This window comes from Promicromonospora sp. NPDC050262 (assembly GCF_040655935.1).
Classification (GTDB): Bacteria; Actinomycetota; Actinomycetes; order Actinomycetales; family Cellulomonadaceae; genus Promicromonospora.
In genome coordinates this window covers 57,672-115,342 of sequence record NZ_JBFAKX010000009.1, presented here as the reverse complement: position 1 = coordinate 115,342, position 57,671 = coordinate 57,672, and the positions used below count along the sequence as shown (strand labels likewise).

51 protein-coding genes (1 of these 51 only partly in view) are annotated in these 57,671 nt (G+C 71.9%); 39 read left to right on the top strand and 12 right to left on the bottom strand.

Annotated elements, in window-relative coordinates:
• From atpD to AB0I29_RS15390, 7 genes are all read left to right on the top strand, one after another.
• A protein-coding gene (gene atpD / locus AB0I29_RS15420; RefSeq protein ID WP_285108335.1) for a F0F1 ATP synthase subunit beta crosses the window boundary here: on the top strand, positions 1-1,039 show its 3' portion. The gene continues 446 nt to the left of window position 1, outside the view; 1,039 of the gene's 1,485 nt are visible here — the last part of the coding sequence; its start codon lies beyond the left edge, outside the window; the stop codon is at positions 1,037-1,039.
• 104 nt (positions 1,040-1,143) lie between these two features.
• Positions 1,144-1,404, top strand: coding sequence for a F0F1 ATP synthase subunit epsilon (locus tag AB0I29_RS15415; RefSeq protein WP_285108336.1), 261 nt, complete (start codon positions 1,144-1,146; stop codon positions 1,402-1,404).
• Between the two features lie 12 nt (positions 1,405-1,416).
• Positions 1,417-1,842 (top strand): DUF2550 domain-containing protein, encoded by a 426-nt coding sequence (locus AB0I29_RS15410; protein ID WP_020017630.1) that lies wholly within the window; start codon positions 1,417-1,419, stop codon positions 1,840-1,842.
• On the top strand, positions 1,842-2,537 hold the full coding sequence (nucS, locus tag AB0I29_RS15405) for an endonuclease NucS (protein ID WP_285108338.1): 696 nt from the start codon (positions 1,842-1,844) through the stop codon (positions 2,535-2,537). Before AB0I29_RS15410 ends, nucS begins: the two co-directional genes overlap by 1 nt.
• 40 nt (positions 2,538-2,577) lie before the next feature.
• The gene (locus tag AB0I29_RS15400; protein ID WP_357482765.1) at positions 2,578-3,846 is read left to right on the top strand and encodes an amidohydrolase family protein; all 1,269 of its coding nucleotides are present in this window, start codon (positions 2,578-2,580) and stop codon (positions 3,844-3,846) included.
• 24 nt (positions 3,847-3,870) lie between these two features.
• Positions 3,871-4,491: a DUF402 domain-containing protein gene (locus AB0I29_RS15395; RefSeq protein WP_285108342.1), complete on the top strand. Its 621-nt coding sequence runs from the start codon at positions 3,871-3,873 to the stop codon at positions 4,489-4,491.
• An 86-nt stretch (positions 4,492-4,577) separates the two neighbouring features.
• Positions 4,578-5,153, top strand: coding sequence for a GNAT family N-acetyltransferase (locus AB0I29_RS15390; RefSeq protein WP_285108344.1), 576 nt, complete (start codon positions 4,578-4,580; stop codon positions 5,151-5,153).
• 12 nt (positions 5,154-5,165) lie between these two features.
• Here AB0I29_RS15390 and AB0I29_RS15385 read toward each other — a convergent pair whose 3' ends face one another.
• Positions 5,166-7,649 (bottom strand): glycoside hydrolase family 3 C-terminal domain-containing protein, encoded by a 2,484-nt coding sequence (locus AB0I29_RS15385; protein ID WP_357482760.1) that lies wholly within the window; start codon positions 7,647-7,649, stop codon positions 5,166-5,168.
• Positions 7,650-7,894: 245 nt separating this feature from the next.
• Here AB0I29_RS15385 and AB0I29_RS15380 point away from each other — a divergent pair, with 245 nt between their 5' ends.
• The 3 genes from AB0I29_RS15380 to AB0I29_RS15370 are packed head-to-tail and all read left to right on the top strand — an operon-like array spanning position 7,895 to position 11,519.
• Positions 7,895-9,547, top strand: a complete 1,653-nt coding sequence (locus tag AB0I29_RS15380) for an extracellular solute-binding protein (protein ID WP_357482757.1) — start codon at positions 7,895-7,897, stop codon at positions 9,545-9,547.
• Positions 9,544-10,497, top strand: a complete 954-nt coding sequence (locus tag AB0I29_RS15375; protein WP_357482754.1) for an ABC transporter permease subunit — start codon at positions 9,544-9,546, stop codon at positions 10,495-10,497. Before AB0I29_RS15380 ends, AB0I29_RS15375 begins: the two co-directional genes overlap by 4 nt.
• Positions 10,494-11,519 (top strand): carbohydrate ABC transporter permease, encoded by a 1,026-nt coding sequence (locus AB0I29_RS15370; protein ID WP_285108351.1) that lies wholly within the window; start codon positions 10,494-10,496, stop codon positions 11,517-11,519. Before AB0I29_RS15375 ends, AB0I29_RS15370 begins: the two co-directional genes overlap by 4 nt.
• 20 nt (positions 11,520-11,539) lie before the next feature.
• Here the strand turns inward: AB0I29_RS15370 and AB0I29_RS15365 are convergent, their stop codons facing one another.
• Positions 11,540-12,556 (bottom strand): LacI family DNA-binding transcriptional regulator, encoded by a 1,017-nt coding sequence (locus tag AB0I29_RS15365; protein WP_285108353.1) that lies wholly within the window; start codon positions 12,554-12,556, stop codon positions 11,540-11,542.
• A 203-nt stretch (positions 12,557-12,759) separates the two neighbouring features.
• Here AB0I29_RS15365 and AB0I29_RS15360 point away from each other — a divergent pair, with 203 nt between their 5' ends.
• The 11 genes from AB0I29_RS15360 to AB0I29_RS15310 all read left to right on the top strand — a co-directional run bounded on the left by AB0I29_RS15360 (position 12,760) and on the right by AB0I29_RS15310 (position 26,758).
• Positions 12,760-14,064, top strand: coding sequence for an extracellular solute-binding protein (locus AB0I29_RS15360; protein WP_285108355.1), 1,305 nt, complete (start codon positions 12,760-12,762; stop codon positions 14,062-14,064).
• A gap of 82 nt (positions 14,065-14,146) precedes the next feature.
• Complete coding sequence (locus AB0I29_RS15355; protein ID WP_285108446.1) at positions 14,147-15,034, top strand: sugar ABC transporter permease; 888 nt, start codon at positions 14,147-14,149, stop codon at positions 15,032-15,034.
• A 1-nt stretch (position 15,035) separates the two neighbouring features.
• On the top strand, positions 15,036-15,920 hold the full coding sequence (locus AB0I29_RS15350) for a carbohydrate ABC transporter permease (RefSeq protein ID WP_285108356.1): 885 nt from the start codon (positions 15,036-15,038) through the stop codon (positions 15,918-15,920).
• A 64-nt stretch (positions 15,921-15,984) separates the two neighbouring features.
• The gene (yicI, locus tag AB0I29_RS15345; RefSeq protein WP_357482747.1) at positions 15,985-18,261 is read left to right on the top strand and encodes an alpha-xylosidase; all 2,277 of its coding nucleotides are present in this window, start codon (positions 15,985-15,987) and stop codon (positions 18,259-18,261) included.
• Complete coding sequence (locus AB0I29_RS15340) at positions 18,258-19,694, top strand: GH1 family beta-glucosidase (RefSeq protein WP_357482744.1); 1,437 nt, start codon at positions 18,258-18,260, stop codon at positions 19,692-19,694. The genes yicI and AB0I29_RS15340 overlap by 4 nt, the downstream gene beginning before the upstream one ends.
• Before the next feature lie 170 nt (positions 19,695-19,864).
• Positions 19,865-21,310: a serine hydrolase domain-containing protein gene (locus AB0I29_RS15335; protein WP_357482741.1), complete on the top strand. Its 1,446-nt coding sequence runs from the start codon at positions 19,865-19,867 to the stop codon at positions 21,308-21,310.
• A 469-nt stretch (positions 21,311-21,779) separates the two neighbouring features.
• Positions 21,780-22,040 carry a glutaredoxin-like protein NrdH gene (gene nrdH, locus AB0I29_RS15330; protein ID WP_285108362.1) on the top strand — a complete coding sequence of 87 codons (261 nt, stop codon included), beginning with the start codon at positions 21,780-21,782 and terminating at the stop codon, positions 22,038-22,040.
• A gap of 35 nt (positions 22,041-22,075) precedes the next feature.
• Positions 22,076-22,510 carry a class Ib ribonucleoside-diphosphate reductase assembly flavoprotein NrdI gene (gene nrdI / locus AB0I29_RS15325; protein WP_285108364.1) on the top strand — a complete coding sequence of 145 codons (435 nt, stop codon included), beginning with the start codon at positions 22,076-22,078 and terminating at the stop codon, positions 22,508-22,510.
• Between the two features lie 5 nt (positions 22,511-22,515).
• Positions 22,516-24,642 (top strand): class 1b ribonucleoside-diphosphate reductase subunit alpha, encoded by a 2,127-nt coding sequence (gene nrdE / locus AB0I29_RS15320; RefSeq protein WP_285108448.1) that lies wholly within the window; start codon positions 22,516-22,518, stop codon positions 24,640-24,642.
• A gap of 68 nt (positions 24,643-24,710) precedes the next feature.
• Complete coding sequence (gene nrdF / locus AB0I29_RS15315) at positions 24,711-25,691, top strand: class 1b ribonucleoside-diphosphate reductase subunit beta (RefSeq protein WP_285108366.1); 981 nt, start codon at positions 24,711-24,713, stop codon at positions 25,689-25,691.
• Positions 25,692-25,822: 131 nt separating this feature from the next.
• Positions 25,823-26,758, top strand: a complete 936-nt coding sequence (locus tag AB0I29_RS15310; RefSeq protein ID WP_357482735.1) for a hypothetical protein — start codon at positions 25,823-25,825, stop codon at positions 26,756-26,758.
• Between the two features lie 85 nt (positions 26,759-26,843).
• Here the strand turns inward: AB0I29_RS15310 and AB0I29_RS15305 are convergent, their stop codons facing one another.
• A complete protein-coding gene (locus AB0I29_RS15305) occupies positions 26,844-27,521 on the bottom strand; it encodes a response regulator transcription factor (RefSeq protein ID WP_357482732.1) in 678 nt (225 codons plus the stop codon).
• Complete coding sequence (locus tag AB0I29_RS15300) at positions 27,518-29,194, bottom strand: hypothetical protein (protein ID WP_357482729.1); 1,677 nt, start codon at positions 29,192-29,194, stop codon at positions 27,518-27,520. The genes AB0I29_RS15305 and AB0I29_RS15300 overlap by 4 nt, the downstream gene beginning before the upstream one ends.
• Positions 29,195-29,336: 142 nt before the next feature.
• Here AB0I29_RS15300 and AB0I29_RS15295 point away from each other — a divergent pair, with 142 nt between their 5' ends.
• Positions 29,337-30,086 carry a phosphatase PAP2 family protein gene (locus AB0I29_RS15295; RefSeq protein ID WP_357482726.1) on the top strand — a complete coding sequence of 250 codons (750 nt, stop codon included), beginning with the start codon at positions 29,337-29,339 and terminating at the stop codon, positions 30,084-30,086.
• Here the strand turns inward: AB0I29_RS15295 and AB0I29_RS15290 are convergent.
• Together AB0I29_RS15290 and AB0I29_RS15285 are read right to left on the bottom strand one after the other, a co-directional pair.
• Positions 30,028-30,552, bottom strand: coding sequence for a phosphoribosyltransferase (locus AB0I29_RS15290; RefSeq protein ID WP_285108372.1), 525 nt, complete (start codon positions 30,550-30,552; stop codon positions 30,028-30,030). The genes AB0I29_RS15295 and AB0I29_RS15290 overlap by 59 nt on opposite strands.
• Before the next feature lie 126 nt (positions 30,553-30,678).
• Complete coding sequence (locus AB0I29_RS15285) at positions 30,679-31,656, bottom strand: FKBP-type peptidyl-prolyl cis-trans isomerase (RefSeq protein WP_285108374.1); 978 nt, start codon at positions 31,654-31,656, stop codon at positions 30,679-30,681.
• 152 nt (positions 31,657-31,808) lie between these two features.
• Between AB0I29_RS15285 and AB0I29_RS15280 the strand changes: the two genes are divergently transcribed.
• From AB0I29_RS15280 to AB0I29_RS15270, 3 genes are all read left to right on the top strand, one after another.
• Entirely contained in the window at positions 31,809-32,108 is a 300-nt protein-coding gene (locus AB0I29_RS15280; protein WP_285108376.1) for a hypothetical protein, read from the top strand.
• A 105-nt stretch (positions 32,109-32,213) separates the two neighbouring features.
• Positions 32,214-32,996, top strand: coding sequence for an alpha/beta hydrolase (locus AB0I29_RS15275; RefSeq protein ID WP_285108378.1), 783 nt, complete (start codon positions 32,214-32,216; stop codon positions 32,994-32,996).
• Positions 32,997-33,049: 53 nt separating this feature from the next.
• Positions 33,050-33,877, top strand: coding sequence for an alpha/beta hydrolase (locus AB0I29_RS15270; protein ID WP_357482721.1), 828 nt, complete (start codon positions 33,050-33,052; stop codon positions 33,875-33,877).
• 89 nt (positions 33,878-33,966) lie between these two features.
• Here the strand turns inward: AB0I29_RS15270 and AB0I29_RS15265 are convergent, their stop codons facing one another.
• Entirely contained in the window at positions 33,967-35,529 is a 1,563-nt protein-coding gene (locus AB0I29_RS15265) for a DivIVA domain-containing protein (RefSeq protein WP_285108380.1), read from the bottom strand.
• A 477-nt stretch (positions 35,530-36,006) separates the two neighbouring features.
• Between AB0I29_RS15265 and AB0I29_RS15260 the strand changes: the two genes are divergently transcribed.
• From AB0I29_RS15260 to AB0I29_RS15245, 4 genes are all read left to right on the top strand, one after another.
• Positions 36,007-37,311, top strand: coding sequence for a hypothetical protein (locus AB0I29_RS15260; RefSeq protein ID WP_357482717.1), 1,305 nt, complete (start codon positions 36,007-36,009; stop codon positions 37,309-37,311).
• On the top strand, positions 37,308-38,315 hold the full coding sequence (locus AB0I29_RS15255; RefSeq protein ID WP_285108383.1) for a hypothetical protein: 1,008 nt from the start codon (positions 37,308-37,310) through the stop codon (positions 38,313-38,315). The genes AB0I29_RS15260 and AB0I29_RS15255 overlap by 4 nt, the downstream gene beginning before the upstream one ends.
• Before the next feature lie 43 nt (positions 38,316-38,358).
• Complete coding sequence (locus AB0I29_RS15250; RefSeq protein WP_357482714.1) at positions 38,359-39,378, top strand: hypothetical protein; 1,020 nt, start codon at positions 38,359-38,361, stop codon at positions 39,376-39,378.
• 63 nt (positions 39,379-39,441) lie between these two features.
• A complete protein-coding gene (locus AB0I29_RS15245; protein WP_357482711.1) occupies positions 39,442-40,404 on the top strand; it encodes a tetratricopeptide repeat protein in 963 nt (320 codons plus the stop codon).
• Positions 40,405-40,543: 139 nt separating this feature from the next.
• On the opposite strand, the gene glgB is transcribed toward AB0I29_RS15245, so the two are convergent.
• The 4 genes from glgB to AB0I29_RS15225 all read right to left on the bottom strand — a co-directional run bounded on the left by glgB (position 40,544) and on the right by AB0I29_RS15225 (position 48,421).
• Positions 40,544-42,886 (bottom strand): 1,4-alpha-glucan branching protein GlgB, encoded by a 2,343-nt coding sequence (gene glgB, locus AB0I29_RS15240; RefSeq protein ID WP_357482708.1) that lies wholly within the window; start codon positions 42,884-42,886, stop codon positions 40,544-40,546.
• Positions 42,887-42,951: 65 nt separating this feature from the next.
• Positions 42,952-44,427 carry an aminoglycoside phosphotransferase gene (locus AB0I29_RS15235; RefSeq protein ID WP_357482705.1) on the bottom strand — a complete coding sequence of 492 codons (1,476 nt, stop codon included), beginning with the start codon at positions 44,425-44,427 and terminating at the stop codon, positions 42,952-42,954.
• A complete protein-coding gene (gene treS, locus AB0I29_RS15230) occupies positions 44,424-46,319 on the bottom strand; it encodes a maltose alpha-D-glucosyltransferase (RefSeq protein WP_357482702.1) in 1,896 nt (631 codons plus the stop codon). Before treS ends, AB0I29_RS15235 begins: the two co-directional genes overlap by 4 nt.
• On the bottom strand, positions 46,316-48,421 hold the full coding sequence (locus AB0I29_RS15225; RefSeq protein ID WP_357482699.1) for an alpha-1,4-glucan--maltose-1-phosphate maltosyltransferase: 2,106 nt from the start codon (positions 48,419-48,421) through the stop codon (positions 46,316-46,318). Before AB0I29_RS15225 ends, treS begins: the two co-directional genes overlap by 4 nt.
• A gap of 133 nt (positions 48,422-48,554) precedes the next feature.
• Here AB0I29_RS15225 and glgP point away from each other — a divergent pair, with 133 nt between their 5' ends.
• From glgP to AB0I29_RS15210, 3 genes are all read left to right on the top strand, one after another.
• Positions 48,555-51,140: an alpha-glucan family phosphorylase gene (gene glgP, locus AB0I29_RS15220; protein WP_285108395.1), complete on the top strand. Its 2,586-nt coding sequence runs from the start codon at positions 48,555-48,557 to the stop codon at positions 51,138-51,140.
• A gap of 79 nt (positions 51,141-51,219) precedes the next feature.
• Positions 51,220-52,425, top strand: a complete 1,206-nt coding sequence (locus tag AB0I29_RS15215) for a cytochrome P450 (RefSeq protein WP_357482694.1) — start codon at positions 51,220-51,222, stop codon at positions 52,423-52,425.
• A 5-nt stretch (positions 52,426-52,430) separates the two neighbouring features.
• Positions 52,431-52,628 (top strand): ferredoxin, encoded by a 198-nt coding sequence (locus tag AB0I29_RS15210; protein WP_285108398.1) that lies wholly within the window; start codon positions 52,431-52,433, stop codon positions 52,626-52,628.
• Here the strand turns inward: AB0I29_RS15210 and AB0I29_RS15205 are convergent.
• The gene (locus AB0I29_RS15205; RefSeq protein ID WP_357482690.1) at positions 52,603-52,902 is read right to left on the bottom strand and encodes a DUF6725 family protein; all 300 of its coding nucleotides are present in this window, start codon (positions 52,900-52,902) and stop codon (positions 52,603-52,605) included. The genes AB0I29_RS15210 and AB0I29_RS15205 overlap by 26 nt on opposite strands.
• A 137-nt stretch (positions 52,903-53,039) precedes the next feature.
• Here AB0I29_RS15205 and fdxA point away from each other — a divergent pair, with 137 nt between their 5' ends.
• The 7 genes from fdxA to AB0I29_RS15170 all read left to right on the top strand — a co-directional run bounded on the left by fdxA (position 53,040) and on the right by AB0I29_RS15170 (position 57,671).
• Positions 53,040-53,357, top strand: coding sequence for a ferredoxin (gene fdxA / locus AB0I29_RS15200; RefSeq protein WP_020017584.1), 318 nt, complete (start codon positions 53,040-53,042; stop codon positions 53,355-53,357).
• Between the two features lies 1 nt (position 53,358).
• The gene (dapC, locus tag AB0I29_RS15195) at positions 53,359-54,489 is read left to right on the top strand and encodes a succinyldiaminopimelate transaminase (protein WP_357482686.1); all 1,131 of its coding nucleotides are present in this window, start codon (positions 53,359-53,361) and stop codon (positions 54,487-54,489) included.
• Positions 54,490-54,604: 115 nt separating this feature from the next.
• Positions 54,605-55,912, top strand: coding sequence for a citrate synthase (locus tag AB0I29_RS15190; RefSeq protein WP_285108403.1), 1,308 nt, complete (start codon positions 54,605-54,607; stop codon positions 55,910-55,912).
• A 145-nt stretch (positions 55,913-56,057) separates the two neighbouring features.
• Positions 56,058-56,477: a MarR family transcriptional regulator gene (locus AB0I29_RS15185; protein WP_357482682.1), complete on the top strand. Its 420-nt coding sequence runs from the start codon at positions 56,058-56,060 to the stop codon at positions 56,475-56,477.
• Positions 56,478-56,587: 110 nt separating this feature from the next.
• Positions 56,588-57,073: a hypothetical protein gene (locus tag AB0I29_RS15180; protein WP_285108407.1), complete on the top strand. Its 486-nt coding sequence runs from the start codon at positions 56,588-56,590 to the stop codon at positions 57,071-57,073.
• Positions 57,070-57,333, top strand: a complete 264-nt coding sequence (locus tag AB0I29_RS15175) for a hypothetical protein (protein WP_285108408.1) — start codon at positions 57,070-57,072, stop codon at positions 57,331-57,333. Before AB0I29_RS15180 ends, AB0I29_RS15175 begins: the two co-directional genes overlap by 4 nt.
• On the top strand, positions 57,330-57,671 hold the full coding sequence (locus tag AB0I29_RS15170; RefSeq protein ID WP_357482678.1) for a rhodanese-like domain-containing protein: 342 nt from the start codon (positions 57,330-57,332) through the stop codon (positions 57,669-57,671). The genes AB0I29_RS15175 and AB0I29_RS15170 overlap by 4 nt, the downstream gene beginning before the upstream one ends.

Here is a 57,671-nt window from a genome sequence, read left to right as displayed (position 1 = left end):
GAAGACCACGATGTTCGAGACGGGCATCAAGTCCATCGACCTGCTGACCCCGTACGTTCAGGGTGGCAAGATCGGCCTCTTCGGTGGTGCGGGCGTCGGCAAGACGGTCCTCATCCAGGAGATGATCCAGCGTGTGGCCCAGGACCACGGTGGTGTGTCGGTGTTCGCCGGTGTCGGCGAGCGCACCCGTGAGGGCAACGACCTGATCGCCGAGATGGACGAGGCGGGCGTGTTCGACAAGACCGCCCTCGTCTTCGGCCAGATGGACGAGCCGCCGGGCACGCGTCTGCGCGTGGCCCTGTCGGCCCTGACGATGGCGGAGTACTTCCGTGACGTGCAGCAGCAGGACGTGCTGCTCTTCATCGACAACATCTTCCGCTTCACGCAGGCCGGTTCCGAGGTCTCCACGCTGCTCGGCCGTATGCCGTCCGCCGTGGGCTACCAGCCGAACCTGGCCGACGAGATGGGCCTCCTCCAGGAGCGCATCACCTCGACGCGTGGTCACTCCATCACGTCGCTGCAGGCCATCTACGTGCCGGCTGACGACTACACCGACCCGGCCCCGGCCACGACGTTCGCCCACCTGGACGCGACGACCGAGCTCTCCCGTGAGATCGCGTCGAAGGGTCTGTACCCGGCGATCGACCCGCTGGCCTCCACCTCGCGCATCCTCGACCCGCGGTACGTGGGCCAGGAGCACTACGATGTGGCCACCGAGGTCAAGTCGATCCTGCAGCGGAACAAGGAGCTGCAGGACATCATCGCCATCCTCGGCGTGGACGAGCTCTCGGAGGAGGACAAGACGGTCGTCGCGCGTGCGCGTCGTATCCAGCAGTTCCTCTCCCAGAACACCTACATGGCCGAGAAGTTCACGGGCGTGGTGGGCTCGACGGTGCCGCTGTCGGAGACCATCGAGGCGTTCAAGAAGATCTGCGCCGGTGAGTTCGACCACATCGCCGAGCAGGCCTTCTACAACATCGGCGGGCTTGAGATGCTCGAGGAGAACTGGGCACGGATCCAGAAGGAGTACGGGGCCTGAGGTCTCGTCCGTCCCCCCGTGCGTGATGCCGCCCCGCCGGACCCCTTAGACTCGGGCAACCCGGCAGGGGCGGCAGTACGCCCGCTACATCGGAAGGAGCTCTCGTGGCAGAGCTGAGCGTGGACCTCGTGTCCCTGGACCGCAAGGTCTGGAGCGGTGCGGCGACCCAGGTGAGCGCGCCGTCTGCGGACGGCCAGATCGGCATCCTGGCGAACCACACGCCGCTGCTGGCGGTGCTTCGCCCCGGCACCATCAAGGTGGAGACCGCCTCGGGCCCGGCCGTGGAGGCCCAGGTCACCGGCGGCTTCATGTCCGTGGACAACAACCTCGTCACCCTCGTGGTCGACGAGATCTCCCTGGTCTGAGGGAGAGCGCGCGTGCCGGGCGTCGTATGGATCGCGATTGCGGTACTCGGGGCGCTCGCGCTCGTGATCGCGGCCGGGATCTCCCGGCTGCGGACCCTCTCCCGCAGGGTCGGTTCGTTCGACTGCAGTGCCCGGGCGACCGGTAACCCCGAGGGTTCCTGGACGCCGGGCATCGCGCAGTACGCGGTGGGCCGGATCGAGTGGTGGCGGTGCTGGTCGCTGTCACCCCGTCCGGCCCGCACGTGGTATCGGGAGCGGCTCACCGTGACGAGCCGCACCCCGCTGGACCCGGACGAGCGTGGTCAGGGCGACCACTACCTCGTCCAGTGCCGGTACGACGGGCTCGACTTCGAGCTCGATCTCGCTGCCGGCGACTACTTCGGCCTCGCCTCCTGGCTCGAGGCCGCTCCTCCCGGACGACAGGATCTGGTTCTCTGATGCGGCTGGTCGTGGCAGACTGCTCCGCCCTCTACACGGGCCGCCTGACCGCGATGCTCCCGCCGGCGACGCGGCTGCTCGTGGTCAAGGCCGACGGCAGCGTGCTGATCCACTCGGACGGCGGCTCGTACAAGCCGCTGAACTGGATGAGCCCCCCGTGCACCCTCACGGTGCGCGAGCCCTCCGAGGAGGCCGCGGAACGCGGCGTCACCGAGGTGTGGACCGTCCAGCACGCCAAGTCGGACGACCGGCTCGAGGTCGAGCTGTTCACCGTGCACCACGACTCCGCCCACGACCTGGGCATCGACCCGGGTCTCGTGAAGGACGGCGTGGAGGCGCACCTGCAGGAGCTGCTCGCCGAGCAGATCGCGCTGCTGGGCGACGGGCACACCCTGGTGCGGCGCGAGTACCCCACGGCCATCGGCCCGGTGGACATCCTCGCGCGGGACGGCTCCGGCTCCACGGTCGCGGTGGAGATCAAGCGCCGCGGCGACATCGACGGCGTCGAGCAGCTCACGCGGTACCTGGAGCTGCTCAACCGCGACCCGCTGCTGGCCCCGGTCCAGGGCGTCTACGCGGCCCAGGAGATCAAGCCGCAGGCGCGCGTCCTGGCGAAGGACCGCGGCATCAAGACCCTCCTGCTGGACTACGACGCCATGCGCGGCGTCGACGACCCGACGTCCCGCCTCTTCTGACCCGCACTCAGCAGGGGTGCGCGGGTGGCAGGATGTCCGTGTGGCTGAATCCCTTGTCGTGCGCGGGCGTCTGGTGCTGGGTTCCTCTGTGGTGGACGACGGCGTTCTCGTCGCCCACGAGGGACGCGTCGCGTTCGCCGGGTCCGTGGTCGACGCCCTGGAGGCCGGCCACGGCCCCGCGCTCGAGGACGTGCCGCCCGCACCCGGGACGTTCGTGCTGCCGGGGCTCGTGGACCTGCACAACCACGGCGGGGGCGGCGCCTCGTTCCCCGACGTCACGTCGGCCGACGAGGCGATGGCGGGCGTCCTGGAGCACCGCGCCCACGGCACCACCACCCTGCTCGCGTCGCTCGTGACGGCCCAGCCCGAGGTGCTGCTGCAGCGGGCCGCGGTGCTGGCCGAGCTCGCCGAGGTCGGGGAGATCGAGGGCCTGCACGCGGAGGGGCCGTTCCTCTCGCACCGTCGCCGGGGCGCCCACAACCCGGCTGACCTGCAAGAAGGCAGTGTCGAGCTGGTACGGGACCTGGCCGCGGCCGCCCGCGGGTACCTGCGCACCATGACCGTCGCCCCCGAGGTGCCCGGCGTGACCGGACCCGGCGGCGTCGCCGAGGCGCTGGTCGAGGTGGGCGTGCTGCCCTCCCTCGGCCACACCGACGGCAGCACCGAGCAGGCCGAGGCCCTGATCGAGCAGGTCACCGCGGCGCTGCGAGCCACCGACCACGCGGCGGGCCGGGCACTCGGGCCGATGACCGCGACGCACCTGTTCAACGGCATGCGGCCCCTGCACCACCGCGAGCCGGGCCCCGTCGCGGCCTGCCTGGCGGCGGCGTCCCGGGGCGACATGGTCGTCGAGCTCGTCGGCGACGGCGTGCACCTCGACCCGGCGACCGTGCGCTCGGTGTTCGACATGGTGGGCGCGGACCAGGTGGTGCTGGTGACCGACGCGATGGCGGCGGCGGGCGTGGCCGACGGCCACTACGAGCTGGGCCCGATGTCGGTGGTGGTGCACGAGGGTGTCGCCCGGATCGCCACGCCCCAGGCCGCACCCGGCATGCCGGAGGTGGAGGGGCCGATCGCCGGCGGCACGGCGCACCTGCTCGACGTGGTGCGCTGCGCCGTGGACGGCGGCGTCCCCCTGGTCGACGCGGTGCGTTCCGCGACGGCGGTGCCCGCCCGCGTGCTGGGGCTGGCCGGCGAGGTCGGCACCCTGCAGCCCGGGGCACGCGCCGACGTGCTGGTCACGGACGCCGACCTGCGGCCCGTGCGGGTGCTGCGCCACGGAGTTGACGTCGATGTCGCCGGGGCGTAACTCGTCGCTGTTAGCGTTCCCGCCATGACGTCTCCCGTTTTCCAGCCCGGCCAGACGGTGGTGCGCCGCGAGATCATGCGGGGCGAGCCGTGGATAGCGATCCCGCAGGTCTGCGTGCAGGACGACGGCGACCTGCTCGTCACCTACACGCCCGGCGGCACCCCGCTGGCCTACCCGGGTTCGGGCACGTTCCCGGTGGGGGAGCACCCCTGGAAGCTCGCCGGCAGCACGCTCTGGCGCGGCCACGGGCGCCTCGAGCTGCACTGGACCGGGGTGGAGCACTCCATCTTCCTGTTCTGGGACGGCCCCGAGCGCGCGTTCCAGGGCTGGTACTTCAACCTCGAGGACGCCCCGCGCCGCACCCCGATGGGATTCGACACGCTCGACCACGAGCTGGACGTCTGGTGGGCGGCCGACGCCGAGACCTACGAGTTCAAGGACGTCGTCGAGTTCGAGGAGACCGGACCCGACCGGTACCCCGGCCGGATGGAGCAGATCCGCGCCGAGGGCGCCCGGATCGCCGGCCTGCTCGACGCCGGCGAGCTCTGGTGGGACAAGGCCTGGGCCGACTGGACGCCGGACACCTCGTGGGAGCCCCGCGAGGTACCGGCCGGCTGGGAGAGCGTGGCGTTCGAGGCGCGGTGAGCGACGCCGCACCGGTACGACCGACTCGCCCGTGGATACCACCTCAATTCCGGTGCAACCCGGGTCCCGGGCGCTACGGTCGGACCGTGCCCTCTTCCGTGCCGCCCGCCTACCGCGCCGACCCCCGCTGGCCGGTGGTCACGCCTCGCCTCAACCTCCGTCCGGTCGCCCCGGACGACGCGGAGGCGTTCTTCGCCTGGCGCTCGCGCCCCGACGTGGTGCGCTTCATGTACCAGCCGCCGTGGGACCGGCAGACGGCGGACGTGAAGCTCCGTACCTGGTCGAGCGCGCCGTTCGAGGAGCCGGGCGACGTGCTGGTGCTCGCGGTCGAGTCGGACGGTGACGTCGTCGGCGAGACCATGCTCAAGTGGGCGGTCGGCCCCCGGCAGGCCGAGGTGGGCTACGCCCTGCACCCCGACGTCGGGGGGCACGGGCTGGCCACCGAGGCCGTCCGGGCCACCCTGCGGCTGGCCTTCGAGTCCTACGGCTTCCACCGCGTGTTCGCGCGCATCGACGAGGAGAACCTGCCCTCGGTCCGCGTGGTCCAGCGGCTGGGCATGCGGCAGGAGGCCCGCCTCGTGGAGAGCGACGTGCGCGACGGCGTGTGGTCCACCGAGCTGGTCTTCGCCATCCTCGACCGGGAGCACGCCGAGCGCGCGTAGCGGGCCGCCGGCTCAGAGCGAGGGCGGCCGCTGGCTCACGGCGAGCTCGGCACGCACCCGGAGGTCCCCGGCCGACGGCCCGGACGCCACCGTGTACGTGCCCGGCTGCAGCACCATGGCGCCGCCGTGCCGGACCGCGAGGGCGCCCAGGTCCAGCGGCACCTCGACCTCGGCCGACGCGCCCGGGGCGAGCCGCACGCGCGCGTGGCCCAGGAGCTGGCGCCGGGCGGCGGGCACCGGCAGGTCGGGCGACAGCCCGTGCACGGCGACCAGCTCGTTCACGGGGCGCTCGCCGGTGTTGCGCACCGCGACGACGGCGGTCGCCCCGCCGTCCCGCTCCAGCCCGGCCCCGCCGTCGCACACCAGCCGCAGACCCTCGTAGGCGACGGTCGTGTAGCTCAGCCCGTGCCCGAACCAGTACGCGGGCTCGCTCGCCAGGTGCCGGTAGGTGACGCCCTGGCGCGCCACGTCGTAGTCGAACAGGTCACCCGCCTGGGCCTCGGTCGCCGGCCATGTCTGCGCGAGCCGCCCGAAGGGCTCCGCGTCCCCGGACAGCACGTCCACCAGGCCGTTCCCGGCCTCCTGCCCGCCGTGCGCGGCCCAGACCAGGGCCCCGGCGCCGTCGTCCCCGGCCGGCCCGTCCATCACGCCCGGCCCCATCACACCGGGCCCCAGCACGTACGGGTACGACGACGTGACGACCAGCACCGCCGCCGGGCACGCCTCGCGCGCGACCCGCCAGGTCTCGGCCATCTGCTCCGGCAGCGCGAGCGACGTCCGGTCCTCGGTCTCGCGCCCGCCCAGGTGCGGGTCGTTGCCCACGGCCACGAGCACCACGTCCGCGGCCGCCGCCGCCCGTGCCACCTCGGCGTGCCCCGAGACGACGGTGCGCCACACGAACCGCTCGGCGTCCACGAGCCGCGTGGCCTCGGCCACGAGCAGCCCGGACCCGAGCTGCACCCGGACCCACCGCCCGCTCCCGACGTGCAGCAGCGACCACGTGCCGTCCGCGTGGTGGTGCCGCCGGAACGACTCCTGCACCACCCAGCCGCCGACCCGCTCGGCGTCGGCGGCAAGGATCCAGCCCGCGCCCGTCAGGAGCCGCCCCGAGGCGGCCGACCGGAGCGTGAGCAGGCCGTCGCCCCAGTCGGTCACGTCCAGGTGGGTCCCCGGCCCGGCGTCCGGCGCCGACACGCTCACCTCGCCGTCGGCGGTGACGGCCACGTACCGGCCGGACGACGTGGCGCGCAGCGCCACCCGGTCCGCGCCGTCGGCGACGTCCACGACGGCGTCGGGGTAGCGGTCCGCCACCGCACGGGCCAGGGAGACGGCGTAGGGCGGGGTGCCGGAGTACCAGTCAGTGAGCACCCGGTCGGCCAGGGGGCCGACGACGGCGATGCGGCCGGGCGTGCCCAGCGGCAGCGTCCCGTCGTTGCGCAGCAGCACCACGGACTTCGCCGCCGCCTCGCGCGCCAGGACCCGGTGCTCGGGCAGGTCGATCGCGTCGGGGCCGATGCCCGCGTACGGGTCGGCGGACCCGTCGAGCTCGCCCGTGCGCAGCCGCAGCTCCAGCAGGCGCAGGGCGGCGGTGTCGACGTCCTCCTGCGTCAGCAGCCCGGCCGCCAGCGCCTCGCGCAGCCGATCCAGCGTGAGCGACGGGTCGGTGTCGTTGTCCGTGAACGAGTCGAGGCCCGCGCGCACGGCCGCGGCGTGCGCCTGCGCGTGGGAGGCGAACGCGTGCTGGACGGTCACCAGGAAGGTGGGTGCGCCGGCGTCCGACACAACGGCCACCGACCCCGGCGCCCACGAGCGCAGCTCGGCCAGCAGGTCGCCCGACGTGTGCGCCGGAACCCCGTTGACCAGGTTGTACGACGGCATCACCGCGCCGGCGACCCCCGCCTCGACCGGCCCGCGGTAGGCGGGCAGCTCGTACTCGTACAGGGTGCGCTCGGACAGGTTCGACGACGTCGCCGAGCGGTCCGTCTCGTTGCCGTACCCGAGGAAGTGCTTGAGGGCCGGGACCGTCTTCCAGACCGTCGGGTGGTCCCCGCGCAGTCCGGCGCAGTACGCCGTCGCGAGGTGGGAGACGAGCCGCGGCTCCTCGCTGTACCCCTCCTCGCCGCGGCCCCAGGCGGGGTGCCGCAGCGGGTTCACCACGGGCGCCCAGACGTTCAGGGACACGGCCGGGTCCTGCGCGTGCTTGGCCCGCAGCTCGGTGGACACCAGGTCGCCGAGCCGGCGGAGCAGGTCGGTGTCCCACGTGGCACCCAGCCCGACGGGCTGGGGCAGCACGGTGGCGCGGCCGAGCCACGCGACGCCGTGCAGCGCCTCGGCGCCGGTGTGGAACGCGGCGAGGCCGAGCCGCTCGATCGCGGGCTGGTGCTGGTGCAGCAGGCTCAGCCGCTCGTCGGCGGTGAGGCGGTCCAGCAGGTCACGGGCCCGGTCGGCGAGCGGGGCGGCGGGGTCGCGGAAGAGGGGCTGCGTCTGGTTCGGCACGTCGTCGTGCTCCCTTGCGTCAGGTCGTGCGGGCGGTCTGCGTCCGGTCGAAGAGTAGGCCCAGCCCTCGAAACGGTTCAATGGTCAATTGCCCAATTCGGGGCGAATCATTGCCCCGACTTCTGCGTTTGCCCTACTGTTCTGACAACGATGGAGGTCGAAGCGCTTCGACGTCGAAGCGCCGAGATCCTCGTCGTGTCCGGGCACACAGACGTGCCGCGCTGTCCACAAAGGAGTGAAGAGCCATGACAGCACCCCACCTGACCGGCGGGCTCAGCCGCCGGTCGTTCCTCGGCTTCCTCGCGGTCGGCGCCGGCGTCGTCGGCGTACCGTCCCTGCTCACCGCCTGCACCAGCGGCGCGGCGGGTCCCGCGCAGGGCGGCGCCACCGTGAGCTCGGGCGTGCTGCCCACCTACGTGCCGGTCGAGTACGTCAAGCCGGACTTCCCGTCGGTCAACGGCTCCACCGCCGGCTACGCCTCGATCCCCGACGAGCTGGTCACGGCGTTCGAGACGCCGCCCGGGTCCGGCGGCGCCTACACCGCGATGACGCCGCTCTGGAGCGCCATCCCGAAGACGTCCGGCAACCCCTACTTCGACGCGGTGAGCGAGGCGATGGGCACCACCGTCGAGTTCCAGTTCTCCGACGGCAACACCTACGGCGACAAGCTCGCGGCCGTGCTCGCGTCGGCGAAGGACGTGCCGGACTGGGTCTGCGTGCCCACCTGGAACTTCCCGCCGCGGTTCGCCCAGGCCGTCGACGCCCTCTTCGAGGACCTCACGCCGTACCTGTCCGGCGACAACGTCAAGAAGTACAAGAACCTCGCCAACATCCCCACGGACGCCTGGCGCTACGGCGTCTTCAACGACAAGCTCTACGGTCTGCCGTTCCCGGGGGAGCTGGTCCACCTGGCGACGTTCTACCGGGCCGACATCCTCGCCGAGCTCGGCATCACCGAGCAGCCCCGGGACGCCGACGAGTTCATCGAGCTCGCCAAGGAGCTGACCGACCCGGGCAAGAAGCGCTGGGGCTCGGCCGACCAGTGGATCACGGCGAACATGATGTTCGCGGTGCCCCCGGAGAAGGGCTGGAAGCTGGCCGACGACGGCTCGCTGGTCAGCCGCGTCGAGTCCGAGGAGTACCGGGCGGCGCTGGACTGGCAGGCCCGGCTCTACGCGTCGGGCGCGGTGCACCCGACGGCCGTGGCCGACAAGCCCGAGGAGATGAAGCCCCTCTTCGAGGCGGGCGAGATCCTGGTCGTCAACGACGGCGTGGGCGGCTGGCACGAGTCCCTGGGCCGGGTGCTGCCGAGCAACCCGGACTTCGACCCGCGGCCGTTCGACCCGATCGCGCACGACGGCGGCACACCGCGGATCTGGAAGGGCGCGCCGGCCGACATGTTCTCGTTCCTGAAGAAGCGGGACGACAAGGCGCAGATCGAGGAGCTCCTCGCCGCCGCCGACTTCCTCGCCTCGCCGTTCGGGACCACGGAGTTCCAGCTCGTCAACTTCGGCCTCGAGGGCGAGCACTACGAGATCGACGGCGACGGCCTGCCCCGGGCGACGGACGCCGCGGCCGACGACGTGGCGCCGTCGTACATCTTCCTCGTGGACCCGCCGAAGGTGAACGCGCAGGTGCAGTACGAGGGCTACGTCGAGGCCTACTGCACGTGGATGGCCGCCGCCTCCGAGTACGTCGAGGAGCCGCTCTTCTACGGCAAGCAGATCACCGAGCCGTCGCAGTTCGCGTCGCTCAGCACGCCGTTCGCGGACCTGGAGAAGGACATCGCGCGCGGCCGCAAGTCCCTGACGGACCTGGACGACGCCGTCGCGACGTGGCGCAGCAGCGGCGGTGAGGAGCTGCGCGCGTTCTACCAGGGCATCCTGGACGAGCAGTGAGCACCCCGAGCTCACCGGCGGACGCCCCGCCCCGGCGCAGGATCCCCTGGACCGTCCGGGCGCGGCGCGACCGCTCGCTGCTGATCATGGTGGCCCCGGCCGTGCTGCTGCTGGCCGTGTTCGCCTACGTGCCGATGCTCGGCAACGTGGTGGCCTGGCAGGACTACTCGCCGTACGTCGGCATCCGGGAGAGCCCCTTCGTCGGGTGGGCCAACTTCGCGCGCGTCCTGACCAACCCGCTCTTCCTCGACGCCGTGGGGAACACGCTGGTCATCACCGCGTTCCAGCTCGTGTTCTTCTTCCCGGTGCCGATCGTGCTCGCGCTGCTCCTGAACAGCGTGCTGTCACCGGGGCTGCGCACGACCATCCAGTCGATCGTGTACCTGCCGCACTTCTTCTCCTGGGTGATCGTCGTGACGATCTTCCAGCAGATCTTCGGCGGTGCCGGGATGGTGGCGACCAGGCTGCGGGAGGCGGGGTACACGGGCTTCGACCTGATGACCAACCCCGACACGTTCCTGCTGCTGCTGACCGCGCAGTCCGTCTGGAAGGACGCGGGCTGGGGCATCATCATCTTCCTCGCGGCGCTCGCCACCGTGGACCCCCAGCTCTACGAGGCGTCGGTGGTCGACGGCGCGGGCCGGTGGCGGCGGATGTGGCACGTGACCCTCCCCGCGCTGCGCCCGGTGATCATCCTGCTGCTGATCCTGCGGCTGGGCGACGCGCTCACCGTCGGGTTCGAGCAGCTCATCCTCCAGCGCGGTGCCGTCGGCACCGACGTCGCGGAGGTGCTCGACACGTTCGTGTACTACCAGGGCGTCGTGAACGGCGACTGGGCCTTCGCGGCGGCCGCGGGGCTCGTCAAGGGCCTGGTGTCGCTCGCCCTGGTGCTCGGGGCCAACAAGCTCGCCCACCTGGTGGGCGAGGCGGGGGTGTATCAGCGCGCATGAGTGCCGACATCGAGAACGAGACCGGGACGACGACGGCGCGGCCGGCGCCGCCGTCCACGACACCGGCGGTGGACCGCCCGCGGGAGCCCGCGCGGCGCCCGAGCCGGTACCGCGCCCTGCTGCGCGGCCGGAACCGTCCGGTCTGGGAGGAGGACCCCAGCCTGCCGGGGCTCCTGGTCAAGGGGGCGGCGCTGCTGCTCATCGTGGCCACGGTCGTCTACCCGCTGTACACGGTGGTGCTCACCAGCCTGTCGACCCAGGCGGACATCACCCGGTCCGGCGGCCTGGTCACGGTGCCGGGCGGCCTGACCTTCGCGGCCTACGGCCAGATCCTGTCCGGCGGGATCGTCACGCGGGCCACGGTCGTGAGCATCGGCATCACGGTGGTCGGCACGGTGCTGTCGACCACGGTGTCCGTGCTGGCGGCGTACGGCCTGAGCCGGCCGGGCTCCTTCGCCCACCGGCCCGTCCTGTTCGTCTTCCTGATCACCATGTTCTTCGGCGCGGGGATGATCCCGACGTACCTGCTGGTGAGCAACCTGGGGCTGATCGACAGCTACTGGTCGCTCATCCTCCCGGGGGCCGTGAGCGCGTTCAACGTGCTCATCCTGCGGGCGTTCTTCATGGGCATCGACCGGTCCATCACGGACGCGGCCCGGATCGACGGCGCGGGGGACTGGCGCATCCTGGGGCAGATCGTGCTGCCCATGTCCAAGGCCGTGGTGGCGGTGGTCGCGCTGTTCTACGGCGTCGGCTACTGGAACGCGTTCTTCAACGCCATGCTCTACATCAACGACAACGCGAAGTGGCCGCTGCAGCTCGTGCTGCGGTCCTACGTGCTGCAGGGCGTGACGCTGCCGGGCAGCGGCGTGGGTCAGGTCGACGTGGCTGACGGCGCCGTGACCGGCCTGCCGGTCAAGATGGCCGTGATGGTGCTGGCGATCGTGCCGATCCTGGTCGTGTACCCGCTGGTGCAGCGGCACTTCACGAAGGGCGTGATCTTCGGGGCCATCAAGGGATGAGCGGCGGCCCGCTCCCGCCGTCAGCCGTCCTCGGCGGCGGGGCCGGGCGCCGAGCTCTCCCGTTCGGTCAGCACGGGGGCGAGCAGCCGGGTCTCGGACGGCTGCTCGCCCTCGAGGCGTGCCATCACCATGTCCACGGCCACCTTGCCGATGCCCTCGGCGGGCAGGTCGATGCTGGTCATCGGGATGCGCTGGGACAGCGCCACGTCCGTGGGGCACACGGCCACCACGGACATGTCCCGGCCGACCACCCGGCCGCGCTCGGCCAGCCGGGACAGCACGTGGGGCAGGGCGCCCTCGTTGTGCACCACGATGCCGGTGGTGTCCGGGGCCGTGGCCAGCAGCGTGTCCACGGCGGTCGCGGCGCCCGACGGCGACGAGTCGCACGCCTCCACCTTGACCGTCACGCCCGACCCGCGGGCCTGGTCGCGCAGGCCCCGCATCATGCGCTCGGCGTAGGAGGTGTGCCGCCGCAGCACCTCGGGCGGGGAGCCGATGAGCGCCACGTCGGTGTGGCCCGTCTGGGCGAGGTGCCGCACGGCGAGCCGGCCCGCGGCCTCGAAGTCGAGGTCCACGCAGCTCAGCCCCTCGGGGTCCTGCGGCAGGCCGATGAGCACCGTGGGCTGCTTGGCGGCGGCCACGAGGGGCACGCGCGGGTCGTCGGCCTCGATGTCCATCATGACCAGCGCGTCCACCATCGAGCCGCCGGTCACGCGGTCCAGGCCGCTCACGTCGTCCTGCGTCAGCAGCAGCACGTCGTGGTCGAAGTCGCGCGCCCGGGTGACCACGCCCGCCACGAACTGCATGATGACCGGCACGTTCACGCCCACGCGGAGCGGCGCCATCAGCGCGATGACGTTGGTGCGGGAGGAGGCCAGCGCCCGGGCGCCGGCGTGGGGGCGGTAGCCGAGCTTCTCGATGGCGCGCTCGACCCGTGCCCGGGTGGGTGCGGAGATGGGTCGCTTGCCCGAGAGCACGTAGGACACGGTCGAGGTCGACACCCCCGCCGTCCTCGCGACGTCGTCGATCGTAGCCACGGTGCTCCCTTCGGGTCGGTGCCGGTGCAGGTAGCGCGCGGTGCCGGCACACCAGTGTGCCGCATGGTGGGGAAGCGCTTCGACAGAAGACTAGCGTTTCGTACCGAAAGTGCCACTGGACATCCGTGAGAGTCTAGGTTTAGCGTGTTGAAACGCTTCGACGATCCGGACGCAGCAGTTCGGACGTGGACCAAGGAGATGCAATGAGGCACAAGCGGACGATGACGGTCGTGGCGGCGGCGATGGCCGGCGCCATGGCACTGGCCGGCTGCACCGGCCAGGGCGGCGGCGGTGGCGACACCGACGACAGCACGCTCACCATCTGGCACTACGAGAACGAGGACTCGGCGATGGGCAAGGCCTGGGCCAAGGCCATCGAGATCTTCGAGGAGGAGAACCCGGACGTCACGGTCGACGTCGAGAAGCAGACGTTCGAGCAGATCCAGAAGAACGCCAAGATCGTGCTCACGGGCGACGACGTGCCCGACGTCATGGAGTTCAACAAGGGCAACGCGACCGCGGGCCAGCTCGCCGCGCAGGGCCTGCTGACCCCGCTGACCGACGCCGCCACCGAGCGCGGCTGGGACGAGAAGCTGTCCGGCTCGCTCGCGACCACGGCGACGTACGACGAGCAGGGCCTCATGGGCTCCGGCGAGTGGTACGGCGTGCCGAACTACGGCGAGTTCGTGGGCGTCTACTACAACAAGGAGATGCTCGCCGACCTCGGGCTGGAGGTGCCGACCACCCTCGACGAGTTCGAGGACGTGCTGGCCGCCTTCAAGAAGGAGGGCATCACGCCGCTGGCCGAGGCCGGCGCCGAGTACCCGCTCGGCCAGCTCTGGTACGAGCTCGTGCTCGCCTACGGCGACCGCGCCCTGGTGGACGACTACCAGCTCTTCGCGAACGACGTCGACTTCCACAACGACGCGATGACGCAGGCCACCGAGAAGCTCGACGAGTGGATCGAGAAGGGCTACATCGCCTCCGACTCCGCGGCGCTGACCGCCGAGGACATGGGCGTCTCGTTCATCGACGGCACCTACCCGCTCATGGTCAGCGGCTCGTGGTGGTTCGGCCGCCTCGCGGCCGAGACCGAGGCCGACTGGGGCCAGTTCAACTTCCCGGGCAACACGCTGCACACCGGCTCGTCGGGCAACCTCTGGGTGGTCCCGGCCAACGCCGACTCCCCGAGCCTGGCCGAGGAGTTCATCGACATCACGCTGCGCCCCGAGGTGCAGAACGTGCTGGCCACCGAGGGCGGCCTGCCCGTGGCGGGTGACGCCTCCGTGATCGAGGACGAGCGCACGCGCGAGCTCACCGAGAACTTCCAGGCGATCCTGGACGAGGACGGCCTGGCGTACTACCCCGACTGGCCCGTGGCCGGCTACTACGACGTGATCGTCAGCGAGCTGCAGTCCCTGGTCAACCGGTCCAAGACGCCGGCCGAGGTGCTCGACGGGCTGCAGAGCTCGTACGACGAGGGCAAGGCCGACCTGCTCGATGGCTGACACCGCTGTGACCGACCGGCGCGCGCGGGCGGACCAGCGCCCGCGCGCGCCGCGCGGGACGCGCCGCCGTCGGGCGCCGTGGGTGGGGTACCTGCCCTACCTGCTGCCCGGCGCGGTCGCGTTCGGCGTGGTGATCGGCTACCCCCTGCTGACCAACGTGTACTTCAGCCTGTTCAAGTGGCGCGGCGGCATGGCGCCGCTGCGCTGGAACGGGCTGGGCAACTACGTGGACCTGCTGGGCGACGACAAGTTCTGGACGTCGTTCGGCAACTCGCTGGCGATGATCGTCGCGATGGTGCTGGTGCCCACGCTGCTGGGGCTGGTGCTGGCGGCGGTGCTGTTCGACTACCTCGGACGGCGGTTCGGCGAGCGCGTCTCGTCGGTGCTGCGGGCCACGTACTACCTGCCGCAGATCCTGCCCGTCGCCGTGGCGGGTGTGCTGTGGAACTGGATCCTGAACTCCCAGACGGGCGCGCTCAACGTGATCCTGCGGGGCATCGGCATCGAGTCGCCGCCCAACTGGCTGGGCGACCCGAGCACGGCCCTGCCGTCGGTGATGCTCGTGCTGATCTGGGTCCAGATGGGCTACCCCGTGGTCATCTTCATGGCGGCGCTGCAGCGCGTGGACCCGGAGCTGTACGAGGCGGCCGAGCTCGACGGCGCCGGCTGGTGGGACCGGTTCCGGGCCATCACGGTGCCCCAGATCCGCCCCGAGACCTTCGTGGTGACGCTGACCTGCACGGTCGCGGCGCTCAAGGTGTTCGGGCCCATCTACGTGCTGACGCGCGGCGGGCCCGAGAGCTCGACCCTGGTGCCCAGCTACTACTCGTACCTGAACTTCTTCGACAAGTCCCAGGTCGGCTACGGGTCCGCGATCGCCACGGTGCTCACGCTCGTGATCGTCGCCGTGGCCCTGATCATCCTCGGCCTGCAGAACCGGGCCGAACGACGTGAGAGGGAGGGGGTCTGACATGGCCGTCGCCACAGACCTGCGACCCGCCCAGGTGCGGGCCACCGCCGTCGACTCCCGGTACCGGCGCGGCGCGGGCCGCTGGCTCGTGCTGGCCGCCGCGGTCCTGGTGGGCCTCGCGGTGCTCGCGCCGTTCGGGATCATGCTGCTCAACGCGTTCAAGTCGCCGCAGGACTACGCGGCCAACGGGCCGCTGTCCCTGCCGTCGGGCCTCTATCTCGACGGCGTCGTGGCCTTCTGGGAGCGCACCGACTTCCCGGTCAAGCTCTGGAACTCGGTGTTCATCTCGGCCGTCGTGGCCGTGCTGGGCGCGCTGCTGTCGCTGCTGAACGCGTACGCGATCGGCATCGGCCGCGTGAAGGGGCGGCTGTGGATCATCGCCCTGTTCCTGCTGGCGAACATGCTGCCGCAGGAGGCGCTGATCTACCCGCTGTTCACCATGGCGCAGTCCGTGGGCCTGTCGAACTCGCAGTGGTCGGTGATCATCATCTTCACCGTCATCCAGTCGGCGTTCGGCACGTACCTGCTGTCGTCCGTGCTCGGCACGTTCCCGCCCGCGCTGCTGGAGGCGGCCGCCCTGGACGGCGCGAGCCGCTGGCGCATCCTCTGGCAGGTCGTCTTCCCGATCGTGCGGCCCACGCTCTCGGTGCTGATGATCTTCTTCTTCATCTGGACCTGGAACGAGTTCTTCATCCCCCTGGTCATGCTGACCAGCAACGACACCCAGACCATCCCCATCGCCCTGGCGTCCCTGCAGGGCGACCGGATGATGGACGCGCCCACGATCAACGCGGGCTCGCTCGTGTCGCTGGTGCCGGCCGTCATCTTCTTCCTGATCTTCCAGCGCACCCTGACCCGGGGCGTGACCGCGGGGGCGGTCAAGTGACCGCGCCCCGCCGCGCGTCCCGCACGCCCCACGTCGCCGAGCGAGAAGCAACGAGGTTCCAGTCATGAGATTCACCGACGGCTACTGGCAGCTGCGTCCCGGCGTCGAGGTGCTCCGGCCCCGCGACGTCGACTCGGTCGAGGCCGGCGACGAGACCCTGACCGTGTACGCGCCCACCGCGCCGATCACCAAGCGCGGCGACACCCTGAACCGCCCGCTCGTGACCGTCACGTTCGACGCCCCGGCGGACGACGTCATCGGCGTCCGCATCGAGCACCACCAGGGCCGCCGCGACCCCGGCCCGCACTTCGCGGTCAACCGGGAGCCGGGCGTGGTCAAGGTCGTGACCCCCGCCGCTCCGGGCGAAGGCCCCGCCGAGCTGACGTCGGGCGGCCTCACGGCCCGCGTCTCGACCGACGGCGAGTGGCAGGTCGACTTCGTGGCGGGCGGCGAGGTGCTCACCACCTCGTCGGCGCGGAGCGTCGGGCTGGCCAGCACGCCCGAGGGCGACTTCGTGCACGAGCAGCTCGGGCTGAGCGTCGGCGAGCACGTCTACGGTCTGGGCGAGCGGTTCGGCGCGTTCGTGAAGAACGGCCAGAGCGTCGACGTCTGGAACGAGGACGGCGGCACGGCCAGCGAGCAGGCCTACAAGAACGTGCCGTTCTACCTGACCGACCGCGGCTACGGCGTGTTCGTGGCCCATCCCGAGCGGGTGTCGTTCGAGGTGGGTTCCGAGGTGGTCAGCCGCACCCAGTTCTCGGTGCCGGGGCAGTCGCTGCAGTACTACGTGATCCACGGGCCCACCCCCGCCGAGATCCTGCGCCGGTACACGGCGCTGACGGGGCGGCCCGCCGTCGTCCCCGCCTGGTCGTACGGGCTCTGGCTCTCCACGTCGTTCACCACGGACTACTCCGAGTCCACGGTCATGAGCTTCGTCGACGGCATGGCCGAGCGGGACATCCCGCTGTCGGTGTTCCACTTCGACTGCTTCTGGATGCGCCAGTTCCACTGGTGCGACTTCGTCTGGGACCCGGCCACGTTCCCGGACCCCGAGGGCATGCTGGCCCGTCTGCACGAGCGCGGCCTGAAGGTCTGCGTCTGGATCAACCCGTACATCGCCCAGCGCTCCCACCTGTTCCGTGAGGGGGCGGAGAAGGGCTACCTGGTGACCACGGCCGACGGCGACGTCTGGCAGTGGGACAAGTGGCAGGCCGGCATGGCGCTGGTCGACTTCACCAACCCCGAGGCCGCCGCCTGGTACCAGGACAAGCTGCGCGTGCTGCTCGACCAGGGCGTGGACTGCTTCAAGACGGACTTCGGGGAGCGCATCCCCACCGACGTCGTCTGGCACGACGGGTCCGACCCGCAGCGCATGCACAACTTCTACGCCTCGCTCTACAACAAGACGGTGTTCGACCTGCTGGAGCAGGAGCGGGGCAGCGGCGAGGCCGTGCTGTTCGCCCGGTCGGCCACGGCGGGCACCCAGGCCTTCCCGGTGCACTGGGGCGGCGACTGCGAGTCCACGTTCGTGTCCATGGCGGAGTCCCTGCGCGGCGGCCTGTCGCTGTCGCTGTCCGGGTTCGGCTACTGGAGCCACGACATCGGCGGGTTCGAGGGCACGCCCGACCCGGCCGTCTTCAAGCGGTGGACGGCGTTCGGCCTGCTCTCCTCGCACTCCCGCCTGCACGGGTCGAGCTCGTACCGCGTGCCGTGGGCGTTCGACGACGAGGCCGTCGACGTCACGCGCAAGTTCACCCGGCTGAAGATGCGGCTCATGCCGTACCTCGGCCGGGCCGGCCACGTGGCCGCCGCGGAGGGCCTGCCCGTCATGCGCCCGATGGTGCTCCAGTTCCCCGGGGACCGGACGGCGGCGTCCGTCGACACCCAGTACATGCTGGGCCCGTCGCTGCTGGTCGCGCCGGTGTTCGGCGAGTCCCGCGCGGAGTACTACCTGCCCGAGGGGGAGTGGACGCGTCTGCCGGAGGTCGCCGCGGAGGGACTGGCCCCGACGGTCAGCGGGTCCCGCTGGGTGGCCGAGGAGCACGGGTTCGACACCCTGCCGGTGCTGGTGCGGCCCGGGACGGTGCTGCCCGTCGGCGCGCGCGACGACCGGCCCGACTACGCGTGGGCCGAGGGCGTGACGTTACGCTGCACCCGTCTGCCCGAAGGGTTCGACGAAGAGATCCTGGTCCCCGGTGGCACCGGCGCCCCGGCGACGTTCCATGTGCGGTACGAGTCCGGCGTCGTGCACGTGACCAGTGCTGACGCTCCTGGCGAATGGAGCGTCGAGAACGAAGGCAAGACCGTTCGGGCCACCGGCCCGGGAGAGGTGGCACTGTGAGTGCACGGAGTTTCCCCGGCGATTTCCTCTGGGGATCGGCGACCGCGTCGTACCAGATCGAGGGAGGCGCGACCGAGGGCGGGCGCGGCCCGTCCATCTGGGACACGTTCTCGCACACGCCGGGCCGGACGCTGAACGGCGACACGGGTGACGTCGCCGACGACCACTTCCACCGCTGGCAGGAGGACGTCGAGCACATCAAGAACCTGGGCCTCGGCGCCTACCGGTTCTCGATCGCGTGGCCGCGGGTGCAGCCGGGCGGCTCCGGCGATTTCAACGCCGAGGGCATCCGGTTCTACTCGGACCTCGTGGACGGGCTGATCGCGGCGGGCGTCAAGCCCGTCGTCACGCTCTACCACTGGGACCTCCCGCAGGAGCTGGAGGACGCCGGCGGCTGGACCAACCGCGAGACCGCCTACGCGTTCGCGCGGTACGCCCGCAAGATGGCCGAGGAGCTGGGCGACCGCATCGACGTCTGGACCACGCTCAACGAGCCGTGGTGCACGGCGTACCTGGGCTACGGCTCGGGCGTGCACGCGCCGGGCCGCACGGAGCCCCTGGCCGCGCTCCAGGCGGTGCACCACCTGAACCTGGCGCACGGCCTCGCCGTCCAGCAGATCCGCGAGGTGCTCGGCGACACCGCCAAGACGTCGATCACGCTGAACCTGCACGTGTTCCGGCCGGACGACCCGTCGTCCGCGGTGGACCAGGGCGCCGTCCGCACGGTGGACGCGCTGGCCAACCGGGCCTTCCTCGGGCCGGTCCTGGAGGGCGCCTACCCCGCGGACCTGCTGGAGAACACCGCCTCGGTGACCGACTGGTCGTTCGTGCAGGACGGCGACCTGGAGGCCATCGCGCAGCCGCTCGACGTGCTGGGCGTCAACTACTACTCGACGGCGCGCGTGCGGCACTTCTCCGGCGAGGGGGAGCGGCAGCAGGCCGACGGGCACAAGGACTCCGCGGGCACGCCGTGGATCGCGGCCGACGACGTCGAGTTCCTGCCGCAGCCCGGCCCGTACACCGCCATGGGCTGGAACATCGAGCCGGCCGGCCTCACGGACCTGCTGGTCTCGCTGCGCGACAGCTACCCCGACCAGCCGCTCATGGTCACCGAGAACGGTGCCGCCTTCGCGGACACCGTCGTGGTCGAGGACGGCGTGGCGCGTGTCCACGACGTCGAGCGCGTCTCGTACCTGCACGACCACGTCGAGGCGCTCGGGCTCGCCCGGGACCAGGGCGTGGACGTGCGCGGGTACTTCGCGTGGTCGCTGCTCGACAACTTCGAGTGGGCCTACGGGTACGACCGCCGGTTCGGCATCATCCGCGTGGACTACGACACGCTGGAGCGCACCTGGAAGGACTCGGCGCACTGGTACCGCCGTCTGGCGACGACGAACACCCTGCCGATGGTGGACGAGGTGTCGCCGGCCTGACGTTCTGCCCCGCCGGGCCCGGTGCCGCCGGCCCGGCGCCGCCGGCCCGGGGCCGTCGAACGTAGGGATCGTCGCCGCATGCGCCCGTATGCGGCGACGATCCCTACGTTCGTACCCGACGAGTACGGGCACCGGTGATGACGGCGCCGGCGACGGGATACCTTCTGCGCATGAACGAGCACGGTGACGTCCTGGACGACCTCCTCGACCGGACGCGCGCGGCGGGTCGCGTGCCTGCACTGTCCGCGGCCGCCGGCCGCGGGGGAGAGGTGGTCTGGGCCCGGGTGGTCGCGGCCCCCTGGGCGGGTGGTCCGACGCCGGGCGGCCCGACGGCGGGCGGCCCGACGGCGGGCGGCCCGATCGCCGGTGGTCCGACGCCGGAGCACGCGTTCCGCATCGGGTCGATCACCAAGCCGATGGTCGCCGTGGCCGTGCTGCGCCTGGTGTCCGAGGGCGCCGTGGCGCTCGCGGACCCGATCGGCCGGCACCTGCCGGACGCCCCGGCGCCCGACGCCACGATCCGGCACCTGCTCACGCACACCAGCGGGCTCCAGGCCGAGTTCCCGGGCCCGTGGTGGGAGCGGCACGGCGGGCCGACATGGGACGAGCTGACCGGGTCCGGCATCGAGCAGCTCTGGGACCCGGGCGAGCGGTACCACTACAGCAACCCCGGGTTCGCCGTGCTGGGCCGCCTGGTCGAGGTGGTCCGCGGCGGCGCCTGGGACAAGGTGCTCCGCGACGAGCTGTGGGAGCCGCTGGGCATGACCGCCACCGGCCGGGTCCCCGTGGGCCCGTACGTCCGCGGGTACGCCGTGCACCCGGACGCCGACCTGGTGCACCACGAGCCGGTCGCCGACTACCTCGCGGCGGGTCCCGCGGGCGAGGTGTGGTCCACGCCCTCGGACCTGGTGCGGTTCGGCATGTGGCTCGTCGGCGGCGAGGCCGACCGCGACGCCGGCGAGGCCGTGCTCCCGCTGGAGCTGCGCCGGCACCTGGCGGTCCCGCGCGTGGTGGTCGACGACGCCGGACCCGCCGGCGGCCCGTGGGCCACCGCGCACGGCCTCGGGGTGCGCGTGCGCCAGGACGGCACCGTCCGCACGGTCGGGCACGGCGGCTCGGTGCCGGGGTTCACCGCCGACCTTCGCGCCGACGTCGGCACCGGGGACGTGGTCGCGGTGTGCGGCTCGTCCACGGCCGGGTTCGGCGACGGGACGGGCCTGCTGGCGGCGTTCCAGGGCGACGGGGCGCCCGCGGCATCGCCGGTGCCCGACGAGCCCCGTACGGCGTCACGGACGGGCTCGAACGGGATCGCCGGCACCTGGTACTGGGGGCCTGTCCCGTTCGTCGTGCACGTCGACGCCGCGGGGCGCGTCGACCTGCGCTCCGGGCAGAGCGGGGGCCGCGGCACGCTCTTCGACGTCGTCCGCGGCGAGCTGCGCGGCGTCGAGGGCGGCTACTGGCTGGGCGAGCGGCTCCGGGTGGTCGAGGCGGACGGCGCGCCCGTCGCACTGGACATCGGCACCTTCCACTTCACGCGGGCTCCGTACGACCCCGGCACCGCCGTGCCCGGCGGCGTCGACGACGCCGGCTGGCACCGCCCTGGACCGACCGGGTAGCCGCTCCCGCGGGTGCGGCACCGGCCGCGCACGGGCACCGGTGGGCGCGGCCGCCGGGGGTGGCGGCGAGGTATTCCCGGTGGAGGCTGTCCGTCGTGTGGCGAGCCCGACAAACTCCGTCCGGGTGACACGCCGAAGGGGCGCGACACGCCGTCGGCTCAGATTCTTTTCGGGCTCCGAGAGGCCGCCGTGGAGCCCGTTCGTGCGGTCCCGGCGGCTCCTCCGACGGCGCCCCGGGAACACGTGCGCGCGGCCTCCCAGGCGGTGTCAGAGGCTCGTGGCAGCATGGTCCATGAGCGTCACGAGCGTTCCCGGCGTAGTGCCTACCACGTCCCGAACCACTACATGTCGTGACCGAGCGAGTGTCAGACCCTAGGTGTAGTGTTTGGTGCAGCGGGAGACGCAGACCCGCGAACAAAGCACACCGGCGTAAGTTCACGGGTGTTCTTCGAGGTCAGAGGAGGCGGACATGAGCGTCACGGTCTACAGCAAGCCGGCATGCGTCCAGTGCGACGCGACGTACCGGGCACTGGATCGCAAGGGTGTCGAGTACACGGTCGTCGACATCACGCAGGACGCTGAGGCGCTGGAGATGGTCCGCGGCCTCGGTTACCTCCAGGCACCGGTCGTGGTGGCCGGTGACACCCACTGGTCGGGCTTTCGCCCCGACCAGATCAGCGCGGTCGCCGCGCTTGCTGTGCTGGACAAGAGCGAAGCCGCTTCGGCCTGAGCCGAGCCGCTGCAACGTCGGCAAGGAGGCGTGACGTGGGCTCTCTCGTCTACTTCTCCAGCGTGTCCGAGAACACGCACAGGTTCGTCGAGAAGCTCGCTCTCGAAGAGCTGGGGATATCCGTGCACCGGATCCCGCTCCGCCCGGCCGACGGCTTCCTGCGCGTGGACGAGCCCTACGTCCTCATGGCCCCCACCTACGGTGGCGGCAACGAGGGCGGGGCCGTCCCGCGGCAGGTGAGGAAGTTCCTCAACGACGAACACAACCGGTCGCTCATCCGCGGCGTCATCGCCGCGGGGAACACCAACTTCGGGGCTGCGTACTGCATCACCGGCGACATCATCTCGGCGAAGTGTGATGTCCCGTACCTGTACGCCTTCGAACTTCTGGGAACGGCGCAGGACGTCACGCGCGTCCGCAACGGATTGGGACGATTTTGGCAGCAACAACCACTGAGCCTCTCAGCCTGACTGAGATTCCCCTGGAGTCACTCCAGCTGGACTATCACGCGCTCAACGCCATGCTGAACCTGTACGGGCCGGACGGGAAGATCCAGTTCGAGAAGGACCGCGAGGCGGCCCGTCAGTACTTCCTGCAGCACGTGAACCCGAACACCGTCGACTTCGACACCCTTGAGGCGAAGCTCGAGCACCTTGTCGAGGCCAAGTACTACGACCCGACCGTGCTGGCCAAGTACTCGGGCTCGTTCGTCAAGGAGCTGTTCCAGCTCGCGTACTCCAAGAAGTTCCGCTTCGAGACGTTCCTGGGCGCGTTCAAGTACTACACCTCGTACACGCTCAAGACGTTCGACGGCAAGAAGTACCTGGAGCGCTTCGAGGACCGTGTCGCAATGGTCGCGCTCGGCCTGGCCGACGGCGACGAGCAGACGGCCCGTGACATCGTCGAGGAGGTCATCTCCGGGCGGTTCCAGCCCGCGACGCCGACCTTCCTCAACGTCGGCAAGGCGCAGCGCGGCGAGCCCGTGTCCTGCTTCCTGCTGCGCATCGAGGACAACATGGAGTCGATCGCGCGCGGCATCAACTCCGCGCTGCAGCTCTCCAAGCGTGGCGGCGGCGTGGCCCTGCTCCTGAGCAACATCCGCGAGCACGGCGCACCGATCAAGCACATCGAGAACCAGTCCTCGGGCGTCATCCCCGTGATGAAGCTCCTGGAGGACTCCTTCTCCTACGCGAACCAGCTCGGCGCGCGTCAGGGTGCCGGCGCCGTGTACCTGCACGCGCACCACCCCGACATCATGCGGTTCCTCGACACCAAGCGGGAGAACGCGGACGAGAAGATCCGCATCAAGACCCTCTCGCTCGGCGTCGTCATCCCGGACATCACGTTCGAGCTGGCCAAGAAGAACGCGGACATGCACCTGTTCAGCCCGTACGACGTCGAGCGCGTCTACGGCAAGCCGTTCGCCGACATCTCCATCTCGGAGAAGTACGACGAGCTCGTCGCCGACGACCGCATCCGCAAGACCACGATCAGCGCGCGCGACTTCTTCCAGACGCTCGCCGAGCTGCAGTTCGAGTCCGGGTACCCGTACATCATGTTCGAGGACACGGTGAACAAGGCGAACCCGATCAAGGGCCGCATCACCCACTCGAACCTGTGCTCCGAGATCCTGCAGGTCTCCACCCCGTCGACGTTCAACGAGGACCTCTCGTACAACGAGGTCGGGCGCGACATCTCCTGCAACCTGGGCTCGCTGAACATCGCCAAGGCGATGGACTCGCCGGACTTCGGCCGCACCATCGACACGGCGATCCGTGCGCTGACCGCGGTCAGCGACCAGACCTCGATCGAGTCCGTCCCGTCGATCAAGCTGGCCAACGAGCGTGGCCACGCGATCGGCCTGGGCCAGATGAACCTCCACGGTTACCTCGCCCGGGAGCGCATCTACTACGGCTCCGACGAGGGCATCGACTTCACGAACATCTACTTCTACACCGTGGCCTACCACGCGATCGCGGCGTCGAACCGCCTGTCGATCGAGCGGAAGCAGAAGTTCGGCGGGTTCGAGGACTCCAAGTACGCCACGGGCGAGTACTTCGACAAGTACGTCGAGCAGGAGTGGAAGCCGGCCACGGAGCGTGTCACGCGCCTGTTCGCCGACGCCGGCGTGGCGATCCCGACGCAGGACGACTGGCGCGCGCTCAAGGCCTCGGTCATGGAGCACGGTCTGTACAACCAGAACCTGCAGGCCGTGCCGCCCACGGGTTCGATCAGCTACATCAACAACTCAACGTCGTCGATCCACCCGGTCCCGGCCAAGATCGAGATCCGCAAGGAAGGCAAGCTCGGCCGCGTCTACTACCCGGCGCCGTACATGACGAACGACAACCTGGACTACTACCAGGACGCGTACGAGATCGGGTACGAGAAGATCATCGACACGTACGCCGCGGCGACGCAGCACGTGGACCAGGGCCTCTCGCTGACCCTGTTCTTCCCGGACACGGTGACCACGCGCGACGTCAACAAGGCGCAGATCTACGCGTGGCGCAAGGGCATCAAGACCCTCTACTACATCCGCCTGCGCCAGATGGCACTGGAGGGTACGGAGGTCGAGAACTGCGTCAGCTGCATGCTGTGACAGCAGCCCGCTGACCGGTCCGCACCGCCAGGCTCACCCGTACCACCGTCGCCCCTGAAGGAACTCCCATGTCGCCAACTGGCAAGCTCAAGCTCATCGATCGCGTGACGGCGATCAACTGGAACCGCCTCGAGGACGAGAAGGACCTCGAGGTCTGGGACCGCCTGGTCGGTAACTTCTGGCTGCCCGAGAAGGTGCCGGTGTCCAACGACATCCAGTCGTGGAACACGCTCTCGGAGCACGAGAAGACCATGACGTCGCGGGTGTTCACCGGCCTGACCCTTCTGGACACCATCCAGGGCACGGTCGGCGCGGTGTCGCTCATCCCGGACGCGCTCACCCCGCACGAGGAGGCGGTGTACACCAACATCGCCTTCATGGAGAGCGTGCACGCGAAGAGCTACTCCTCGATCTTCTCCACGCTGCTGTCCACGCCGGAGATCGACGACGCGTTCGAGTGGTCCGAGAGCAACGAGCACCTGCAGAAGAAGGCAGAGATCGTCCTCGACTACTACCGGGGCGACGACCCGCTGAAGCGCAAGGTCGCCTCGACGATGCTCGAGTCGTTCCTGTTCTACTCCGGCTTCTACGCACCGATGTACTGGTCCTCGCGGGCGAAGCTCACGAACACGGCCGACCTGATCCGCCTCATCATCCGCGACGAGGCCGTGCACGGGTACTACATCGGCTACAAGTACCAGAAGGGCCTCGCCAAGCTGACGCAGCCCGAGCAGGACGACCTCAAGGCGTACACGTTCGACCTGCTCTTCGAGCTGTACGAGAACGAGGTCGAGTACACCGACTCGCTCTACGGCGAGCTGGGGCTGACCGAGGACGTCAAGAAGTTCCTGCGGTACAACGGCAACAAGGCCCTGATGAACCTGGGCTACGAGGCGCTGTTCCCCAAGGAGGACACCGACGTCAACCCCGCGATCCTCGCGGCGCTGTCGCCGAACGCGGACGAGAACCACGACTTCTTCTCGGGGTCGGGCTCGTCGTACGTGATCGGCAAGGCCGTGGAGACCGAGGACGACGACTGGGACTTCTGACGCCTCGTCGGAAGGCCGTCGCCCGTAGCGACTGACCAGGGCCCGGGACTGCAGCATGCTGCGGTCCCGGGCCTTTGGCGTGCGGGCTGGCTGTGCGGGCGCTGTCGGTGAGCACGGCTACTGTCGCGGGCGTGACCGACATGGACGTGGCGCCGTTGGCTGAGGGCGACGAGCTGAATTACGTGCGAGATCAGATCCGGGCGATGGTGCGAGCGGGGTTCACCCCGTTCGATCAGGTGCTCCGAGCCGCTGACGAGATGCTCGAGCCGGACGCCGCCGCGAAACTGCGGACGGCAGCAGCCGGAGCGGCTCGTCAGGAGTGGCAGGCGCGCGTCGTCGAGCAGGCGAGCTGGGCGGACGAAGGTAGCTACTCGGCTCTGGCCACGGCGTTCGCCGAGCTGGAGACCCTCGGTGTGGCGGCGAGGATGTGCTTCGCCTGCTGCAACACCTGCGGTGTCGCCGAGATCCACGACGAGGCCGACCCGAACGGCGCGGAGCCGCTCGGGTACGTTTTCTTCCATCGCCAGGAGGCCGATCGGCTCGCCGATACGCCCGGCGACCTCTACCTGTCGTTCGGCGGATTTGCTGGGTCCACAGCCGTGGCGGTGGGGGAGATCGTCGCTACGACGATCGCTCGACATGGCTTCGAGGTCGCCTGGGACGGAAGTGCCGCTGCGAAGGTACGGGTGCGGGTGACCGACTGGCGCAAGCGACTGCCCGCCGACGTGCCGATGGCCGCGCCCGGACGCGTTCGAGTGCTGACCGGACGGACGGCACCGACCCTTGACCCGACGCCGTACGACCTGCTGATGCTCTTCCACCAGGTCCGCCGTGGTCGGGAGCAGTTCTTGGTCATCGAGGACCTGACGAAGCCCAACAGGTTTGTCCAGACCACCCTCGACGGTGACGGGCCGGCGTTCGTCGTGGAGTACCGCGAGAGCCCCGACACCCCGATCTACCAGGCGATCTGTCCTGGTCTCACGGTCGCGCACCAGATCGTGGTCGGCTGGACCGCCGATGTCGCCGGCTGGCGGGACCTGGCCGGCTGGATCCAGGTCGAGCCGTAGCGGCCGAGCCGTTCGGAGGTCGGCGCGGCATCGCTGCACCTCGCGAGTCCCGCGCCGCCGGCGCGTGTACGTGATCGGCGTCCGGTTACGGCGGCCCGGCGTCGGCGTTGGCCGCGATGAGCGCCGCCTCGACCCGGTTGCGGGCACCGGTGGTGCGCAGGATCGAGGTGACGTGCACCTTGACCGTGCCCTCGGCGAGGTGGAGTCGCGCCGCGATCTCCGGGTTCGGCAGTCCCTCGCCGATCAGGGCCAGCACCTCTTGTTCCCGCTGGGTGAGGCGTTCGAACCGCCTCCTGGCCTCCTGCTGAGCGATGAAGCGCGTGCCCAGTCCGGTCTGCAGCAGTCGCCGCGACACGGCGGGCGAGAAGAACGCACCGCCCGACGCCGCGGCGCGCACCGCGAGCAGCAGCTCTCGGGGGTCGCCCGACTTCAGCACGAACCCGTCGGCGCCCAGGCGGATGGCCTCCGCGATGTACTCGTCCTCGCCGAACGTCGTGACCATGAGGCACGGGAGGGACCCGGCGGTGCGCCGGATCTCAGCGAGGGTCTCCAGGCCGCTCATCGTGCCCATGCGCACGTCGAGGAGCACGACGTCGGGCCGGTGCGCATGCACCGCGGCCAGCGCCTCCTCGCCCGAGGAGCCCTGCGCGACGACCCGGATCCCGTCGTCGGTCTCAAGGATCCCGGCCAGCCCGGCGCGTACGAGCGGCTCGTCGTCCGCGAGCACGACTCGCAGCGGAGCGGGAGCGCCTGGGCCGCTCATGACGCACCGCCGACCACGAGGTCCGTCGACGTCACGCGGCCGTCCGTCCAGCAGATCCGGTAGGCGTCGCCGGACGCGTCGGCGAGGAGGTCCGCCGTGACGGCGTAGTGGTCGCACGCCGGGTCGGCGCCGCGGGGTGGAGCGAGCGTAGCCCCGGGCAGCAGAGGGTCGACGTCGGACCGGGTGTCGCCCACCGCGATGCGGACGAAGTCGGTCGGATCGAGCAGCGCACGCCTGGCCTGGAGATGGTCCGCGAGCTGGATCGCACCCGCGACCACGACCAGGGCGGCGGCCGGTACGAGCACCGCGGCCAGCAGCAACGCCCCTCCTCGGCGTCGGGCACGAGTCAGCCCGTCGGTGACGGCGTGCGCGCTCTGCGGCGCCGGCGTCGTGCCCGCGAGGCGAGCGGCCGCGTCCGTGCCTTCACGGCGACGGGCTGCATCGCGCACCGACGGGGGATCGGCCGCCGGGTGCAGCTCCGCGCGCAGCACGTAGTCGGAACCGGTCGGCCCGGCCTCGATCGATCCGCCCGCAGCACGGACCTGCCGCCCGAGCGACCGCACCCCGGTGCCCCCACCAGCGTGCGTCGGCCGGTCGTGTGCCTGCCCGGCGTCCGAGGCAGGCAACGGGTTGCGCAGCACCACCACGAGGCGTTCGGCGTCCTCCCTCAGTTCCACACGGACCGGCTGACCCGGCGCGTGCTTGAGCGCGTTCGTCAGGCCCTCCTGGACCACCCGTGCCGCGACGGGCCCGAAGGCGGCGAGGCGCTCGGGCCCGGGCGACCCGCCGAGCTCGACGTCCGCCCCGGCACGGCGGGCCTCCTCGACGAGGGCGTGGAGGCCGACCTCGTCGAGGAGACCTGTCGTGGCCCCCGTGGCAGGTGGGCCGTCGGGCACGCCGGCGCGCAGCGTCTGGACGGACGCACCGAGGCGGGCCACCGCGTCCGAGACCTGCCGCCGTGCCAGCGCGACGGACTCGCGTGCCGACACGTCCGACGCCTGGCGACGCTCGGACTCCGAGCCGACCGCGGCGTCCGCGCCGGTGTCGGCGTCGGGCTCGGTGTCCCGACCGCGCTCCAGCTCGAGCTCCAGCCGGCCCAGGTTGAGGGCGACGAGGCTGAGGGCGTGCCCCAGGTCGTCGTGCAGGCCCTCGGCGAGGTGCAGCCGCTGCCGCGCCAGGTCGGCCTCGGCGCGCAGCCGCCGCGCGTCCTGGTCCCGGACGAGCGCCGTCGCGGCGTCGGCCTCGGCGGCGCGCCGGGCACGCCAGGCCATTGCCACCGACCAGGGCAGCACACCGGTGACGACACCGCGGGCCGCCGTGACGAGCGCGTCGCGCGGGTCGGTCCATCCGGCCAGGACGGCGACGGCGCCGGCTGCCGCGGCGAGGGCCATCGCGAGCACACCCCGGCGGGCTCCACGGTCGGCCAGGCCGAGGGGTGCGGCGACCGCCGCGAGCGGGATCATCCACCAGGGATCGACGCCGGCGAGCACCAGCAGCACGGCGAACGCGGCCGCGAGGAACAGCCCGACGGCATGGGCAGCGCCGCCGCGGGACGGGGCGGCCGCTGCGGTGGTCCGAGCGCCGGTCCGGGTTGCGGCCTCAGAGATCGGTGCGGAGCGCGCGGCGTCGATGGCGGTGGTGTCGGTGTCGGTGGACGCTGACGGCGGGGTCACCGGACCATCGTCGTCGACACGCCGGGCGCGCGCTTCCAGCCTGGGTCTGATCTTCGGGCGGGCGATGTAGGACCAGGGTCATAGGCAACTCCTGACCCACGTCAGATCCGCGCGGCCCCGGCGGTTCCTAGCGTTTCTCGGCATGACCACCACACGCCATGCACCGCCAGCGCATCGTCCCGCCGGACGGGTCGCCGGCCCCGTGCCGCACGCCGTCCTGCCCGCGGCCCGCAGTGCCCTGCTCGTCCTGTCCGCCGTCGCGCTCCTGGCGTGGCCCGCCCGCGGCTCCCTCTTCGAGGGCATCGCCGGCGGAACCGCCGCATCGCCCCTGGCCGGCCTCGCGGGTCTGGTCGCGGACAAGGGGCTGCTGGCGCTCGTCGCCGTCACGGCCGGCCTCGTGCTGCTCACCTGGTTCCGCGACCGCCCGCGGTTCTGGCTGCTCGCCGCGGCCGGGCTGGGCACCGTCGCGGCGTACGTCACGAGCGAGGTGGTGAAGCTGCTGGTCACGGAGGAACGGCCGTGCCGGGCGGTCGACGTCGCCACCGTGCTCGCGTGTCCGGCCCCGGCGGACTGGTCCTGGCCGAGCAACCACTCGACCATCGCGGGCGCACTGGCGGTGGCTTGTCTCCTGGCCGCGCCCCGGCTCTGGCCCCTCGTCGTGCCACTGGCACTGGCCGTGGCGGGCGCCCGCGTCGCCGCGGGCGTCCACTACGTGCACGACGTGGCCTCGGGGCTGGCCCTCGGCGTGCTGGTCACGTGCCTCGTGGGCCTGACCGTGCACGCCGGGGCGCAGCGACTCACAGGAACTCAGCGGCTCACCGGGGCTCAGCGGGTCACGCGTCGATCGACCGGGCGCCCGTCACCGGCGGCTCGGCCGACCAGGGGAAGGTGATCCACAGATCGGTGTCCTTCCACGAGTAGTCAGGCTGGATGATCGTGCGCGGCTTCGTGAAGAGAACGGCGGACCGTGCCTCCGCGCCCTTCTTCTCCAGCATGTCCATGACGAGCGCGAGGGTGCGGCCGGAGTCGGCGACGTCGTCGACCACGAGGACCCTGGCGCCCGGGAGCTCGGACGTGTCCATGAGGGGAGGCAGCACCCGCGGGTCGTCGAGCGTCTTGCCGATGTCCGTGTAGAACTCGACGTTCAGGGTGCCGACACCCTTGGTGCCGAGCGCGTAGGCCATGGCACCGCCGGGCACGAGACCGCCCCGGGCGACGGCGATCACGACCTCGGGCACGAACCCGCTGTCCACCACCTTGTGGGCCAGGTCGCGCACCGCGACGGGAAAGGTCTCCCACGTGAGAACTTCGCGTTCCACGGGAGCGGGCTCAGTGGCCGGCAGGTCGGTCGAGGTCATGGGAAGACCCTACGAGACGTGGCGGGCACCCGGCTCGGGTACCCGCCACGTCAGTGCCGTGATCAGCGGCGATGCGCAGCGTGCGTGCGCCAGATCTCATGCCGGCCCGCGAGCGGGCCGGCGGGGTCAGGCCGCCTTGGCCTCAAGGATGTCGACCACGAACACGAGCGTCGAGTTCGCCGGGATCGCGCCGTTCGCCTGCTCGCCATAGCCCTGGTCCGACGGGACGACGAGCAGCACCTGGCTGCCGACCTTCTGGCCGGCGATGCCGTTGGTCCAGCCGGGGATCACACCGCTCAGCGGGAACGACGTCGGCGTGCCACGGCTCCACGAGGAGTCGAAGGACGTGCCGTCGAGCAGGCAGCCCGCGTACTGCACGGTCACCGTCTGGTCCTTCGTGACCTCGGCGCCGTCACCCTCGACGAGAGGCTGGACCACCAGCTCGGTGGGCGCCTCGTAGTCCGCGGGGATCGTCACGGTCGGCTGGCCGTCGTCGGCGAGCTCGACGGTGGGCAGGCCTTCCTTGGGGGCCACCTCCGTGCCCTCGGCACGCGTCGGGATCTCCTTGGACTCGGTCACCTCGACCATCGTCACCTGGATGGTCTGGTCCATCGCGGTGCTCGCCATGAGGAGGCGCGTGCCGACCTTCTGGCCGATCAGGCGGTCGTTCAGCAGGTCGTACTGCGGGTCGCCGAGCGTGAACGACTCCGGCTTCTTGGTCTCCCAGGTCGAGCCGCTGGTCGAACCGTCCTTGCCCGCGATGACCACGTAGTTGATGGTCACCTGGGCGCCCTCGACGAGCTCCGCGCCGGTGCCCTCGTCCACGACGCGGGACGTCGGGGTCGTGACCTTGAGCGGCGCCTTGAACGTCACCTTCGGTTCCTTGCCGACCGGGCCCGAGACCTCGATCGCGTCGACCGCCTTGACGTCCTCCTCGGACGGGCTGGGCGCGGGCGACGGCTCCGCGGCGGCCGTCACCTCGCAGACGTTTCCGTCCGAGGCAGCGGCGTTGCTGCTCCCGGAGTCGTCGCCGCTCGCGCAGCCGGTGAGCGCGATGGATGCCAGCGCGACGGCTGCCAGGCCGGCAGTGGTGCGGTGCTTCACGAGTAGTCCTTCGGTCGGTGTGCGCCTTGCTGGGGACCGCCACACTCTAGCGGGCGGAGATGAGTGCGGCTCCCAGGCATTGTGGTGCGCGATGCGGGCTGTTCCCGAACAGCCTTGAGCCATCCGCTCCGCCCTGCGGAAGAATAGATGGCATGCCGTCGAACCGCCGCTCCAGCAAGCGTCCGTATGCCGCGGGCCATGTTCCCCTCGACGTGGACCGGGCGACGGGCGGGCGTCGCAGCGAGTCGGCGGCGGACGGCGAGTGGGTGGTGCAGCGGATCCGGTCGTCCGACAAGACCTACGTCTGCCCCGCCTGCCGGCAGGAGGTCACGCCGGGCACGGCGCACGTCGTCGCGTGGAAGACGGACGGCTTCGGCGGGCCCGAGGCCGGGCTGGACGCCCGGCGGCACTGGCACACGAGCTGCTGGCAGCGCCGGGCCAACCTGCGCTGAGGCGACGGGCCCGACGGGCCTGCGGCCCGGTGCTGCCGTACAGGCGGCCAGGGTGCTGCGACACACACCCCCACGCCGGCGCGCCCTCCCGTGTGCGGGAGGACAATGGTCCCGATGACCACTGAAGCGACGCCGGACGCGGCCTCCGGCCAGACGACCCACCAGATCCGCTCGCTCTCCGTCCTGCCCGCGCAGCGGGAGGACGTCGAGCTGCACACCGCCGACGGCCTCACGCTCGTGGGCGAGCTCGCCCTACCGGCGGACGTCGAGCCGGCGGCCAGCCTGCTGACGCTCCACCCGCTGCCCACGCACGGCGGCTTCATGGACTCCCACGTGTACCGCAAGGCCGCGTGGCGCCTGCCCGCGCTGGCCGACCTGGCCGTGCTGCGGTTCAACACGCGGGGCACCTCCTCCCCCCGGGGCACGAGCGAGGGCACGTTCGACGGCGGCGAGGCGGAGAAGTACGACGTCGCGGCCGCGATCGAGTTCGCCGAGTTCCGCGGGCTGCCCCGGCCGTGGCTGGTCGGCTGGTCGTTCGGTACCGAGCTGGTCCTCAAGCACGGCGCCGACCCGAGCGTCGAGGGCGCGATCCTGCTCTCGCCGCCGCTGCACCGCGCGACGGACGAGGACCTGGACCGCTGGGCGGCGTTCGGCAAGCCGCTCGTCGTCCTGGTGCCGGAGCTCGACGACTACCTCCGGCCCGACGAGGCCCGCCGCCGCTTCGCGCGCGTGCCGCAGGCCGAGGTGATCGGCGTCGACGGCGCGAAGCACCTCTGGGTCGGCGAGCCGGCCGTCGCCCGTGCGCTGAACGAGATCGTCGCCCACGTCCTGCCCGACCACCCGCTCCCGCTGCCGACCCACTGGGACGGGCCGCTGGGCGTCTCCTGAGCGACCCCGCCAGGCACCATCACCACCACAGCACCCACCAGAGGAGGACGACGATGACTTCTCGAGCCACCAGGAACCTGGCGACCTTCACGCTGCGCGACGGCGGGGGTGTGCCGCTCGTGCTGCTGCACGGCTTCCCGCTCGACCACCGGATGTGGGCGGCGTGCGCGGAATACCTCCCGCCGGGCGTCCGGGCCATCGCGGTCGACCTGCCCGGTGCCGGGCACAGCGACCTGGACGGGTTCCCGCCGAGCATCGAGCACATCGCCGACGCGGTGTACCTGACGATGACCGACGCGGGGGAGGGCAACGCCGTCGTCGTCGGGCACTCGATGGGCGGGTACGTCGCGCTCGCCCTGGCCGAGCGGCACCCGGGATTCGTGGCGGGCCTGGGCCTGGTGAACACGAAGTCGACGGCGGACACCGAGGAGGCGCGCGCCAAGCGGCTGCGGATCGCCGCCGCGGTCGACGCCACCCAGACCGTGGACGCGGTGCTCGGCATGCCCGCCAACCTGGTCGGCGCCACCAGCACGGAGCACCGCCGGAACCTGTTCCCCGTCCTGGACTCGTGGATCCGCGCCCAGTCGCCGGCGGGTGTCGCCTGGTCGCAGCGCGCGATGGCGTCCCGGCCCGACCGGACCTACGTGCTCGATCGCCTGGACGTGCCGGTCGCCGTCGTCGTGGGGGCCGAAGACTCGATCACGCCGCTGGCCGAGGCCGAGCACATGGTCCGGGCGGCGGGCTCGCCCCTGGGCCCCACGATGGGCGACGCCGCGCTCACGCTGGTGCCCGGCGCCGGGCACCTGAGCGTCGTCGAGGAACCCCAGGCGGTCGCGGCGGCCCTCGGCCTGCTGCACACGCACGTGGTGGCCCACCACTGACCGGGCCGGACAGAACAGAACGAGGGGCGTGACCCACCGGGTGGTGGGTCACGCCCCTCGCTCTGTCCCGGTCCAGCCGGGGGAGCAGGTCAGCTCGACGCGCCGGCCTTCTCGGAGACGGGTGCCTCGGCGTCGTCGCTCTCCGCGGGGGAGGAGGTCGAGTCGGAGGCGGCCTGGCCGGCCTTCGTGCTGGCCTTGGTGCCCTTGACCGACGGGATCACGACGGTCGCGGTGCCGACGGGCACGGGCGTCGGGTTGCTCGGCGGGATCGAGGCCGGCATCGACCCGTCGGCGTCGGCAGAGTCCGGAACCTCGGGCTCGGCCTCGGTGCCGTCGCCGACGACCGCGAAGCGTGCCTGCTGCGCCGGGGTGGCCCCCGCCATGCTCGCGGCCTTGGCCGCCGGGGCGGGCGTCGCGGCGGGTGCGCCCGGCGCCGCCGGGGTCCCGAGCATCCCGCGCAGCTCCTCCAGGTAGGAGTTGATCGAGTCGTGCTGACGCGTGAGGTCCTCGAGCTGGTGCTGCGCGGCGGACCGGCTCGACTCGGCCTCGGCGCGGGCGTCGTCGATGGTCTGCTCCGCGAACTCGCGGGCGTCGGCCACGATCCGGTCCGCGGACTTGCGGGCGTCGGCCACGAGGTCCTTGACGTAGACGTCGGACTCGGAGCGGATCTTCTCGGACTGCTCCAGCGCGACGGCGACCCGCTTCTCGGCCTCGGCCGCGTGCTCCTCGGCCGTCTTGACGAGCTTGGCGGTCTCGGCCTTGGCCGTCTCGTGGCGCTCGGCGAGCTCCTTCTCCACGGCCTCCTTGCGCGTGGCGATGTCGAGCTCGGCCTGGGCGAGCGCCGCGCGGGCCTGCTCGCGCAGGTCCTCCATCTCGGTGGTGACGGCGTTGGACGCCTCGGCCGCCTGGCGGCGGGCCTCGGAGAGGATCTGCTCGGACTCGGCGCGGGCGCTGGCGAGCATCGCCGACGAGTCGCGCTCGGCGGTCTCGCGCTGCTCCGTGGTCTCCGCGTTCACCTGGGCGCGGAGCTTGGCGGTCTCGCGCTCGGTGTTGACGCGCAGCTCCGTGGTCTCCCGCTCGACGGTCGAGCGCAGGGTGCCGAGCTCTCGCTCCAGGCTGGCCCGGCGCTCGCTCTCCTCGGCGTTGATCGCGCTGGCGATCTGCGCGGACTCGCGCTCCGCGGAGCCGACGAGTTCCTCGGCGCGGCGCTGCGCGGCGAGCAGGTGGCCCTCCGCCTCGGCGGCCATCGTGGTGCGGATCTCCTCGGCCTCGCGACGAGCGCTGGCGAGCATCTCGGCCACCTCGGACTCGGCGCGGGAGCGCACCTGGCCGCCCGACAGCTTGGCGCGTGCCATGATGTCCGCGGCCTGCTGGTTGGCCTGGTTGATGATGTCCGTCGACTGGTCCTCGGCGGAACGCAGGAGGAGCTCGATGCGGGAACCGAGGCCGGCGTACGACGGCTTCTCGGTCTCGCGCAGGTTGCGCTTGGCATCGTTCAGATCCTGCGTGAGCTGCATGGCACGGCCGTCGGAGGCCTCGACCTGCCGGCGTGCTTCTTCGAGCGCGTGGTTCAGCCGGTCCAGGTGCGCGTGCACCTGGTCGCGGTCGTAGCCACGCATGGCAGTCGGGAAGAGCGAGCGCTCGTCGGACACGGTGCAGACCTCCAGTGTCGGAACTTGGTGAGGCGCGGGTCAGGCTCCCCCCTGGGACGCCGGTTATCGGCCCGTCCGGCGCCCAGAATACGTGCCTTCTGCGGATGTGGATACTCCGCAGCGGGATGCAATCTACGCAATGCGTGGAATACTGCCCGCTGGTCCGGGACCCCTTGACCACCGTGGCGGTTCAGGCAGACCTCGGTGAAGGAAGAGTGAGAGTCCCGGCCGAACCTCACAAGCACACCCGTCATTGGACAGTGCTCTGAGTTCGGTCCCTATGCTGGAACATCCACCTGATCGACGGGCTCGTGCCCATAAATTCGAAGGGAATCGGTGGTGCAACGCTTTTTGGCGATTCTCCTGATCCTGGCCGGCCTCGGCGGGATCGGTTTCGGGATCGCGACGGCAACCGTCCTGCGCGATTCCGACACTGTTGTCGCGACCGCGACCCCCAGCGGCGACGGAACCATGGTCGTGACCGATCCCGGCGTGCTGGGTCTCGTCGACGACCAGGTGACCGTCCGGGCCACCGTCCCCGAGGGACAGAAGGTCACGCTTGCCCTCGGGTCCGACGTCGACGTGCTCGGCTGGGTCGGCAGCGACCCCTACGACTCGGTGACCGGTCTTTCCTCGTGGGAGACGCTCAGCGTCGCGCCGGGCACCCCCGCCGCCACGGACGACGAGGAGGCGGAGGAGGCCCCGGCTGAGAAGCCGACCACCGGTCCGGACCCCGCCGGGTCCGACATGTGGATCTCCGAGACGAGCGGCGAGGGCGTGGCCTCCCTGCGCTGGACCGAGCAGCCCGGCCGTGTCGTGCTGCTGGCAGCGGGCGTCGGCAAGGGTGCTGAGGCACCCACGCTCGAGCTCACCTGGCCGCGCCCCGTCACCACGCCGTACCTGTGGCCCGGCGTGCTGGGCGGTGGCTTCGTCCTCATCCTCGGCGTCTTCATGCTCCTCGGCTCCCGCCGCAAGAAGGGCAAGGGCAAGGGCGGTTCGACGTCCGCGGTGCGGACGCGCCAGTCGTCCCCCGAGCTGCCGCGTCGTGACGCGGTCTTCGGGGTCGACGGCGGCGAGGCGGACCAGCACCCGGAGGAGCCCCGCGGCGGGTTCCCGCCCGCACCGGGCGGAGCGCCCGGGGACGCGCCCGACGGTGGCACGGCGGTCTTCCCGCCGGCGGCCCCGGAGCGTCCGGGCCGCGCACGCCCCGAGCCGGGCACGCCGCGCTCGGGTACCCAGCGACCAGGTGCACCACGCCCGGGCCGGCCCGACCCGGGCACGCCCGAGCCCACCGAGGACCGCACCCAGGCCTGGGGTGCGCCCGCTCCCTTCGGCGGCGCGGCCCCGATCGTCCCGGCACCGGAGCCCGCGCCGGCTCCCGCGCCGGCTCCCGCGCCGGTCGCCGCCCCCGCGGCCTCCATCCGCGGCATGCGGCGCAGCCGGCGCAGCCAGGGTCCTGGCGCGCCCGCCCCGGCAGCGCCTGTGCAGTCCGCGCCCGCGCAGTTCGGCGGCGCCGTCCCCGAGCACACGCAGCCCGCTCCCGCGCGGCCTGCCGCACCGGCTCCGGCCGAGGCCGACACCGCGGCGTCGGGCAAGCCGATGACCCGGCGCGAGATGCGCATGCGAGAGCAGGCGCAGCGCCGTGCGGCGACCGGTGCCATGCCGGCCGTCCCGGCCGCCGAGCCGCAGCCCGAACCCGAGCAGGAGACCCCGAGCAGCCGTGCCGCTGCGTGGCGCCAGACCTGGGGCGTCACGGGGAACGATGACGGAGGTAATCGATGAGACGCACCACGACCCGCTCCATGGCCGTGGTGGCGACCCTGCTCGCCACGGGTCTGCTGGCCGGATGCGCCGAGGAGCTCCCCGTCCCCAAGCCGGAGGCGCCCGTCGCGGCTGCCGTGGTCTCGCAGTCGCAGGAGCGCAAGATCCTGGACAAGGTCTCCGGCGTGGTCGAGGGCGTGACCAAGTCCAGCGACGCCGACTCGCTCGCCGCGCGCCTGTCCGGGCCGGCCCTCGCGATCCGCGAGACGCAGCTCAAGGTCGCCGCCGCCCGCAAGGACAAGGAACCGCTGACGGACCTGGCGATGGAGATGCAGCAGGTGATCCTGCCCTCCGACCAGGAGTGGCCGCGCACCAGCTTTGCGATCACGGTCCAGCCCAAGGACCTCACCACGCCCGTGCTCATGGCCTTCAACCAGTCCAGCGCGCGGGAGCAGTACAAGATGTGGGGCTGGGTCCGCCTGCTGCCCGGCGTCACGATGCCGCAGTTCGCGGAGGCCGACCTCGGCAGCGCCGCGGTCCCGGCGAACGACGAGAGCCTGAAGATGACTCCCCAGTCCGCCGTGGAGCAGTACGCGTCCGTGCTCACGGTGGACAAGGACTCGAAGTACGCCGGCAACTTCGCCGACGACGACCTGCGCCAGTTCTTCCGGGACTACGGCAAGCTGCAGGTCGACGCGATCAACAAGGAGGACTGCAAGGGAGCCTTCGAGGTCGCGTACGAGCCGACCAAGGACCCGGTCAAGTCGGTCCGGACGGCGGACGGCGGCGCCCTCGTGATGGCGGCGATGATCAGCAAGGAGACCATCACCGCCAAGGAGGAGGGCTGCGAGATCGGCCCGCCGACCAAGACGACCCAGGCGCTCTGGGGCGATGCCGACGTGACGAACGTGGTCGAGGTCAACTACAAGGACATGGTGGCGATGTACGTGCCGCCCAAGGACTCCGAGGACCAGGTCAGCCTGGTCGGGTACGAGCACGTGCCGTGGTCGGTCTCGAACGGCTGATCTTTCGCTGACCTGCGCGTCAGCCATGGCTAGGGTGGCCTCCGTGAACTCACGGAGGCCACCCTTTCCGCGTCCCGGGCTCGTGCCGCCCACGGCGCTCGCCGTCACGTCGCTCCTGCTCGCGGGGTGCACGGCCGAGCTCCCCGTCCCGGTCGCCGACGCCCCGGTCGTCGCCGCGGTGGTCACCGAGGCCCAGGAGCGCAGGATCCTGGACCAGGTGACGGGGGTCGTCGACGGCGCGAAGGGGACCGACGGCGCGGAGGCGCTGGCAGAACGGCTGACCGGTCCCGCGCTGGAGCTGCGCCGGGCCGAGCTGCGGATCGCCGCGGCCGGCGACGGCAAGGCCCTGATCGCCATGCCGATGGCGGCGCAGCAGCTCGTCCTGCCCTCCGAGCAGGGCTGGCCGCGCAGCAGCTTCGTCATCACGGAACAGCCGGCCAAGGGCACGCCGATGCTCGCGGCGTTCGAGCAGCCCGCACCCCGCGACCAGTACAAGATGTGGGGCTTCGTCTACCTGGCACCGGGGGTGACGATGCCGCAGTTCGCGGCGGCCGAGCTGGGCAGTCCGACCGTCCCGGCCGACGACCCGAGCCTCAAGGTGACGCCGCAGGAGGTCGTGACGCAGTACGCGTCGGTCCTGAACGTCGACGAGCGGTCGAAGTACGCCGCGAACTTCGGCGACGACAAGCTGCGGCAGACCCTGCGCGATGCCGGCAGGAACCAGCTCGCGGAGATCAGGAAGGCGGACAAGGACGCCAAGGGCACCTTCGAGGTCGGGTACGAGCCGACGAAGGACCCGGTCAAGGCGGTCCGCACGGCCGACGGCGGTGCCGTGGTGCTGGCCGCGCTGCTCAGCCAGGAGACCCTGAAGGCGGAGAAGGGATGGCAGCTGGCGCCGGCCGCGCCGTCCGCCGCGGCGCTGTGGGGCGACGCGAAGAAGTCCGAGGTGATGAAGGTCGCCTACCGCGACATGGTCGCGCTGTACGTGCCGCCCGCCGACTCGGCGGAGCAGGTGAGCCTGCTGGGCTTCCACCGCGTGCCCTACGCGGTGTCGAACAAGTGAGCCGGTGATCGCCGAGAGCGGAGTCGACGGGTATCGATCGCGTGGTTCATTAGGATTGCCCCCATGAGCAGTACCTCCCCTCAGCCCGGCCCCGCCCGGAGCGCGCAGCCCGAGTTCGCGGTGCGCGGCGCCGTCGACCTGTCCGCCCTCAACCGTCCCCAGGCACCGCCGCCTGGCGAACCCGGTGGCGCACCCGAAGCCGGGGGCTTCGTGGTGGACGTCAGCGAGGCGAACTTCGAGCAGCTCGTCCGCGACTCGGCCACGTACCCGGTCGTGATCCTGCTGTGGATCCCGACGGACCAGGCGAACGCCGAGCTGGGCGCCACCCTGGGCCGCCTCGCCCAGGAGTACGGCGGCCGGTTCCTGCTGGGCCGTGTCGATGCGCAGGCCTCCCCGCAGGTCGCCGCCGCGTTCCAGGTGCAGGGCGTGCCGACCGTCGTCGCCGTGCTGCAGGGCCAGCCGCTGCCCCTGTTCCAGGGTGCGGCCGACGAGCAGCAGATCCGCGGCGTGCTCGACCAGGTGCTGGCCGCCGCCGAGCAGAACGGCGTCACCGGCCGGGCCCCGGGCGGCGCCCCCGCCACCGACGAGCCGGCGCCCGAGGTGGAGCCGCCGCTGCCGCCGCTGCACCAGGAGGCGTACGACGCGATCGAGCGCGACGACCTGGAGGGTGCCGCGGCCGCCTACGAGAAGGCGCTGCGCCAGGACCCGAAGGACTCGGACGCCACGGCCGGCCTCGCGCAGGTGCACCTCATGCAGCGCACCCACGACGCCGACCTCACGGCCGTCCGGCAGGCCGCCGCGGCCGCGCCGTCCGACGTCGACGCGGCGCTCGCCGTCGCGGACATGGACATGCTGGGCGGCAAGGTGGACGACGCCTTCGCGCGCCTCCTCGAGCTGCTGCCCGAGGCGGACGCTGACGGCAAGGAGAAGATCCGGGTGCGGCTGCTGGAGCTCTTCGAGATCGCCGGCACCACGGACCCGCGGGTGAGCAAGGCCCGCAAGCGGCTGGCGATCAGCCTGTACTGACCGGTCGGCTGACTCGGCGACTCGACATCGCCGAGTCAGCGGGGTGGTCGGACCCGGCCGCTGACTCGGTGCACCGGCCTTGCCGAGTCAGCGGGGTGGTCGGACCACCCCACTGACTCGACCATGTCGGTGCGGTCGGTCAGTCTGTCTGCTCCGGGATCAGGATGAGGGCGCCCAGGGGCGGGATCCGCATGGCGGCCGACCAGGCGCGGCCGTGGTGCGGGACCGGCTCGGCCCGGACGCTGCCCATGTTGCCCACGCCCGAGCCGCCGTAGACGGTGGCGTCGGTGTTCAGCACCTCGCGCCACACGGGTCCGGAGCCGCCCTCGACGGCGTCGACCAGCGGTCCCGTCACGGCCGGCGACGGCCGCAGCGCCGTCTCGACCGGCTCGGCGGGCGGCAGGGTCCCGACGGCTCCGACCCTCGCATCGGCTGCAGCGGCCGAGGCCGCCCACGGCACCTCCGGCAGCGGCAGGCGGTACCCCTCGTGCGGCACCCCCGCGAAGTTCACGACCACGACCACCGGGTCCCCGGAGCGCGACCGGCGCACGTAGGCGAGCACGTTGTGGTCGGCGTCGTCCGACTCGAGCCACTCGAAGCCCGCCGGGTCGAAGTCGAGCTCCCACAGCGCGGGTGTCGCGCGGTAGAGCGCGTTCAGGTCCCGGACCAGGTGCTGCACGCCGGAGTGCCCGGAGTCGCCGAGCAGGTCCCAGCGCAGGCCCTCGGACTCCGCCCACTCCGTGTCCTGCGCGAACTCGCACCCCATGAACAGCAGCTGCTTGCCGGGATGGCTCCACTGGTAGGCCAGGAACGAGCGGACGCCGGCGAGCTGCTGCCACCGGTCGCCGGGCATCTTGCGCAGCAGCGACCCCTTGCCGTGCACCACCTCGTCGTGGCTGATCGGCAGCACGAACTGCTCCGTGAACGCGTACACCAGCGAGAACGTCAGCTCGCCGTGGTGGTAGCGGCGGTTGTACGGGTCCTCCGCGAGGTAGCGCAGGGTGTCGTTCATCCAGCCCATGTTCCACTTCAGGCCGAAGCCCAGGCCCCCGCTCGACGTCGGGCCCGTGACCTGAGGGAACGCCGTGGACTCCTCGGCGATCATCATCACGCCGGGCGTGCGCCGGTAGGCGGTCGCGTTCGCCTCCTGGAGGAACGCGATGGCCTCCAGGTTCTCCCGCCCGCCGTGCACGTTGGGCGACCACTCGCCCTCCTTGCGCGAGTAGTCGAGGTAGAGCATCGAGGCGACGGCGTCCACGCGCAGGGCGTCGACGTGGAACTCCTCGAACCAGTACGTGGCGTTGGCGACCAGGAAGTTGCGCACCTCGCGACGGCCGAAGTCGAAGATGAGCGTGCCCCAGTCCTGCTGCTCGCCGCGGTGGGGGTCGGGGTGCTCGTAGAGGGGGGTCCCGTCGAACCGGGCCAGGGCGAACTCGTCGCGCGGGAAGTGCGCGGGCACCCAGTCCAGCACGATGCCGACGCCGGCCTGGTGGAGCCGGTCCACCAGGTACCGGAAGTCGTCGGGCGAGCCGAACCGCGACGTCGGCGCGTAGTAGCTGGTGACCTGGTAGCCCCACGACCCGCCGTACGGGTGCTCCGCGACGGGCAGCAGCTCCACGTGCGTGAAGCCCTGCTCGACCACGTAGTCGGTGAGCTGCTCCGCGAGCTCGCGGTAGCCGAGGCCGGGACGCCACGAGCCCAGGTGCACCTCGTACACGCTCAGCGGCGCGGAGTGCGGGTCGGTCGACGACCGGGCGGCGAGCCACGCGTCGTCCTGCCACTCGTGCGCCGAGGTGGTGACCACGCTGGCGGTGGCGGGCGGCTGCTCCGTCGCCTTGGCGAGGGGGTCGGCCTTGGCGCGCCAGACGCCGTCGGCGCCCAGGATCTCGAACTTGTACCGGAGGCCCGGGCCGACGTCGGGGACGAACAGCTCCCAGACGCCCGTGGCGCCGAGCGACCGCATGGGGTGCGTGCCGCCCCAGCCGTTGTGGTCGCCCACCAGCCGCACGCCGCGCGCGTTGGGTGCCCAGACCGCGAAGGCGACACCGGCGATGTCGCCGGCCGCGCTCGGGTACCGGTGGACGTTGGCGCCGAGCACCTGCCAGAGCTGCTCGTGCCGGCCCTCACCGATCAGGTGCAGGTCCACCTCGCCGAGGGTGGGCAGGAACCGGTACGGGTCGTCCGACGACCAGGTCTCCGTGCCGGACCGGGTCCGGATCCGGTAGTCGGGGGCGTGCCGGGACCCGTCCTCCTCCTCGGCGGCCGGGACGACGGCGGCCCACACCCCCGCACCCTGGTGCGTGGCCGACACCTCGGCGCTCGCCGTGACGACGACCACCTCGTCGGCGAGCGGGCGCAGGGCGCGCACCACGGTCCAGGGCCCGTCCAGGAGGTGCGGGCCGAGCACGGTGTGCGGGTCGTGGTGGGTTCCGGACGCGACAGCGGTCAGGACCTCGAGGTCGACGTCGGGCAGGTCAGCCATGGGTTCACCTTTCCACGTCGGGCGCGTGACGTGCGACACGTACCCGGCGCGTACCGATGCCCAGGTCACGAGCTGAGCACGCGGTCCACGGCGGCGAGCGGGATGTGCGTCCACGCGGGGCGGTGCCGGAACTCGTAGACCACCTCGTACAGCGCCTTGTCCACGGTCAGGGAACGCAGCAGGAGCTCGGCGGTGCCGACGTCGAGGGGGCTGCCCGTCGACGTCGCGCCATCGACCGGGCGCACCGTCTCGCCGTGCGCCTCGCCGCTGGCCTGCCGGTAGCCCTCGAGAAAGCTGATCTGCGCGTGGGACACCCAGTGCGGGTCCGTCGCCTGCCCGACGGCGGCGGCGTAGTCCAGCGACCGGAGCAGCCCGGCGACGTCGCGCAGCGGCAGGTCGGGCGCCGTGCGCTCGGACACGGGACGCTGCGGCTCGCCCTCGAAGTCGAGGACCTTCCAGCCGTCCGGCGACCAGAGCGCCTGCCCGAGGTGCAGGTCGCCGTGGATCGGTTGCAGCGGCACGACGTCGCCGCGCTCGACGACCGCGGACAGCCGCGCGCTCAGCGCGTCGTACAGGGCGGTCACGCCCGCGCGGTGCGGGGCCAGGGCGGGGACGTCGGCGAAGGCCTCGGCGGCCCGGCGGCGCAGCACGCCCATGAAGCCGGCCGGTTCGAGTGCCGGTCCGGGGCCCAGGGCGTCGCGCAGGGCGGCGTGCAGGTGCGCGACGATGGCGCCCAGCTCGGCGGCCTGCTCCCCGAAGTCCTCGTCCCGGGCCGCGTACGCGCAGGCCAGCTCGAACCCGTCGGTCGCCTCGTGGACGAGCTCGGAGAGCACCGCGAGGTGGGCCACCGGCCCGGCGTCGTCGCCGTGCGCGTCGCCGGCGGTCCCGGCGGCGCCAGGGGCGGGCAGCTCCACCGCGCCGAGGAAGTGGGGCACGCCGTCCCAGCCGGCCCGGGTCAGGGCCTCCGGGATCACGACGTCGGGGTGCGGCCCCAGGGCGACCGTCCGCAGGATCTTGAGCATCCCGCCGCGGCCCGTCGCGTGCGGCAGGGCCGGGAGCACCACCGACGTGTTCGACTGCTCGCCGGAGATGCGCCTCGCCCCCCGGAGCTCGGCGCAGTCCTCCGGCTCGCACGCGGCGGGCAGGGCGGCGGTGAAGTAGGCGTGCCAGGCCGCGGGGTGCACCCCGCCGTCGTGCACGGTCGCGGTGCCCGACGCCGTGGTGACGGTGCCGATGAGTCCGGCCGCCTCGGTGTCGGCGGTGTCGGCCTCCGGCTCCGCCGTGGGGGTCAGGACCAGCGGGACCTGGATCACCAGCGACTCGTCGCCCGCCGCCAGCCCCGGGCCGACGAGCCGCAGGAGCGCGACCACGACGTCGGCCACCCCGCCGAACGTGACCGTGAGCCATGGCTCGTGCGTCACGCCCTCGGCGGGCACCGGGTACCAGCGCTGCGCGGGCAGCCACGTGTCCAGGAGCCGCAGCACCTCGGGCGGGAGGTGCGCGGCTCCTGGGGAGACGTGGACGGGGCGCGCCGGGCTCACCCCTCTCGCGCCTGCCCGACCGGTTCGCTCGCTCCCGTGGAGCCGTTCGTCCCGGCCGGCACGGGCGGGGCCAGCACCAGCCAGTAGAAGTCGCGTGCGCCCCACGTCATCGTCAGGATGCCGTCGTCGCCGACGCTCGGGAACGCGGCGCCGCCGAAGACGTCCGTCAGCGTCCAGCCGGCGTACCCCGGCAGCTTGATCGTGGACGAGCGCGCCGTGGCCGACAGGTTCGCGGCGATCAGCAGCGTCTCCTCGGCCGACGACCGGGTGAACGCGATGACCGACTCGTCGTTGCAGTCGAGCGCCGTGAAGTCGCCCGTCCCGAACGTGGGGTGCAGGCGCCGGAACGCCAGCATGTTGTGCATCCAGTGCAGCAGCGATGTCGGCTGCGCGAGCTGCGCCTCGACGTTGGTGTGCTGGTAGTGGTGCACCAGCGACTGCACGAGCGGCAGGTACAGCTTGCCGGGGTCGGCCGTGGAGAAGCCCGCGTTCCGGTCCGGCGTCCACTGCATCGGGGTGCGCACCGCGTCGCGGTCGGGCAGCCAGATGTTGTCGCCCATGCCGATCTCGTCGCCGTAGTAGAGGCACGGCGTGCCGGGCATCGACAGCAGCAGCGCGTTGGCCAGCTCGATCTCCTTGCGTGCGTTGTCCAGCAGCGGCGCGAGCCGCCGCCGGATGCCCACGTTCGCCCGCATCCGCGGGTCGGGGGCGTACCAGCCGTACATGCTGGCGCGCTCCTCGGTCGAGACCATCTCCAGCGTGAGCTCGTCGTGGTTGCGCAGGAACGTGCTCCACTGCCCGCTCGCGGGGATCGCGGGGGTGTCCGCGAGGATCTCCAGGAGCTGGCGGGCCCGCTGGTCCCGGATCGCGTAGAAGATGCGGGGCATCACGGGGAAGTGGAAGCACATGTGGCACTCGGGGTCGTCCTCCGTGCCGAAGTACTCCACGACGTCCGCCGGCCACTGGTTCGCCTCCGCCAGCATGATGCGGCCCGGGAACTCCGTGTCGATCATGCGCCGCACCTTGCGCAGGAACCCGTGCGTCTCGGGCAGGTTCTCGCAGTTGGTGCCCTCGGCCTCGAACAGGTACGGCACGGCGTCGAGCCGGAACCCGTCCACGCCGAGCTGCAGCCAGAACCGGGCGACGTCGAGCATGGCCTCCACCACGCGCGGGTTCTCGAAGTTGAGGTCGGGCTGGTGGCTGAAGAACCGGTGCCAGAAGTACTGCCGGCGCACCGGGTCGAACGTCCAGTTCGACGTCTCGGTGTCCACGAAGATGATGCGCGCGTCCTGGTACTGCGAGGCGTCGTCGCTCCACACGTAGAAGTCGCCGTACGGGCCGTTCGGGTCGGCGCGGGACGCCTGGAACCACGGGTGCGCGTCGCTCGTGTGGTTCATGACCAGGTCGATCACCACGCGGATGCCGCGCTCGTGCGCGGCGGCGACCAGGTCGCTGAAGTCCGAGATGGTGCCGAACTGCGGCGAGACGGCGGTGAAGTCGGCCACGTCGTACCCGCCGTCGCGCAGCGGCGACGGGAAGAACGGCGGCAGCCACAGGCAGTCGACGCCGAGCCACTCCAGGTAGTCGAGCCGCTCCACGAGGCCGCGCAGGTCGCCCGACCCGCCGTCACCCGAGTCGGAGAACGACCGGATCATGACCTCGTAGAAGACCGCCTTCTTGTACCACTCGGGGTCGTCGGAGAGCCCCTTGCGCCGGGCGTCCAGGCGCGGCTGCCGCCGCGGCGGCAGGGCCTGGACGGGCACGGGGACCGACGGCGGGTTGGGCACGGACGGCCGGGCCGACGCCGGCGCCGGAGCGGTCGGCGGTGTCGGCTGTGCGGGGTATCCCTCGGGCGGCCCGACGGCGGGGCCACCCGGCCCGAACGTCGTCATGCCGGCCCCACCTGCAGGACGTGGGCCACCCGGACCTGCGGGTCGAGCCGCACCCAGGGATGTGCTCCCCAGCCGTAGGTCTCGCCGGACAACAGGTCGTGCGCCACGTAGAACGGTGCGTTGTCGTCGCCGTCGGGGGCGCTGAGGCCGAGGGCGGAGAGATCCAGGTGCACTACAGACTCCTGCACGTTCCGGGGGTCCAGGTTCAGCACGACCACGATCACGTCGTCGTGCCGCGGGGCACGCCGATCGTTACCCCCTGCTCTCATGGTGCGGCCCGGTGGCGTCGCTGTCGCGCGCGACGCGTGATCGGCCGAGATCCGGCGCGAGTACGCGACCACCTGGTCGTTCGTCGTGGGGTGCACGGTCAGGTTGCGGAGCTGCCGCAGGGCCGGGTGCGCGCGGCGGATCGCGTTCAGCTCGCCCAGCAGCAGGGCGATCCCGTAGTCGTCCGCTCGCGCCCAGTCCCGCGGCCGGTACTCGTACTTCTCGTTGTCGATCTGCTCCTCGACGCCGGGCCGGGGCGTGTTCTCCACCAGCTCGTAGCCGGAGTAGATGCCCCACGTGGGCGAGCCCGTGGCGGCCAGCACCGCGCGCACCGCGAACGCCGGGACGCCGCCCTCGATGAGGTAGGGCGGGAGGATGTCGTGCGTGGTGGGCCAGAACGACGGGCGGAGCACCGAGCCCTGCGGCCCGCTCACCTCGGCCAGGTACTCCTCGACCTCCTCCTTGGTGTTGCGCCAGGTGAAGTACGTGTACGACTGGTGGAAGCCGATGCGGGCCAGCGTCTGCATCATCGCGGGCTTGGTGAACGCCTCCGACAGGAAGATCACCTCGGGGTTGCTCGCGTGCACCTGCGCCAGCAGCCACTCCCAGAAGTCCAGCGGCTTGGTGTGCGGGTTGTCCACGCGGAACAGCGTCACGCCCCGGTCGATCCACGTGCGGATCACGCCGAGCACCGCCGCGTACAGGCCGTCGGGGTCGGTGTCGAAGCTGAGCGGGTAGATGTCCTGGTACTTCTTGGGCGGGTTCTCCGCGTACGCGATCGACCCGTCCGCGCGCACCACGAACCACTCCGGGTGCTCCGTGACCCAGGGATGGTCCGGCGAGCACTGCAGGGCGATGTCGAGCGCCACCTCCAGCCCTTCCGCCCGCGCGGCGGCGACGAAGGCCCGGAAGTCCGCCTCCGTGCCCAGGTCCGGATGGATCGCGTCGTGCCCGCCGTCCGGCGACCCGATCGCGTACGGGCTGCCCGGGTCGCCCGGCGCGGCCTCCAGGGTGTTGTTGCGGCCCTTGCGGAACGTGGTGCCGATGGGGGAGACCGGCGTCAGGTAGACGACGTCGAACCCCATCGCCGCGATGCCCGGCAGGCGCTTCGCCGCCGTCGCGAACGTGCCCGAGACCCACGTGCCGTCCTTCTTCTGGTACGCACCCTCGGACCGCGGGAACATCTCGTACCAGGACCCCGCCAGCGCGAGCCGCCGCGAGACCCGCAGCGGGTAGGCGTCCGACGACGAGACCAGCTCGCGCAGCGGCGCGCGGCGCAGGGCCTCGACCACCTCGGGCGACGTCGCCGCTGCGAACCGCGCCGGGGCCGGACGGCGGGCGTCGGCCAGGGCCTTGGCGGCCGCCGTCAGCACCCGCGCGTCGCGCGCCGTCCGGCCGTCGGCGACCAGCTGGTCGCCCGGCACCAGGCGGCAGATCCTCTCGAAGAGGCGCACCCCCTCGGCGAGCATGAGCTCCGTGTCGATGTCCGCGGCGATCTTGATCCCGGCGTCGTGCGTCCACGTGGCGTACGGGTCCGACCACGCCTCGACCCGGAAGGACCAGTCGCCCTCGGCGTCGGGCTGCAGCTCGCCGCGGAAGCGGTCCAGCCCGGGCGCGACGTCGGTCATCGGCGCCCACGAGTGGTCCGACCCGTCCGGGGCGACGAGCACGGCCGTCGCGGACACGGCGTCGTGCCCCTCGCGGAAGACCGTGGCCTCGACGGGCACGACCTCCCCGACCACCGCCTTGGCAGGCCAGCGGCCTCCCTCGACGACAGGAGCGACCTCGAGGACGGGGATGCGGCCGATCCGGCCGGGACTCGTGTGCGGGCTCACCGGAACACGCTATCGAGCCTGGCGGGGGACTCGCCTGTGGGGCGCGCCGAGGTCCGGTGAACGTCGTCGGACGGGTCGGTGAAGCCCCCGGCAACAGGTGTGCTCGCCTCCACATGTGCGTAGTGTTCTGCCGGTGAGAGCGATCCGCAGATTCACCGTCCGCACGGTCCTCCCCGAGCAGCTCGCGGCGCTCGACGAGCTGGCCCAGAACCTTCGCTGGTCCTGGCACGCGCCGACGCGCGAGCTGTTCGCGAGCATCGACCCCGACCTCTGGTCCGACGTCCGGGGCGACCCCGTCGCCCTGCTCGCGGCGCTCGGCTCCGACCGCCTCGCGGCGCTCGCGGCCGACGCGGAGTTCACGGGCCGCGTGCGGGCGGCGTCCGACGACCTGCACCGCTACCTGCGGGACCCGCAGTGGTACCAGGGCCAGACCACGACCTCGGGCGGCGAGCTGCCGCACGCGATCGCCTACTTCTCGCCGGAGTTCGGCATCACCTCGGTGCTGCCGCAGTACTCGGGCGGCCTCGGCATCCTGGCGGGCGACCACCTCAAGAGCGCGTCCGACATGGGCGTGCCCATCGTGGGCGTGGGCCTGCTGTACGGCGCCGGCTACTTCCGGCAGTCCCTGACGCGGGACGCCTGGCAGGTGGAGACCTACCCGCTGCTCGACCCGGACGGCCTGCCGCTCGCGGTCCTGCGCGAGGAGGACGGCACGCCCGCCGTCATCTCGCTGGCCCTGCCCGGCGGGCGCACGCTGCACGCGCACGTGTGGGTCGCCGCCGTCGGCCGGGTGCCGCTGCTGCTGCTCGACTCGAACGTGCCGGAGAACGACGACGCGGCCCGCAAGGTGACCGACCGCCTGTACGGCGGCGGGGGAGAGCACCGCCTGCAGCAGGAGCTGCTGCTCGGCGTGGGCGGCGTGCGCGCGCTGCGCGCCTGGTCGCGCCTGACCGGCGCGCCGGAGCCCGAGGTCTACCACACCAACGAGGGCCACGCGGGCTTCCTCGGCGTGGAGCGCATCCGCGAGCTCGTCGGGTCCGGCCTGAACATCGGCGAGGCCCACGAGGCGGTGCGCGCGGCCACGGTCTTCACCACCCACACCCCGGTCCCCGCGGGGATCGACCGGTTCCCGAAGGAGCTGGTCAGCGCCTACTTCGGCGGCGACAACGCGATGCCCGGCGTGCCGCTGGAGACCGTGCTCGCGCTCGGCGCGGAGGACTACGACGGCGGCGACCCCACCGTGTTCAACATGGCGGTGATGGGACTGCGGCTCGGTGGCCGGGCGAACGGCGTCTCGCTGCTGCACGGCCAGGTCTCCCGCGAGATGTTCGAGGGCCTGTGGCCCGGGTTCGACTCGCGCGAGGTGCCGATCACGTCGGTCACCAACGGCGTGCACTCGCCCACCTGGGTGGCGCCGCGGCTGGCCGCCGTGGAGGCCGAGCGCATGGGCCTGGACGAGATCACTGCGCCCGAGGCGTCGTCCGGCTGGCTGGACCCCAGCAAGGTGTCGGACGCCGAGCTGTGGGCCCTGCGCGGCGAGATGCGCGGCGAGCTGGTGGCCGAGGCCCGGCGTCGGGTGCGCAAGTCCTGGCGCGAGCGCGGGGCGTCCCCGGCGGAGCTCGGCTGGGTGGACGACGTGCTGTCGCCCGACGTGCTCACCATCGGCTTCGCGCGGCGCGTGCCCACCTACAAGCGGCTCACGCTCATGCTGCGCGACCAGGAGCGGCTCAAGGCGCTCCTGCTGCACCCCGAGCGGCCGGTGCAGCTCATCGTGGCCGGCAAGTCGCACCCCGCCGACGACTCCGGCAAGCGGCTCATCCAGCAGCTCGTCCGGTTCGCCGACGACCCCGAGGTGCGGCACCGCATCGTGTTCCTGCCGAACTACGACATCGGCATGGCGCAGTCGCTGTACCCGGGCTGCGACGTGTGGCTGAACAACCCGCTGCGGCCCCTGGAGGCGTCCGGCACCTCCGGGATGAAGAGCGCGCTCAACGGCGGCCTGAACCTCTCGATCGAGGACGGCTGGTGGGCCGAGTGGTACGACGGCGAGAACGGCTGGGGCATCCCCACGGCCGACGGCGTCGAGGACGCCGACCGCCGCGACGACCTGGAGGCCGCAGCGCTCTACGACCTGGTGGAGTCCCAGGTGGCGCCCGCCTTCTACAACCGGTCCGCGGACGGCGTGCCGAGCCGCTGGCTGGAGCTGGTGCGGCACACGCTGGCCACGCTCGGCCCCAAGGTGCAGGCCACGCGGATGGTCTCGGAGTACGTGCACGGGCTGTACGCCCCCGCGGCGCGGGCCGGGCGCCTGCTCGTCGCCGACGGGTACGCCGCGGCGAAGGACCTCGCGGGCTGGAAGGCCCACGTGCGCGGCTCGTGGCCGCAGGTGCGCGTGGACCATGTCGAGTCGGCGGGCATCGGCGAGGCGGTGCGGGTCGGGGACCGGCTGACGGTGCGCGCCTACGTCTCGCTCGGCCCGCTGTCACCGGACGACGTGGACGTGCAGGTGGTGCACGGGCGGGTCACCGAGGCCGACGTCATCGACGAGTTCACCGCCGAGTCCCTCGCGCTGGTGGAGTCCTACGAGGCGGGTCGGCACGCGTTCGGCGGTGAGGTGGGCCTGGACACGTCCGGGCCGTTCGGCTACACCGTCCGGATCGTGCCGCGTCACCAGCACCTGGCGAGCGTGGCGGAGCTGGGCCTGGTCGCCAACGCCTGAAACCGGACACCCTTGTCCGAATCACCCGGACCGGTATTGGATGGGCGGGACCCACCCCCTCAGCCAACCGGAGGACAAGATGTCTGACCTGCTCGATTACCCCATCCCGTCGGATCGTGCCATCGAGCCGCCACCGGAGTGGGCCGAGCTGCGCCAGCAGTGCCCCGTGGCCAGGGTGCGCCTCGCCAGCGGTGGCGAGGCCACCCTGCTGACCCGGTACGACGACGTCCGCGCCATGCTGACCGACGGCCGGTTCGGCCGCGTCATCCCGGCGAGCGGCACGGGCGTGGGCTCCCAGGACGACGGCGGCACGTTCAGCAACGACCCGACCGGGGTCATGGCCAACGAGGAGCAGCACCAGGCCTGGCGGCGGCTCGTCAACGCGACGTTCACCGCCAAGCGGGTGCAGGCGATGGCTCCCGGCATCGAGGCGAAGGCCGAGCAGCTCATCGACGACATGCTGGCCGCCGGCGCGAGCGCGGACCTGGTCCCGTCCGTCGCGTTCCCGCTGCCCGTCTGGGCGATCTGCGAGCTGCTGGGCGTGCCGGAGGACGAGCGGGAGCGGTTCCCGTACTGGTCGGACACGGCGCTGAGCACCACGCGGTACACGCAGGAGGAGATCTCGGCGGCGCGCCAGGAGTTCGGTGCGTACATGGCCGCCCTGGTCGAGGCCAAGCGGGCCGAGCCGGGCCAGGACCTGATCTCCGAGCTGATCGCGCTCGTGGACCGGAACGACCCGCGGCTGACGGCGCAGACCGTGATCGGCACCAGCATGGCCCTGCTCGTGGCCGGCCACGAGACCACCGCGAGCCACATCGCCAAGATGATGGCGCTGTTCCTGGGCGACCGCTCCCGGTGGGAGCAGCTCGTCGCCGACCCCTCGCTGGTGCGCAGCGCGGTCGAGGAGTCGCTGCGGTTCGACCCCAACGCTGGCTTCGGCATGGTGCGCTGGGTGGACGAGGAGATCGAGATCGCCGGGGAGACCGTCCCCGCGGGCACCACCGTGGTGTGCAGCCTGGCGGCGGCGAACCGGGACGAGGGCACGTTCGAGGGCGCGGACGAGATGGACCTGGGGCGCCGTCCGAACCCCCACCTCTCGTTCGGCGCGGGCTCGTACTCGTGCCTCGGCCAGTCGCTGGCGCGCACCGAGCTGCAGATCGTGCTCGCCGCCCTGGTGCGCAAGGTGCCGAGCCTGGAGCTGGCGGTGCCTATCGAGTCGGTGCCGCGCAAGGAGGGTCTCCTCGTGGCCGGATTCGACGAACTGCCCGTCAAGTGGGGAGAGTGACCCCCATGAAGATCAACGTGGACCGCGACGCCTGCTGTGGCGCCGGCCAGTGCGTCCTGCTCGCACCCGACGTGTTCGACCAGGACGAGGAGGGCATCGTCGTGCTGCTCGACGAGCGGCCGTCCGCCGAGCACGACTTCGCGGTGCAGGAGGCCGTGAGCATGTGCCCGACCGGTGTCATCTGGGTGGACCGGAACGCCTGACGGGCCTCGGGGGGATCGGCTTGGCGGCCTCGATGTCGGCGGCCGCCACGTCGACCTCCTGCGGCTCGCCACGGCCCGGGGCCGGGTCGGTGCGCAGCCGCAGCCCGGCGTCGGACACCCCGACGACGAAGCCGATGAGGTCCGTCCAGCGGTGAGCCGTGCCGCCGTCGGACCGCACGGGGCCGGACGGCGCGAGCCGGCGCCGCACCACCACGCGGGTGCCGGGGCGCAGGTCTCGCCACCCGCCGGGCGCGGCCGGTGTAGCGAATGTCACGTCCGTTCTCCTTCCGCTGCGTGAGACCGGTGGGGATCAGGGGGCATCCCGAGAGATACTAGGATCGCCCCGCCGGGTCGTACCGCGGTCGGCATCGTGCATGATCCTCCGTCCGGAAGTGGAAGGACACCCTCCAAGTGACCTACGTGATCGCTCAGCCGTGCGTCGACGTCAAGGACCGGGCGTGCATCGAGGAGTGTCCCGTGGACTGCATCTACGAGGGCAGCCGCTCCCTCTACATCCACCCGGACGAGTGCGTGGACTGCGGCGCGTGCGAGCCGGTCTGCCCGGTCGAGGCCATCTACTACGAGGACGACGTCCCCGACGAGTGGAAGGACTACTACCGCGCGAACGTGGAGTTCTTCGACGACCTGGGCTCGCCCGGCGGCGCCGCGAAGATGGGCGTCATCGAGAAGGACGACCCGATGATCGCGGCCCTTCCGCCCCAGGCCTGACGTGGGTCTGCACGACCTCTCGGACCTTCCCTTCGCCTGGGACTCGATCGACGGCATCACGGCGACGGCGAAGGCCCACCCGGGCGGCCTGATCGACCTCTCCATGGGTACGCCCGTGGACCCGACACCCGAGGTCGTGCGGCGGGCGCTCGAGGCCGCGTCGAACGCGCCGGGCTACCCGATGACCGCCGGGACGCCCGCGCTGCGCCGGGCCGTCGCCGACTGGTTCGCCCGGCGCCGCGGGGTGCCGGGTCTCGACCCGGCGGCGGTGGTGCCGACCGTCGGCTCCAAGGAGCTCGTGGGTCTGCTGCCCTCCCTGCTGCACCTGGGCCCCGGCGACGTGGTGGTGCACCCTGCCGTGGCCTACCCCACCTACCTCGCGGGTATCCGCGCGGCCGGAGCCACGCCGCTCGCGACCGACGACGTCGCCGACTGGGCCGGCCGGGACGACGTGAGGATGGTCTGGGTCAACAGCCCCGGCAACCCCACCGGCCGGGTGCTCGGCGTCGAAGCCCTGCGCGCCGTGGTCGAGGCCGCGCGCGCCATCGGCGCCGTCGTCGTCTCCGACGAGTGCTACGCCGAGCTGGTGTGGGATTCCCCCTACGATGCCGCGACCGGCACGGGCGGCGTGCCCTCGATCCTCGACCCGCGCGTGTGCGGCGGGTCGCACGAGGGCCTGCTCGCCGCCTACTCCCTCTCCAAGCAGTCCAGCATCGCGGGCTACCGCGCCGCCTTCCTTGCGGGCGACGGCGCCCTGGTCGCCGATCTCACACAGACCCGCAAGCACCTGGGCCTCATCGTGCCCGCGCCGGTGCAGGCCGCCATGACGGCGGCCCTGGCGGACGACGCGCACGTCGCCGCCCAGCGCGAGGCCTACGGCGCCCGGCGCCGGGCGCTGGCCGCCGCGGTCGTCGAGGCAGGGTTCGTCGTCGACGGGTCGGAGGCCGGCCTGTACCTCTGGGTGGCGGCGCCGGACGGGCGGCCGGGCCTGGAGGTCGCCGAGTGGTTCGCGGCCCGGGGCATCCTGACCGCGCCGGGCCACCTGTACGGCGACGGCACGCACACCCGGGTGGCGCTGACCTCGACTGACGTGCAGATTGCCGATGCTGTGACACGCATCACGCAGCCTTGACCGATGGATTGGAAAAACTAAAGCAGGGCGCGATACTGTCGTGCCCCAGGTCGACGCTGTCCCGACACCTTTCTTTCACAGCAGCGTCCCTCGTGCGCCACTCAGGAAGGAAGACATGACCTCCACACCGCTGGACGGCTCGAGCCGCGTCGAGCTCGCCGTCGACGGAACCACTCACACCCTGCCTGTCGTCGCTGCCAGCGAGGGCAACGACGGCATCGTCGTGTCGTCGCTGCTCAAGGACACGGGTCTGGTCACGGTCGACCCCGGCTTCATGAACACGGCGTCGTGCGAGTCCTCGATCACGTACATCGACGGCGACGCCGGCATCCTGCGCTACCGCGGGTACCCCATCGACCAGCTCGCCGAGGCCTCCGGCTTCCTCGAGGTGGCCTACCTGCTCATCTACGGCGAGCTGCCGAGCACCGCGGAGCTGGACGCGTTCACCGAGCGCGTCAACCGGCACACCCTGGTGCACGAGGACTTCCGCACGTTCATGGGAACGTTCCCGCGCAACGCGCACCCGATGGCGGTGCTCGCCTCCGCGGTGAACGCGCTGTCCACGTTCTACCCGGAGTCGCTCGACCCGGCGGACGACGAGCAGGTCGACCTGGCCACCGTGCTGCTGCTCGCCAAGACGCGCACCATCACGTCCTACCTGCACCGGCGCCGCGTGGGCGAGCCCCTGCTGTACCCGGACTACTCGCGCGGCTACGTCGAGGACTTCCTGCGCATGACGTTCGCGACGCCGTACGAGGCCTACGAGGCCGACCCGGTGATCGTGGACGCGCTGGAGAAGCTGCTCGTGCTGCACGCGGACCACGAGCAGAACTGCTCCACGTCCACGGTGCGAGTGGTCGGCTCGTCCAACGCGACCCTGTACGCCTCGGTGGCCGCGGGCGTGAACGCGCTCTCGGGCCCGGCGCACGGCGGGGCCAACGAGGCCGTGCTGACCATGCTGGAGAAGATCCGCTCGGGTGGCGAGACCGTCGAGACCTTCATGGAGAAGGTCAAGAACAAGCAGGACGGCGTGCGCCTGATGGGCTTCGGCCACCGCGTGTACAAGTCCTACGACCCGCGGGCCGCGATCGTGAAGAAGTCGGCGGACGAGGTGCTCGACAAGCTCGGCGCCAAGGACGAGCTGCTCGACATCGCGCGCGGGCTGGAGGAGATCGCCCTCTCGGACGACTACTTCGTGGAGCGCAAGCTCTACCCGAACGTCGACTTCTACACGGGCCTCATCTACAAGGCCATGGGCTTCGAGCCGGCGATGTTCACGCCGCTGTTCGCGCTGGGCCGGATGCCCGGCTGGATCGCCCAGTGGCGCGAGATGATCAAGGACCCGCAGACCAAGATCGGGCGCCCGCGCCAGGTCTACACCGGCGCCACCGAGCGCCCGTACGTCCCCGCGAACCAGCGCTAGCACGTACGACGACGGCGACGTCGCCGTCCTGATGTCACGAGGCCCCCTGGCCTGGTGGAGCCGTCCGGCCCACCACGGCGAGGGGGTCTGCGTCATGTCCGGGCTGCCGGACGCCGACGGCGGCCGCCCCGGATAGCCTGCTGCCATGCCCGAGAAACCGCCGTTCAGCCCGACGATCGCCCTGCTGACGATCGGCCGGGTCTGGGACGCCGCGTTCGCGGACGCGCTCAAGCCGCTCGGCCTCACGACCCGCAAGTACGGCCTGCTGGGACACATCCGCGCCACGCCGGGGGTCTCGTTCAGCGAGCTGGCCCGCCGCTCGCGCATCACTGTGCAGAGCGCGCACACCGCCGTGGCCGCGTTCGCGGCGGACGGCCTGGTCGAGGACACCACGGCGCGCGCGGGCGCCGCGTCGCGCCTTCGGGTGACCGCGGCCGGCGAGCGGCTGCTGAGCCAGGCGGCGGAGCGGGTCGCCGTACTCGACGCCCGGTTCGCCGAGGAGTACCCCGTGCTCACCGAGGCGCTGCGGCGGCAGATCGAGGAGCACATGGCGCGGAGCCGGTGACGCGGGGCCGGTGACGCGGGGCCGGCGAAACGGAACGGCTGGTCCGTTCCGGGGCCGCGCCAACCTTCAGGTGGTCTGAAGCATGGCCATCCTTCAGTTAGGCTGAAGGTATGGAGAATCTGCTGCTGTCCGCGCACGTGCTCGCGGGCATCCTGTTCGTCGGCCCGGTGGCGGTGACCACCAGCCTGTTCCCGCGTTTCGCGCCGCTGTCGGCCGGCGCGGCCGATCCCGCCGCGGGCCCGGCCGGAGACCCCGCGGAGCCGGATGCCCGGTCCGGGCGCAGTGCCTCGGTGGCGCGGATGCTGCACGGCGTGACCCGGGTCTACGGCGTGCTGGCCCTCGTCGTACCCGTGATCGGCCTCGTGCTCGCGGCCGTCCAGGGACGCCTCGGCGAGATCTGGGTGGTCGTGGCGATGGTGCTCACCGCCGTCGCGGGCGGCCTGCTCGCGCTGCGGATCGCGCCGGGCCAGCGCGCGGCCCTCGACGCGCCGGGCGACGCCGCCCGGCTGCGTGCCCTCACCCTGCTGACCGGTGTGTTCAACCTGCTGTGGGCCGCCGTCGTCGTGCTCATGGTCGTGCGGCCGGGGTCGGTATGAGGCCGCTGCTGCGCACGCTGGAGGTGCTCTCGGTGCTGGAGCTCGTGAGCATCGTGCTCCTGCTCGGCAACCTCGCCACGGTGCACGTCGACGGCGTCGCGTCGGCGCTCGGCCCGGCGCACGGCGCGCTCTATCTCGCGGTGGCGGTCACGGCGCTGCTCGGGGAGGGGCTCCTGCCCCGAACGCGGCTCCTGGCGCTCGTCCCGGTGCTCGGCGGCGTCTTCACCCTGGTCAACGTGCGGCGGGAGGCGCGGCGATGAGCATCCGCCACTACGTCCGGCGGCCGCCGGAGGTGAGCGCCGCCGAGGCGATGCGGCTCGTCGGCGAAGGTGCCCTCGTGGTCGACGTGCGCCGGGAGCGCGAGTGGCGCGACCACCGCGTCCCGGGGGCGCTGCACCTGCCGCTGACCGAGCTGGAGGCGCGGGCCGACGAGCTGCCCGACGACCGGGTGCTGATCGCCTTCTGCACGGGTGGTCTGCTCTCCCGGGGCGCGGCCAACCTGCTGACCGAGCTCGGGTTCGACGCGGTGAGCCTCGCGCGCGGCCTCCTGGGATGGCGCGCCGCGGGCGGAGCGCTGGAGGGCGAGCGCGCCGGCTGA

Bases quoted from the DNA above. Each gene is read 5' to 3' on its own strand.
- nucS (WP_285108338.1), top strand. From the start codon at position 1,842: ATGCGGCTGGTCGTGGCAGACTGCTCCGCCCTCTACACGGGCCGCCTG.
- AB0I29_RS15395 (WP_285108342.1), top strand. From the start codon at position 3,871: ATGACGTCTCCCGTTTTCCAGCCCGGCCAGACGGTGGTGCGCCGCGAG.
- AB0I29_RS15380 (WP_357482757.1), top strand. From the start codon at position 7,895: ATGACAGCACCCCACCTGACCGGCGGGCTCAGCCGCCGGTCGTTCCTC.
- AB0I29_RS15370 (WP_285108351.1), top strand. From the start codon at position 10,494: ATGAGTGCCGACATCGAGAACGAGACCGGGACGACGACGGCGCGGCCG.
- AB0I29_RS15360 (WP_285108355.1), top strand. From the start codon at position 12,760: ATGAGGCACAAGCGGACGATGACGGTCGTGGCGGCGGCGATGGCCGGC.
- AB0I29_RS15350 (WP_285108356.1), top strand. From the start codon at position 15,036: ATGGCCGTCGCCACAGACCTGCGACCCGCCCAGGTGCGGGCCACCGCC.
- yicI (WP_357482747.1), top strand. From the start codon at position 15,985: ATGAGATTCACCGACGGCTACTGGCAGCTGCGTCCCGGCGTCGAGGTG.
- AB0I29_RS15335 (WP_357482741.1), top strand. From the start codon at position 19,865: ATGAACGAGCACGGTGACGTCCTGGACGACCTCCTCGACCGGACGCGC.
- nrdH (WP_285108362.1), top strand. From the start codon at position 21,780: ATGAGCGTCACGGTCTACAGCAAGCCGGCATGCGTCCAGTGCGACGCG.
- nrdF (WP_285108366.1), top strand. From the start codon at position 24,711: ATGTCGCCAACTGGCAAGCTCAAGCTCATCGATCGCGTGACGGCGATC.
- AB0I29_RS15305 (WP_357482732.1), bottom strand. From the start codon at position 27,521: ATGAGCGGCCCAGGCGCTCCCGCTCCGCTGCGAGTCGTGCTCGCGGAC.
- AB0I29_RS15295 (WP_357482726.1), top strand. From the start codon at position 29,337: ATGACCACCACACGCCATGCACCGCCAGCGCATCGTCCCGCCGGACGG.
- AB0I29_RS15290 (WP_285108372.1), bottom strand. From the start codon at position 30,552: ATGACCTCGACCGACCTGCCGGCCACTGAGCCCGCTCCCGTGGAACGC.
- AB0I29_RS15280 (WP_285108376.1), top strand. From the start codon at position 31,809: ATGCCGTCGAACCGCCGCTCCAGCAAGCGTCCGTATGCCGCGGGCCAT.
- AB0I29_RS15275 (WP_285108378.1), top strand. From the start codon at position 32,214: ATGGTCCCGATGACCACTGAAGCGACGCCGGACGCGGCCTCCGGCCAG.
- AB0I29_RS15270 (WP_357482721.1), top strand. From the start codon at position 33,050: ATGACTTCTCGAGCCACCAGGAACCTGGCGACCTTCACGCTGCGCGAC.
- AB0I29_RS15255 (WP_285108383.1), top strand. From the start codon at position 37,308: ATGAGACGCACCACGACCCGCTCCATGGCCGTGGTGGCGACCCTGCTC.
- AB0I29_RS15245 (WP_357482711.1), top strand. From the start codon at position 39,442: ATGAGCAGTACCTCCCCTCAGCCCGGCCCCGCCCGGAGCGCGCAGCCC.
- glgB (WP_357482708.1), bottom strand. From the start codon at position 42,886: ATGGCTGACCTGCCCGACGTCGACCTCGAGGTCCTGACCGCTGTCGCG.
- treS (WP_357482702.1), bottom strand. From the start codon at position 46,319: ATGACGACGTTCGGGCCGGGTGGCCCCGCCGTCGGGCCGCCCGAGGGA.
- AB0I29_RS15215 (WP_357482694.1), top strand. From the start codon at position 51,220: ATGTCTGACCTGCTCGATTACCCCATCCCGTCGGATCGTGCCATCGAG.
- AB0I29_RS15210 (WP_285108398.1), top strand. From the start codon at position 52,431: ATGAAGATCAACGTGGACCGCGACGCCTGCTGTGGCGCCGGCCAGTGC.
- AB0I29_RS15190 (WP_285108403.1), top strand. From the start codon at position 54,605: ATGACCTCCACACCGCTGGACGGCTCGAGCCGCGTCGAGCTCGCCGTC.
- AB0I29_RS15185 (WP_357482682.1), top strand. From the start codon at position 56,058: ATGCCCGAGAAACCGCCGTTCAGCCCGACGATCGCCCTGCTGACGATC.
- AB0I29_RS15180 (WP_285108407.1), top strand. From the start codon at position 56,588: ATGGAGAATCTGCTGCTGTCCGCGCACGTGCTCGCGGGCATCCTGTTC.
- AB0I29_RS15175 (WP_285108408.1), top strand. From the start codon at position 57,070: ATGAGGCCGCTGCTGCGCACGCTGGAGGTGCTCTCGGTGCTGGAGCTC.
- AB0I29_RS15170 (WP_357482678.1), top strand. From the start codon at position 57,330: ATGAGCATCCGCCACTACGTCCGGCGGCCGCCGGAGGTGAGCGCCGCC.